The organism is Kitasatospora sp. NPDC001547, assembly GCF_042894165.1.
In the GTDB taxonomy this organism is placed as follows: Bacteria; Actinomycetota; Actinomycetes; order Streptomycetales; family Streptomycetaceae; genus Kitasatospora.
On record NZ_JBIAVL010000010.1, the window covers coordinates 75,744 to 130,015 of the forward strand.

64 protein-coding genes are annotated in these 54,272 nt (G+C 70.1%); 58 read left to right on the forward strand and 6 right to left on the reverse strand.

The window, feature by feature from the left end; genetic code table 11:
• Positions 1-195 precede the first annotated feature (195 nt).
• Complete coding sequence (locus tag ACFY0X_RS19710) at positions 196-1,017, reverse strand: ABC transporter ATP-binding protein (RefSeq protein ID WP_387756299.1); 822 nt, start codon at positions 1,015-1,017, stop codon at positions 196-198.
• Between the two features lie 273 nt (positions 1,018-1,290).
• Between ACFY0X_RS19710 and ACFY0X_RS19715 the strand changes: the two genes are divergently transcribed.
• From ACFY0X_RS19715 to ACFY0X_RS19755, 9 genes are all read left to right on the forward strand, one after another.
• Positions 1,291-1,842: a DUF1707 domain-containing protein gene (locus tag ACFY0X_RS19715; RefSeq protein ID WP_387756301.1), complete on the forward strand. Its 552-nt coding sequence runs from the start codon at positions 1,291-1,293 to the stop codon at positions 1,840-1,842.
• 267 nt (positions 1,843-2,109) lie between these two features.
• On the forward strand, positions 2,110-3,690 hold the full coding sequence (locus ACFY0X_RS19720) for a hypothetical protein (RefSeq protein ID WP_387756303.1): 1,581 nt from the start codon (positions 2,110-2,112) through the stop codon (positions 3,688-3,690).
• A gap of 47 nt (positions 3,691-3,737) precedes the next feature.
• Positions 3,738-5,339 (forward strand): DUF2142 domain-containing protein, encoded by a 1,602-nt coding sequence (locus ACFY0X_RS19725; RefSeq protein WP_387756305.1) that lies wholly within the window; start codon positions 3,738-3,740, stop codon positions 5,337-5,339.
• A 377-nt stretch (positions 5,340-5,716) separates the two neighbouring features.
• Positions 5,717-6,088, forward strand: coding sequence for a 30S ribosomal protein S12 (gene rpsL / locus ACFY0X_RS19730; RefSeq protein ID WP_014144289.1), 372 nt, complete (start codon positions 5,717-5,719; stop codon positions 6,086-6,088).
• 2 nt (positions 6,089-6,090) lie between these two features.
• Positions 6,091-6,561, forward strand: a complete 471-nt coding sequence (rpsG, locus tag ACFY0X_RS19735; RefSeq protein WP_030055803.1) for a 30S ribosomal protein S7 — start codon at positions 6,091-6,093, stop codon at positions 6,559-6,561.
• A gap of 39 nt (positions 6,562-6,600) precedes the next feature.
• A complete protein-coding gene (gene fusA / locus ACFY0X_RS19740) occupies positions 6,601-8,706 on the forward strand; it encodes an elongation factor G (RefSeq protein ID WP_387756307.1) in 2,106 nt (701 codons plus the stop codon).
• A gap of 199 nt (positions 8,707-8,905) precedes the next feature.
• A complete protein-coding gene (gene tuf, locus ACFY0X_RS19745) occupies positions 8,906-10,099 on the forward strand; it encodes an elongation factor Tu (protein WP_355253441.1) in 1,194 nt (397 codons plus the stop codon).
• A 191-nt stretch (positions 10,100-10,290) separates the two neighbouring features.
• Positions 10,291-11,253 carry a glycosyltransferase family 2 protein gene (locus tag ACFY0X_RS19750; RefSeq protein ID WP_387756310.1) on the forward strand — a complete coding sequence of 321 codons (963 nt, stop codon included), beginning with the start codon at positions 10,291-10,293 and terminating at the stop codon, positions 11,251-11,253.
• Complete coding sequence (locus ACFY0X_RS19755; RefSeq protein ID WP_387756312.1) at positions 11,250-11,717, forward strand: GtrA family protein; 468 nt, start codon at positions 11,250-11,252, stop codon at positions 11,715-11,717. The genes ACFY0X_RS19750 and ACFY0X_RS19755 overlap by 4 nt, the downstream gene beginning before the upstream one ends.
• A gap of 77 nt (positions 11,718-11,794) precedes the next feature.
• On the opposite strand, the gene ACFY0X_RS19760 is transcribed toward ACFY0X_RS19755, so the two are convergent.
• The gene (locus ACFY0X_RS19760) at positions 11,795-12,394 is read right to left on the reverse strand and encodes a dTDP-4-dehydrorhamnose 3,5-epimerase family protein (RefSeq protein WP_387756314.1); all 600 of its coding nucleotides are present in this window, start codon (positions 12,392-12,394) and stop codon (positions 11,795-11,797) included.
• Positions 12,391-13,266 (reverse strand): glucose-1-phosphate thymidylyltransferase RfbA, encoded by an 876-nt coding sequence (rfbA, locus tag ACFY0X_RS19765; protein WP_387756316.1) that lies wholly within the window; start codon positions 13,264-13,266, stop codon positions 12,391-12,393. Before rfbA ends, ACFY0X_RS19760 begins: the two co-directional genes overlap by 4 nt.
• Before the next feature lie 81 nt (positions 13,267-13,347).
• On the opposite strand from rfbA, the gene rfbB reads away from it, so the two are divergent.
• From rfbB to ACFY0X_RS19795, 6 genes are all read left to right on the forward strand, one after another.
• Positions 13,348-14,325, forward strand: a complete 978-nt coding sequence (gene rfbB / locus ACFY0X_RS19770; RefSeq protein ID WP_387756318.1) for a dTDP-glucose 4,6-dehydratase — start codon at positions 13,348-13,350, stop codon at positions 14,323-14,325.
• Positions 14,322-15,257 carry a dTDP-4-dehydrorhamnose reductase gene (gene rfbD, locus ACFY0X_RS19775; RefSeq protein ID WP_387756320.1) on the forward strand — a complete coding sequence of 312 codons (936 nt, stop codon included), beginning with the start codon at positions 14,322-14,324 and terminating at the stop codon, positions 15,255-15,257. Before rfbB ends, rfbD begins: the two co-directional genes overlap by 4 nt.
• Positions 15,258-15,274: 17 nt before the next feature.
• Positions 15,275-16,591 (forward strand): lipopolysaccharide biosynthesis protein, encoded by a 1,317-nt coding sequence (locus tag ACFY0X_RS19780; protein ID WP_387756322.1) that lies wholly within the window; start codon positions 15,275-15,277, stop codon positions 16,589-16,591.
• 68 nt (positions 16,592-16,659) lie between these two features.
• Positions 16,660-17,349, forward strand: a complete 690-nt coding sequence (locus ACFY0X_RS19785) for a glycosyltransferase family 2 protein (protein WP_387756324.1) — start codon at positions 16,660-16,662, stop codon at positions 17,347-17,349.
• Positions 17,346-17,744 carry a DUF2304 domain-containing protein gene (locus tag ACFY0X_RS19790; protein WP_188301641.1) on the forward strand — a complete coding sequence of 133 codons (399 nt, stop codon included), beginning with the start codon at positions 17,346-17,348 and terminating at the stop codon, positions 17,742-17,744. The genes ACFY0X_RS19785 and ACFY0X_RS19790 overlap by 4 nt, the downstream gene beginning before the upstream one ends.
• Before the next feature lie 4 nt (positions 17,745-17,748).
• Positions 17,749-18,654, forward strand: a complete 906-nt coding sequence (locus tag ACFY0X_RS19795; RefSeq protein WP_387756327.1) for a glycosyltransferase family 2 protein — start codon at positions 17,749-17,751, stop codon at positions 18,652-18,654.
• Between the two features lie 89 nt (positions 18,655-18,743).
• On the opposite strand, the gene ACFY0X_RS19800 is transcribed toward ACFY0X_RS19795, so the two are convergent.
• The gene (locus ACFY0X_RS19800) at positions 18,744-20,504 is read right to left on the reverse strand and encodes a hypothetical protein (protein ID WP_387756329.1); all 1,761 of its coding nucleotides are present in this window, start codon (positions 20,502-20,504) and stop codon (positions 18,744-18,746) included.
• Between the two features lie 289 nt (positions 20,505-20,793).
• Between ACFY0X_RS19800 and ACFY0X_RS19805 the strand changes: the two genes are divergently transcribed.
• The 37 genes from ACFY0X_RS19805 (at position 20,794) to glmM (ending at position 45,443) form a co-directional block, all read left to right on the forward strand.
• The gene (locus tag ACFY0X_RS19805) at positions 20,794-22,611 is read left to right on the forward strand and encodes a hypothetical protein (RefSeq protein WP_387756331.1); all 1,818 of its coding nucleotides are present in this window, start codon (positions 20,794-20,796) and stop codon (positions 22,609-22,611) included.
• A 393-nt stretch (positions 22,612-23,004) separates the two neighbouring features.
• Entirely contained in the window at positions 23,005-23,313 is a 309-nt protein-coding gene (gene rpsJ, locus ACFY0X_RS19810) for a 30S ribosomal protein S10 (RefSeq protein WP_012785157.1), read from the forward strand.
• Positions 23,314-23,327: 14 nt separating this feature from the next.
• Positions 23,328-23,975: a 50S ribosomal protein L3 gene (gene rplC / locus ACFY0X_RS19815; RefSeq protein WP_153460994.1), complete on the forward strand. Its 648-nt coding sequence runs from the start codon at positions 23,328-23,330 to the stop codon at positions 23,973-23,975.
• 5 nt (positions 23,976-23,980) lie between these two features.
• On the forward strand, positions 23,981-24,658 hold the full coding sequence (gene rplD / locus ACFY0X_RS19820; RefSeq protein ID WP_097237486.1) for a 50S ribosomal protein L4: 678 nt from the start codon (positions 23,981-23,983) through the stop codon (positions 24,656-24,658).
• A complete protein-coding gene (rplW, locus tag ACFY0X_RS19825) occupies positions 24,658-24,975 on the forward strand; it encodes a 50S ribosomal protein L23 (RefSeq protein WP_030280768.1) in 318 nt (105 codons plus the stop codon). The genes rplD and rplW overlap by 1 nt, the downstream gene beginning before the upstream one ends.
• Before the next feature lie 46 nt (positions 24,976-25,021).
• Entirely contained in the window at positions 25,022-25,858 is an 837-nt protein-coding gene (gene rplB / locus ACFY0X_RS19830; RefSeq protein ID WP_030232466.1) for a 50S ribosomal protein L2, read from the forward strand.
• 11 nt (positions 25,859-25,869) lie between these two features.
• Positions 25,870-26,151 (forward strand): 30S ribosomal protein S19, encoded by a 282-nt coding sequence (rpsS, locus tag ACFY0X_RS19835; protein WP_030280772.1) that lies wholly within the window; start codon positions 25,870-25,872, stop codon positions 26,149-26,151.
• An 82-nt stretch (positions 26,152-26,233) separates the two neighbouring features.
• Complete coding sequence (gene rplV, locus ACFY0X_RS19840) at positions 26,234-26,581, forward strand: 50S ribosomal protein L22 (RefSeq protein ID WP_030280773.1); 348 nt, start codon at positions 26,234-26,236, stop codon at positions 26,579-26,581.
• On the forward strand, positions 26,581-27,405 hold the full coding sequence (gene rpsC, locus ACFY0X_RS19845) for a 30S ribosomal protein S3 (protein ID WP_355253411.1): 825 nt from the start codon (positions 26,581-26,583) through the stop codon (positions 27,403-27,405). Before rplV ends, rpsC begins: the two co-directional genes overlap by 1 nt.
• A gap of 5 nt (positions 27,406-27,410) precedes the next feature.
• Positions 27,411-27,830 (forward strand): 50S ribosomal protein L16, encoded by a 420-nt coding sequence (gene rplP, locus ACFY0X_RS19850; RefSeq protein WP_030232476.1) that lies wholly within the window; start codon positions 27,411-27,413, stop codon positions 27,828-27,830.
• The gene (gene rpmC / locus ACFY0X_RS19855; protein ID WP_030263491.1) at positions 27,830-28,054 is read left to right on the forward strand and encodes a 50S ribosomal protein L29; all 225 of its coding nucleotides are present in this window, start codon (positions 27,830-27,832) and stop codon (positions 28,052-28,054) included. The genes rplP and rpmC overlap by 1 nt, the downstream gene beginning before the upstream one ends.
• Positions 28,054-28,326 (forward strand): 30S ribosomal protein S17, encoded by a 273-nt coding sequence (rpsQ, locus tag ACFY0X_RS19860; RefSeq protein WP_030055826.1) that lies wholly within the window; start codon positions 28,054-28,056, stop codon positions 28,324-28,326. Before rpmC ends, rpsQ begins: the two co-directional genes overlap by 1 nt.
• Before the next feature lie 102 nt (positions 28,327-28,428).
• Positions 28,429-28,800, forward strand: coding sequence for a 50S ribosomal protein L14 (gene rplN / locus ACFY0X_RS19865; RefSeq protein WP_196949334.1), 372 nt, complete (start codon positions 28,429-28,431; stop codon positions 28,798-28,800).
• A gap of 15 nt (positions 28,801-28,815) precedes the next feature.
• The gene (gene rplX, locus ACFY0X_RS19870) at positions 28,816-29,127 is read left to right on the forward strand and encodes a 50S ribosomal protein L24 (RefSeq protein ID WP_030263484.1); all 312 of its coding nucleotides are present in this window, start codon (positions 28,816-28,818) and stop codon (positions 29,125-29,127) included.
• Positions 29,127-29,696, forward strand: a complete 570-nt coding sequence (gene rplE, locus ACFY0X_RS19875) for a 50S ribosomal protein L5 (RefSeq protein ID WP_316523506.1) — start codon at positions 29,127-29,129, stop codon at positions 29,694-29,696. Before rplX ends, rplE begins: the two co-directional genes overlap by 1 nt.
• Before the next feature lie 4 nt (positions 29,697-29,700).
• Complete coding sequence (locus tag ACFY0X_RS19880) at positions 29,701-29,886, forward strand: type Z 30S ribosomal protein S14 (protein WP_030055830.1); 186 nt, start codon at positions 29,701-29,703, stop codon at positions 29,884-29,886.
• Between the two features lie 281 nt (positions 29,887-30,167).
• On the forward strand, positions 30,168-30,575 hold the full coding sequence (rpsH, locus tag ACFY0X_RS19885) for a 30S ribosomal protein S8 (protein WP_238862988.1): 408 nt from the start codon (positions 30,168-30,170) through the stop codon (positions 30,573-30,575).
• A gap of 22 nt (positions 30,576-30,597) precedes the next feature.
• Complete coding sequence (gene rplF / locus ACFY0X_RS19890; RefSeq protein ID WP_387756336.1) at positions 30,598-31,137, forward strand: 50S ribosomal protein L6; 540 nt, start codon at positions 30,598-30,600, stop codon at positions 31,135-31,137.
• A 3-nt stretch (positions 31,138-31,140) separates the two neighbouring features.
• Positions 31,141-31,524 (forward strand): 50S ribosomal protein L18, encoded by a 384-nt coding sequence (rplR, locus tag ACFY0X_RS19895; RefSeq protein ID WP_031063032.1) that lies wholly within the window; start codon positions 31,141-31,143, stop codon positions 31,522-31,524.
• Positions 31,525-31,572: 48 nt separating this feature from the next.
• Complete coding sequence (rpsE, locus tag ACFY0X_RS19900) at positions 31,573-32,193, forward strand: 30S ribosomal protein S5 (protein ID WP_316523510.1); 621 nt, start codon at positions 31,573-31,575, stop codon at positions 32,191-32,193.
• Positions 32,193-32,375 (forward strand): 50S ribosomal protein L30, encoded by a 183-nt coding sequence (gene rpmD, locus ACFY0X_RS19905; protein ID WP_030055835.1) that lies wholly within the window; start codon positions 32,193-32,195, stop codon positions 32,373-32,375. Before rpsE ends, rpmD begins: the two co-directional genes overlap by 1 nt.
• A gap of 2 nt (positions 32,376-32,377) precedes the next feature.
• A complete protein-coding gene (gene rplO, locus ACFY0X_RS19910) occupies positions 32,378-32,830 on the forward strand; it encodes a 50S ribosomal protein L15 (protein WP_030280790.1) in 453 nt (150 codons plus the stop codon).
• A 310-nt stretch (positions 32,831-33,140) separates the two neighbouring features.
• Positions 33,141-34,451: a preprotein translocase subunit SecY gene (gene secY / locus ACFY0X_RS19915; RefSeq protein WP_387756339.1), complete on the forward strand. Its 1,311-nt coding sequence runs from the start codon at positions 33,141-33,143 to the stop codon at positions 34,449-34,451.
• Entirely contained in the window at positions 34,451-35,104 is a 654-nt protein-coding gene (locus ACFY0X_RS19920; RefSeq protein ID WP_387756341.1) for an adenylate kinase, read from the forward strand. Before secY ends, ACFY0X_RS19920 begins: the two co-directional genes overlap by 1 nt.
• A 118-nt stretch (positions 35,105-35,222) precedes the next feature.
• Positions 35,223-36,062, forward strand: coding sequence for a type I methionyl aminopeptidase (map, locus tag ACFY0X_RS19925; protein ID WP_387756343.1), 840 nt, complete (start codon positions 35,223-35,225; stop codon positions 36,060-36,062).
• 141 nt (positions 36,063-36,203) lie between these two features.
• Complete coding sequence (gene mscL, locus ACFY0X_RS19930) at positions 36,204-36,629, forward strand: large conductance mechanosensitive channel protein MscL (protein ID WP_387756345.1); 426 nt, start codon at positions 36,204-36,206, stop codon at positions 36,627-36,629.
• 193 nt (positions 36,630-36,822) lie between these two features.
• Positions 36,823-37,044, forward strand: a complete 222-nt coding sequence (gene infA / locus ACFY0X_RS19935) for a translation initiation factor IF-1 (RefSeq protein ID WP_003956442.1) — start codon at positions 36,823-36,825, stop codon at positions 37,042-37,044.
• Between the two features lie 32 nt (positions 37,045-37,076).
• Positions 37,077-37,190, forward strand: coding sequence for a 50S ribosomal protein L36 (rpmJ, locus tag ACFY0X_RS19940; protein ID WP_003956441.1), 114 nt, complete (start codon positions 37,077-37,079; stop codon positions 37,188-37,190).
• A gap of 176 nt (positions 37,191-37,366) precedes the next feature.
• On the forward strand, positions 37,367-37,747 hold the full coding sequence (gene rpsM / locus ACFY0X_RS19945) for a 30S ribosomal protein S13 (RefSeq protein ID WP_188306769.1): 381 nt from the start codon (positions 37,367-37,369) through the stop codon (positions 37,745-37,747).
• Positions 37,748-37,819: 72 nt separating this feature from the next.
• Entirely contained in the window at positions 37,820-38,227 is a 408-nt protein-coding gene (gene rpsK / locus ACFY0X_RS19950) for a 30S ribosomal protein S11 (RefSeq protein WP_014136257.1), read from the forward strand.
• A gap of 142 nt (positions 38,228-38,369) precedes the next feature.
• Positions 38,370-39,392 (forward strand): DNA-directed RNA polymerase subunit alpha, encoded by a 1,023-nt coding sequence (locus tag ACFY0X_RS19955; RefSeq protein WP_049649049.1) that lies wholly within the window; start codon positions 38,370-38,372, stop codon positions 39,390-39,392.
• A gap of 127 nt (positions 39,393-39,519) precedes the next feature.
• Positions 39,520-39,987: a 50S ribosomal protein L17 gene (gene rplQ, locus ACFY0X_RS19960; RefSeq protein ID WP_387756347.1), complete on the forward strand. Its 468-nt coding sequence runs from the start codon at positions 39,520-39,522 to the stop codon at positions 39,985-39,987.
• An 80-nt stretch (positions 39,988-40,067) separates the two neighbouring features.
• Entirely contained in the window at positions 40,068-40,976 is a 909-nt protein-coding gene (gene truA / locus ACFY0X_RS19965) for a tRNA pseudouridine(38-40) synthase TruA (protein ID WP_387756349.1), read from the forward strand.
• Positions 40,977-41,022: 46 nt separating this feature from the next.
• Entirely contained in the window at positions 41,023-42,681 is a 1,659-nt protein-coding gene (locus ACFY0X_RS19970; RefSeq protein ID WP_387756351.1) for an ABC-F family ATP-binding cassette domain-containing protein, read from the forward strand.
• 233 nt (positions 42,682-42,914) lie between these two features.
• The gene (gene rplM / locus ACFY0X_RS19975; protein ID WP_030055846.1) at positions 42,915-43,358 is read left to right on the forward strand and encodes a 50S ribosomal protein L13; all 444 of its coding nucleotides are present in this window, start codon (positions 42,915-42,917) and stop codon (positions 43,356-43,358) included.
• A 33-nt stretch (positions 43,359-43,391) separates the two neighbouring features.
• Entirely contained in the window at positions 43,392-43,913 is a 522-nt protein-coding gene (rpsI, locus tag ACFY0X_RS19980; RefSeq protein ID WP_387756606.1) for a 30S ribosomal protein S9, read from the forward strand.
• A gap of 165 nt (positions 43,914-44,078) precedes the next feature.
• Positions 44,079-45,443 (forward strand): phosphoglucosamine mutase, encoded by a 1,365-nt coding sequence (gene glmM, locus ACFY0X_RS19985; RefSeq protein ID WP_387756353.1) that lies wholly within the window; start codon positions 44,079-44,081, stop codon positions 45,441-45,443.
• An 84-nt stretch (positions 45,444-45,527) separates the two neighbouring features.
• Here the strand turns inward: glmM and coaA are convergent, their stop codons facing one another.
• The gene (gene coaA / locus ACFY0X_RS19990) at positions 45,528-46,523 is read right to left on the reverse strand and encodes a type I pantothenate kinase (protein WP_387756355.1); all 996 of its coding nucleotides are present in this window, start codon (positions 46,521-46,523) and stop codon (positions 45,528-45,530) included.
• A 99-nt stretch (positions 46,524-46,622) separates the two neighbouring features.
• Here coaA and glmS point away from each other — a divergent pair, with 99 nt between their 5' ends.
• Positions 46,623-48,479 (forward strand): glutamine--fructose-6-phosphate transaminase (isomerizing), encoded by a 1,857-nt coding sequence (gene glmS / locus ACFY0X_RS19995; RefSeq protein ID WP_387756357.1) that lies wholly within the window; start codon positions 46,623-46,625, stop codon positions 48,477-48,479.
• Between the two features lie 39 nt (positions 48,480-48,518).
• Here glmS and ACFY0X_RS20000 read toward each other — a convergent pair whose 3' ends face one another.
• On the reverse strand, positions 48,519-49,076 hold the full coding sequence (locus ACFY0X_RS20000; RefSeq protein ID WP_387756359.1) for a Uma2 family endonuclease: 558 nt from the start codon (positions 49,074-49,076) through the stop codon (positions 48,519-48,521).
• 171 nt (positions 49,077-49,247) lie between these two features.
• Here ACFY0X_RS20000 and ACFY0X_RS20005 point away from each other — a divergent pair, with 171 nt between their 5' ends.
• The 5 genes from ACFY0X_RS20005 (at position 49,248) to ACFY0X_RS20025 (ending at position 54,258) form a co-directional block, all read left to right on the forward strand.
• On the forward strand, positions 49,248-50,759 hold the full coding sequence (locus ACFY0X_RS20005) for an NAD(P)H-hydrate dehydratase (RefSeq protein WP_387756361.1): 1,512 nt from the start codon (positions 49,248-49,250) through the stop codon (positions 50,757-50,759).
• A 103-nt stretch (positions 50,760-50,862) separates the two neighbouring features.
• On the forward strand, positions 50,863-52,062 hold the full coding sequence (alr, locus tag ACFY0X_RS20010) for an alanine racemase (RefSeq protein ID WP_387756363.1): 1,200 nt from the start codon (positions 50,863-50,865) through the stop codon (positions 52,060-52,062).
• Positions 52,059-53,294: an alpha/beta fold hydrolase gene (locus ACFY0X_RS20015; RefSeq protein WP_387756365.1), complete on the forward strand. Its 1,236-nt coding sequence runs from the start codon at positions 52,059-52,061 to the stop codon at positions 53,292-53,294. Before alr ends, ACFY0X_RS20015 begins: the two co-directional genes overlap by 4 nt.
• A 117-nt stretch (positions 53,295-53,411) precedes the next feature.
• Entirely contained in the window at positions 53,412-53,909 is a 498-nt protein-coding gene (gene tsaE, locus ACFY0X_RS20020) for a tRNA (adenosine(37)-N6)-threonylcarbamoyltransferase complex ATPase subunit type 1 TsaE (RefSeq protein WP_387756367.1), read from the forward strand.
• A gap of 112 nt (positions 53,910-54,021) precedes the next feature.
• Positions 54,022-54,258, forward strand: a complete 237-nt coding sequence (locus tag ACFY0X_RS20025; RefSeq protein WP_387756369.1) for a hypothetical protein — start codon at positions 54,022-54,024, stop codon at positions 54,256-54,258.
• Positions 54,259-54,272: the final 14 nt, after the last annotated feature.

The window sequence follows — 54,272 nt, forward strand, 5'->3', positions numbered from 1 at the left end:
GCCCGCCTCGCTGCGCTCGGCAGGGGCATTCGCCCACGCGCACCTCTCGACGGTTCGCTCGCTCCGCTCGCTCATGCGCCCGCCTCGCTGCGCTCGGCAGGGGCATTCGCCCACGCGCACCTCTCGACGGTTCGCTCGCTCCGCTCGCTCATGCGCCCGCCTCGCTGCGCTCGACGGCGACCTCGCTCCGCTCGTTCACCGGTCGCCCCCGGCCGCTCCGCCGCCGAGCCAGCCGAGCGCCTGCCCGTCGTCCTCGCGCACGCCGATCAGCTCCAGGAAGGCCTCGTGCAGGCTGCGCCCGCCGCGGACGGAGTCCAGTGGGCCCTGGGCGATCACCCGGCCGGCGTTGACCACCGCGACCCAGTCGCACAGCTGCTCGACCAGCTCCATCACATGGCTGGAGAAGACCACCGTGGACCCGGCCGCCGCGTACCGCTTGAGCACCCCGCGGATGGTCTGGGCGGACACCGGGTCGACGCCCTCGAAGGGCTCGTCCAGGAAGAGCACGTCCGGGTTGTGCAGCAGCGCGGCGGCCAGGCCGATCTTCTTGCGCATGCCGGTGGAGTAGTCGGCGACCAGCTTGTCGGCGTCCCGGCCGAGGTCCAGGACGGCCAGCAGCTCCTCGGCCCGCTGGTCCACCTCGGCGCCGGGCAGGCCGCGCAGCCGCCCGGTGTACTGGAGCAGCTCGCGCCCGCTGAGCCGCTCGAACATCCGCAGGCCCTCGGGCAGGATCCCGATCCGGGCCTTGACCGTGACCGGGTCGGCCCACACGTCGGTGCCGTGCACCAGAACGGTGCCCTGGTCGGGCCGGAGCAGCCCGGTGACCATCGACAGCGTGGTGGTCTTGCCGGCGCCGTTCGGCCCGACCAGGCCGATGAACGCCCCGGCCGGCAGCTCCAGGCTCAGCCCGGCCACGGCGGCCTGGGTGCCGAAGTGCTTCCAGAGCCCCTGGATGCTGACGGCGGACGGGGTTCCCGGCCCGGGGAGGTCGGAGGACGGCGGCGCTGACGCCTGCATGGCGGCCTTCTCTGCTCGTGGGGTGGAGGTCGTGGCGGTGGGACCGGGTGGCGGAAAGTCCCCCCGGGCTCAGCCTGGCACTGCTCGAACAGGCTGTCGCCCGACTTGAGCATCCCCTGAGAGTGACGGCCGAACGGGTGAGGCACGCCGGTTCGATTTCGGCTTCCCGGCGGCTACCGGGCCGATTCGGCAACTACTCAGTCCGGCCGTTCGTCCTGCACTATGAGTCTGCAGTGACGTGCGCGGGGGTGCCGCGCTACCGGGAGGTGGCGGATGTCCGTACAACCATGGGGCGAGCCTGGTTCCGGCTATCCGCCCGGCAAGCGGCCGGCGGGTGGCTGGCGGCCGGAGCCCGTGCCCGCGGTGTCGTCGCAGGCCGCGATGCGGGCGGGCCACGCGGACCGGGACCGGACGGTCGACGTGCTCAAGGCGGCGTTCGCCGAGGGCCGGCTCTCCGTCCAGGAGTACGAGCAGCGCCACGAGGCCGTGGCCGCGGCGCAGACGTACGGCCAGCTGGCCGCGCTGGTGGCCGACCTGCCCTCCGGGCCGATGACGGCGCCGCAGGCCCTCGCCACGCCCGTTCCGGCCACCTTCATGGCGGTCCCGCCGCCGGCCCCGCCCCGCCAGACCAACGTGCTCGCCGTGGTCTCCCTGGTGGCCGGCCTGGTCGGCCTCTCCGCCCCCGCCGTGATCACCGGCCACATCGCCCGTGCGGAGATCCGCCGCCGCGACATGGACGGCGACTGGGCGGCCGTCCTCGGCCTGGTCGTCGGCTACATGGGCTGTGCGTTCTGGACGCTGCTGATCCTCATCGGCATCGCCTGAGGCCTGCCCGGTTCGGTGGCCTTGCGGTGGTCCGTCCTCCTTCCCGATGGGGTCATCCTCGGGCGGAGGACCTATGATGCCCGGGGCTGCCACCGCGCGCCCGGAAGCAGTACGTTCTCCGCCACCGGCCGACGCCGAAGGGTCGGGCGGGCCGAGTGAGCGACCACGAGCTGAGGACCGTACCAAGTGACAGTCAGTGCCGAAGAGGCCTCCAGGATCCCGCCGATCGGAGGGCGTTCGCTGATCCGGGGATCCGCGGGCCGCTCCGTGGCTCGGCTCCGGACGTCGGCCCCGGCACTGCTCGCGGGCGAGGCCGTGGTCTCCTTCCTGGCCGCCCTGGTGCTCCCCCTGATGGTGCGCGGCTTCCAGATGGACCCGCTGGACCGGATCGCCCAGGTGAGCGGTCTCGCCGCGGTGCAGCTGCGGTTCGCGGTCATCGGCTTCCTCCTGCTCGGCGCGGTCGTGCTCGCGGCGCGCTTCCGTTCGGGCCGTCACTTCAACCTGGTGGCCCGCTTCTCCTCGGCCGGCATCGCCGGTCTCGCCAGCGGCTTCGTGGCGGCCGGCGCGGTCATGGCCCTGCTCGGCACGCCGTGGCCGATGTTCGGCATGAACGGCGACAGCCAGCGCATCGTCGACTGGGCCCACGCCGTGGTGAACGGCCAGCCCTCGGGCTCGGCGGTCTACCCGCCGGCCCCGCTCTACACGCTGGGCTTCTACGCGGAGCTGTTCCGCGGCGGCAACACCGCGTACGCCTTCAAGGACCTCCAGATCCTCGGCGCCGCCGCCTTCGGCCCGCTGGTCTACCTCTCCTGGCGGATGCTGCTCAGCCCGGTCCGCGCCCTCGCGTTCGGCGTGCTGCCGGCCTTCGCGCTGATCGACGCCTACAAGCCGTACAGCCAGACCGTGCTGGTCGTCCTGGTGCCCGTCCTGGTCGCCGTGGTGGTGCACCTGCGCCGGAGCGGGACGGACGGCTGGCGGCTGCTGCTGTCGAAGGCGGTCGGCTTCGGCGCGCTGCTGGGGCTGATGTTCCTCACCTACTCCGGCTGGTTCCTGTGGAGCGCCCTGGGCGTGCTGGTCGCGGCGCTGATGTACTTCCCGTGGCACGGCGACCGGCGCAAGGGCCTGGCCTACCTCGGCACCACCGGCGCCGCCTTCCTGCTGGTCTGCGGCAGCTACCTGGTCACCCTCCTGGCGGAGGGCCAGGACACCAAGGACTCCAACTTCCGCTTCGACAACTTCACCGACCCGGCGTACTTCCTGATGTGGCGCACGGACATGCCGGGCAAGGTGGGGGACTGGCCGGTCCCCGGCGAGTTCGGCGGCATGGACCTGTTCGCGGTGGTGATGTTCGTCGCGCTGGGCGCCGCCCTCTGGCTGGGCATCCGCAAGCCCGTGATCGTCACCATCAGCTGCATGTTCGCGAGCGCCTGGGTGATGCGGATGTTCATCGCCTCGCACATGTACGAGACGCAGACGGTGCAGCTCTACACCCGGACCAACAACCAGCTGCTGTACTGCGGCCTGCTGCTCTGCGCGCTGCTCGCCCACCTGGTGTCGCTGCGGCTGGCCGAGCGCCGCCGGGCCGCGGAGGCCGCGGGAAACACCGGTACGGCCCTGCCCGGTCCCCAGGCGGCCGTGATCGGTACGCTGTTCGCTCTCCTCTTCCTGTTCGGTACGGTCTCGTCGTCGATGTCGGACCGCTACATGCCGGCCAAGGAGGACACCTACCGCATCCTGCCGTGGGTGTCGCACACCATGCAGAACCTCGACGGCACCTGCCCGAAGTTCGCGCCGGGTGGGCACTGCTCCAAAACCGGTGACCAGTCATGGCTCAGCATGATCAAGTAACCAGTTCCCGCCCATGAGCCCGAACTGACTCCGAAGGCCCAATCCTGATGATGATCACCGCCGTCAAGAGCCTCGCCGCCCGGCTCGTCTCCTCGCCGAGGCGTCTGTGGGCCGTGGCTTTCGCGATCCTGTTCGCCCTGAGTGCGTCCTGGTCGATCGCCACCCCGATCGGCGCCTCGCCGGACGAGCACGCCCACCTGATCCGGGCGGCGGCCGTCGCCCGCGGCCAGGTGGAGGGCCGCGAGGTCATGGTCCCGCACCTGGTGGGCGGCATCGAGGGCCAGTTCGCCGAGACCGGGGTCGAGCTCCCGCGGATCTACCAGGACCTCAAAGACGTCAACTCCTGCTACGTCTTCAAGCAGGAGACCCCGGCCTCCTGCGCGCCGCGACTGATCGACCGCCCGGGCGAGACCCTGGTGACCACCGCGGCCGGCCGCTACCACCCGGCGTACTACTTCGCGGTGGGCTGGCCCAGCCTCCTGGTCCCCGGTGCCAAGGGCTTCTACCTGATGCGCCTGATGTCGGCGCTGATCTGCTCCGCCCTGGTGGCGAGCGCGGTGGTCTCGGCGGCGGAGTGGCGGCGACGGTCCTTCACCCTGCTCGGCGTGGTCACCGCGGCCACCCCGATGGCGCTGTTCCTGTTCGGCATGGTCAACCCGAGCGGTCCGGAGATCGCGGCGGGCATCCTGGTCTGGAGCGCCGGGCTGCCGATGCTGATGAGCCCGGACCCGTACCTGCTGAACCGCCGGCTGGCCAGACTGGGCGTCGGCGCGCTGGTGCTGATCAGCATCCGTCCACTGGGCCTGATCTGGTTCGCCGGGGCCCTGTTCTTCGCGCTGCTGCTCAGCCAGCAGGGCGCGGTGCGCGAGGTGCTCCGCCGCAAGGTGACCTGGCTCTGGGGCGCCGCGGGCGCCGCGTCGGGCGTGGTGGCCCTGGTCTGGTCGTCGAGCCACCCGGACAACTCGGTCATCAACACCCCGAGCGACCTCACCCCGCTGGTCGCGGCCCGCAAGACCTTCGACTTCGGCCTGCTGTACATGAAGCAGATGATCGGCTACTTCGGCTGGCTGGACGCCGAGGCGCCGGCCGCGACGCTGCTGGTCTGGTGCGGGGTGGCGCTCGCCCTGGCGATGTTCGCGCTCTGCTACGCCCGGTTCCGGGACGTCCTGGCGATCGTCGGGGTGCTGGTCGGCATCGTGGTGATACCGATAGCGGCGCAGGCCATGCAGGCGACCAAGCTGGGCATGATCTGGCAGGGCCGCTACCTGCTGCCGTTCGCCGTCGGACTGCCGATCCTGTGCGCCGCGATCTGCCACGAGCGGCTGCCCTGGGGCGGCTTCGCCTGGCGCCGGCTGCTGGTGATCTCCGGCTTCTCGCTGTCCCTGGTCAACGCCGCGGCCTTCCTCTGGGCGCTGCGCCGCAACACGGTCGGCAGCACCGGCCCGCTGCTGATCAACCCGGCCCACTGGTCCCCGCCCGGCACCTGGATGATGTGGCTGGCGGTGTACAGCCTGGCCGCGCTCGGACTGGGGCTGTTCACGGCGGTGTCGGACAACCGGGACCGCCCGCTGCCGGAGTCGGCGGGGGCGGCCGGGAACGGCGCCGCGCAGGATCCGCCCCGGCTCGCCGGGGCCCACACGGAGGCGTAGGGTCGCGGTGCGGGGGCTGCCCGGTTGTGGTAGGGAGCCCCGCCCCGGCCCGGTTCCCGGGCCGCTTCCGGCGCAAGCCCCGCGACCTGCGGCGTTGCATTTGTTTTGACCGCGCCCGATGCGCTAGGTACGCTCTGACCTTGTGCCTGGGGTGTCCCCGGGTCCTTGTGCGTGCATGCACACCGGTCGCCGCGCCGAGCCGGAGCGCTTCCCAGCGCGCCGCGCGTAGAGCGCCGTCGCTGTACATCAGCTCATGGGATTCCGTGTCGTAACAAGCCCAACACACCCGACCGCGTGGGTCGACCACGGGGCCGTGTGCGAGGGAGACACCGCAGGTTAGTTCCACCAAGCCTTGGCACACAGAAAACGGAGAAACGGTGCCTACGATCCAGCAGCTGGTCCGAAAGGGCCGGCAGGACAAGGTCGAGAAGAACAAGACTCCCGCGCTGAAGGGTTCCCCGCAGCGCCGTGGGGTCTGCACGCGTGTGTACACGACCACCCCGAAGAAGCCGAACTCGGCTCTCCGCAAGGTCGCCCGTGTGCGCCTCACCAGCGGGATCGAGGTCACCGCTTACATCCCGGGCGAGGGCCACAACCTGCAGGAGCACTCCATCGTGCTGGTGCGCGGTGGTCGTGTGAAGGACCTTCCTGGTGTCCGCTACAAGATCATCCGCGGTTCGCTCGACACCCAGGGTGTCAAGAACCGCAAGCAGGCCCGCAGCCGCTACGGCGCCAAGAAGGAGAAGTAAGAATGCCTCGTAAGGGCCCCGCCCCGAAGCGCCCGGTCATCATCGACCCGGTTTACGGCTCCCCGGTCGTCACCCAGCTGGTCAACAAGATCCTGCTGCACGGCAAGCGCTCCACCGCCGAGCGGATCGTCTACGGCGCCCTCGAGGGCGTCCGTGAGAAGACCGGCTCGGACCCGGTCGTGACGCTGAAGCGCGCGCTGGAGAACGTCAAGCCGGCCCTCGAGGTCAAGTCCCGCCGTGTCGGTGGCGCGACCTACCAGGTTCCGGTCGAGGTCCGTCCGGGCCGCGCCAGCACCCTGGCGCTGCGCTGGATGGTCGGTTACTCCCGCGCCCGTCGCGAGAAGACCATGACCGAGCGCCTGATGAACGAGATCCTCGACGCCAGCAACGGTCTGGGCGCTTCCGTGAAGCGTCGCGAGGACACCCACAAGATGGCCGAGTCCAACAAGGCCTTCGCGCACTACCGCTGGTAGTCCGTACCCCGTCACTAGACAGAGAGAGAACGAGCCACCATGGCTGCAACCTCCCTTGACCTCGCCAGGGTCCGCAACATCGGGATCATGGCGCACATCGACGCGGGCAAGACCACCACCACCGAGCGGATCCTGTTCTACACCGGTGTCTCGTACAAGATCGGTGAGGTCCACGATGGCGCTGCCACCATGGACTGGATGGAGCAGGAGCAGGAGCGCGGCATCACGATCACGTCGGCCGCGACGACCTGTCACTGGACCGTCGACGGCGTCGACAACACCATCAACATCATCGACACCCCGGGTCACGTCGACTTCACCGTCGAGGTGGAGCGTTCGCTGCGCGTCCTCGACGGTGCCGTGACGGTGTTCGACGGTGTCGCCGGTGTCGAGCCCCAGTCCGAGACCGTGTGGCGGCAGGCTGACCGCTACGGCGTCCCGCGCATCTGCTTCATCAACAAGCTGGACCGCACGGGCGCGAACTTCTTCTTCTGCGTCCAGACCATCGTGGACCGCCTCGGCGCCACCCCGCTGGTCATGCAGCTCCCGATCGGTGCCGAGTCGGACTTCCAGGGCGTTGTCGACCTGGTCCGCATGAAGGCTCTGGTCTGGTCCGCCGAGGCCGCCAAGGGCGAGATGTACGACGTCGTCGACATCCCGGCCGACCTGCAGGAGCAGGCCGACGAGTACCGCGAGGCGCTCATCGACACGGTCTCGAACGTCAGCGACGAGATCATGGAGCTCGCCCTCGAGGGCGAGGAGATCCCGGTCGAGCTGCTGCAGGACGCGATCCGCAAGGGCACCCTGAACTCGGACTTCACCCCGATCTTCTGCGGTACCGCCTTCAAGAACAAGGGCGTCCAGCCCCTGCTCGACGCGGTCGTCAAGTACCTGCCGTCCCCGCTGGACATCGAGTCCATCGAGGGCACCAAGCCGGGCGACGACACCGTCAAGATCTCCCGCAAGGCCTCGGACGACGAGCCGCTCGCCGCGCTCGCGTTCAAGATCATGTCGGACCCGCACCTCGGCAAGCTCACCTTCGTCCGGGTCTACTCGGGCCGCCTGGAGTCCGGCACCTCGGTGCTGAACGCCGTGAAGGGCAAGAAGGAGCGCATCGGCAAGATCTACCGCATGCACGCGAACAAGCGTGAGGAGATCGACTCGGTGGGCGCCGGCGACATCATCGCCGTCATGGGCCTGAAGCAGACCACCACCGGTGAGACGCTGTCCGACGAGAAGAACCCGGTCATCCTGGAGTCCATGGACTTCCCGGCCCCGGTCATCCGCGTCGCGATCGAGCCCAAGTCCAAGGGTGACCAGGAGAAGCTGGGTGTCGCCATCCAGCGTCTCGCCGAGGAGGACCCGTCCTTCCAGGTCAACACGGACGAGGAGACCGGCCAGACCATCATCGCGGGTATGGGCGAGCTGCACCTCGAGGTGCTGGTCGACCGTATGCGCCGTGAGTTCAAGGTCGAGGCCAACGTCGGCAAGCCGCAGGTCGCGTACCGCGAGACCATCCGCCAGGCGGTCGAGCGCATCGACTACACCCACAAGAAGCAGACCGGTGGTTCCGGTCAGTTCGCCAAGGTGCAGATCGCGATCGAGCCGCTCGAGCAGGCCGAGGGCTACGAGTTCGTCAACCAGGTCACCGGTGGCCGCGTTCCGCGCGAGTACATCCCGTCGGTCGACGCCGGTTGCCAGGAGGCCATGGAGTTCGGCATCCTCGCCGGCTACCCGCTGCAGGGTGTCCGCGTGAAGCTGCTGGACGGCCAGGCGCACGACGTCGACTCCTCCGAGCTCGCGTTCAAGATCGCCGGTTCGATGGCCTTCAAGGAAGGCGCGAAGAAGGCCAAGCCGGTCCTCCTCGAGCCGATGATGGCCGTCGAGGTCACCACGCCCGAGGACTACATGGGCGACGTGATCGGCGACATCAACTCTCGCCGTGGCCAGATCCGGTCCATGGACGAGCGTCACGGTGCCCGCGTCGTCTCGGCGCTGGTGCCCCTCTCCGAGATGTTCGGCTACGTCGGTGACCTGCGCAGCAAGACCTCTGGTCGCGCGAGCTACTCGATGCAGTTCGACTCGTACGCCGAGGTTCCGAAGAACGTGGCGGACGACATCATCGCCAAGGCCAAGGGCGAGTGACGTCCCGATAATCGGGACGATAACGAAGCCTTAGGCTATTAGGAGGCAACCCGGGAGGATCCGGTCGGATCCTCCCGGGGCCTCCGGCCCCCCCACCAGCGGGACGGCACGGGATGTCCTCCGGACAACCCGCACCAAAACCGATTTCAGACCAACTGACGTCAGCACGGCGTACAGGAACTGTCCTCAGGAGGACTCAGTGGCGAAGGCGAAGTTCGAGCGGACGAAGCCCCACGTCAACATCGGCACCATCGGTCACATCGACCACGGTAAGACCACGCTGACCGCGGCCATCACCAAGGTGCTGCACGACGCGTACCCGGAGATCAACCCCTTCACGCCGTTCGACCAGATCGACAAGGCGCCGGAGGAGCGGCAGCGCGGTATCACCATCTCCATCGCGCACGTCGAGTACCAGACCGAGGCGCGCCACTACGCCCACGTCGACTGCCCGGGTCACGCCGACTACATCAAGAACATGATCACCGGTGCCGCCCAGATGGACGGCGCCATCCTGGTGGTCGCCGCCACCGACGGCCCGATGCCGCAGACCAAGGAGCACGTCCTCCTGGCCCGCCAGGTCGGCGTCCCCTACATCGTCGTCGCCCTGAACAAGGCCGACATGGTGGACGACGAGGAGATCCTGGAGCTCGTCGAGCTCGAGGTCCGCGAGCTGCTCTCCGAGTACGAGTTCCCGGGCGACGACCTGCCGGTCGTCCGCGTCTCCGCGCTGAAGGCGCTGGAGGGCGACAAGGAGTGGGGCGAGAAGCTCCTCGGCCTGATGCACGCCGTCGACGAGGCCATCCCGACCCCGGCCCGCGCCGTCGACCAGCCGTTCCTGATGCCGATCGAGGACGTCTTCACGATCACCGGTCGTGGCACCGTCGTCACCGGTCGTATCGAGCGTGGCATCCTCAAGGTCAACGAGACTGTCGACATCATCGGCATCAAGGAGACCAAGACCACCACCACGGTCACCGGCATCGAGATGTTCCGCAAGCTGCTCGACGAGGGCCAGGCCGGTGAGAACGTCGGTCTGCTGCTCCGCGGCATCAAGCGCGAGGACGTCGAGCGCGGCCAGGTCATCATCAAGCCGGGTTCGGTTACCCCGCACACCGACTTCGAGGCCCAGGCCTACATCCTGTCGAAGGACGAGGGTGGCCGCCACACCCCGTTCTTCAACAACTACCGCCCGCAGTTCTACTTCCGTACCACGGACGTGACCGGCGTCGTGACCCTCCCCGAGGGCACCGAGATGGTCATGCCGGGCGACAACACCGCCATGACCGTCGCGCTGATCCAGCCCGTCGCCATGGAGGAGGGCCTCAAGTTCGCCATCCGTGAGGGTGGCCGCACCGTCGGCGCCGGCCAGGTCACCAAGATCGTCAAGTAATCTGACGTTCTGACCTGCCTGCCTCGTACAGGCTCGGTCCGAAGGGCCCCGCGCACCGCACGGTGCGCGGGGCCCTTCGGCGTCTCATCCGCGGTTCACCGGAGCGCGCATCCTTTCACCGGCCGCTCATCGCAGACTGTTATGGTCGGGCCACCAACCAGCCCCGCCGTCGTGGAAAGTGGGACCAACGCATGTCAACGGCACCGCTGTTGTCGGTCGTGATGCCTGTCTACAACGAGCAGGAGGCACTCCCGCTGACCGTCGAACGGCTGCGGCCGATCCTCGACGGGCTCGGCGTGACCTACGAGGTGGTCGGTGTCGACGACGGCAGCACCGACGTCACCCCGGTGCTGATGCAGAAGATCCGCCAGGACTGGCCGGAGTTCCGCATCGTCCGCTTCGCCCGCAACTCCGGGCACCAGGCCGCCCTCACCGCCGGCATCCACCGGGCCCACGGCGACTACGTGGTCTCCATCGATGCCGACCTCCAGGACCCGCCGGAGAAGATCCCCGAGATGCTGGCGCTCGCCCGCGAGCAGAGCCTGGACATCGTCTACGGGGTGCGCGGCGACCGGGGCACCGACACCTTCTTCAAGCGGCACTCCGCCGGCGGGTACTACTGGCTGATGCGCCGGCTGGTCGGCAAGCGGATGCCCAACCAGGCCGGCGACTACCGGCTGCTCAGCCGGGCGGCGGTGGACGCGCTCAAGGCGATGCCCGAGCACCAGCCGGTCTACCGGCTGCTGGTGCCCTGGCTGGGCTTCCCCAGCGGCGAGGTGGTCTACGTGCGCGAGGAGCGGGTCGCGGGCAGCAGCCACTACCCGCTGTCCAAGATGGTCCGGCTGGCGTTCGACAGCGTCACCAACTTCTCCGCCGCCCCGCTGCGGCTGGCCACCTGGCTCGGGCTGTTCAGCTTCCTGGTCTGCATCCTGCTGGCGCTCTACACCACGATCGCGTACGCCGTCGGCTCCACCGTGCCGGGCTGGTCGTCGCTGTTCATAGGGATGCTCTTCATCGGCGCCGTTCAGCTGGTCTGCGTCGGGCTGCTCGGGGAGTACGTCGGCCGGATCTACTCGGCGGTCCAGGCGCGGCCCGCGTACTTCGTCGGCTACGACTCGGCCGAGGAACCGGACCGGTTCGGCGCGGGCTCGTGAACGAGATCCTCTCCACGGGCCGGGGCGAGCCCACCGAGCCCACCCCGCCGGCAGCGCCCGCCGGGGCGGCCCCGCCGGTCCGGCGGCAGCTGCCGTCCTTCCTGGTCATCGGGGTGCTGAGCACCGTCTTCTGCCTGGCGCTGTTCGTGCTCCTGCGGCTGGTCGCCTCGCCGCAGGTGGCCAACCTGACCGCTCTGGCCGTCAGCGCGGTGGCCAACACCGCGGCCAACCGCCGCTTCACCTTCGGCATCACCGGCTCGGAGGGCGCGGTGCGCCACCAGCTGCAGGGCGCGGTCGCGTTCCTGATCGGGCTGGGGCTGTCCAGCGGCGCCCTGGCGCTGCTGGACGTGGCGGTGCCGCACGCCTCCCGGACGGTCGAGGTGACCGGGCTGGTGGTGGCCAACGGCCTCGCCACGGTGGTCCGGTTCGTGCTGGCCAAGCTGTGGGTCTTCCGGACGCGCTGAGCGGCCGGCGGGGACGGCGGGGACGACGAAGGGGGCGCGTGCCGTGGCACGCGCCCCCTCCTGTCGGTCGGGCCGGATTACCGCTGCCTCAGCGACTCCGTGTAGTCCTTGCAGGCCTGGTAGTCCGGCAGCAGGCCGGCGGCGAGCGCCTCCGCGAGGGAGGGCGCGACCGCGTCGCGGGCCGACAGCTGCGGGGCGTCGGTCGGCCACTCGATGCCGAGCTCCGGGTCCAGCGGGTGCACGCCGTGCTCGCCGGTCGGGTTGTACGTCGCCGAGCAGAGGTAGGTCAGCGTGGCGTCGTCGGTCAGGGCGCAGAAGCCGTGGCCGAGGCCCTCGGGGATGTAGACGGCCTTGCGCTCGGTGTCGTCCAGCCGGACGAACTCCCACGTGCCGAAGTTCGGCGAGCCGACCCGCAGGTCGACGATGACGTCCAGCACCGCGCCGCGGGTGCAGGCCACGTACTTGGCCTGGCCGGGCGGGACGTCGGCGAAGTGGATGCCGCGGACGACGTCCTTGGCGGAGAGCGACAGGTTCGCCTGGGCCAGGTTCAGCGGGTGGCCGACGACCTCGGCGAGGCGGTCGAAGCGGTACCACTCGGTGAAGTGGCCACGGGCGTCGCCGTGCACCTGCGGGGTGATCTCGAAGGCGCCCTCGATGGAGAGCTCGCGGAACTTCACCGGGCGGCCTCCTCTTCGAGCAGGCCCAGCAGGTACTGGCCGTAGCCGCTCTTCAGCAGCGGCTCGGCGAGCTCGCGCAGCTGGACGTCGTCGATCAGCCCGGCCCGCCAGACGGCCTCCTCGATGCAGCCGATCTTGAAGCCCTGGCGCTCCTCGATGACCCGGACGAACTCCGAGGCCTGGACCATCGACACGAACGTGCCGGTGTCCAGCCAGGCGGTGCCGCGGTCGAGGATCGTCACGTGCAGGTCGCCGGTCTGCAGGTAGGCGTCGTTGACGGCGGTGATCTCCAGCTCGCCGCGGGCGCTCGGCTGCAGGTTGCGGGCGATCTCGACGACCCGGTTGTCGTAGAAGTACAGGCCGGGGACGGCGTAACGGGACTTGGGCTCGGCCGGCTTCTCCTCGATGGAGAGGACCTGGCCGTTCCCGTCGAACTCGACCACGCCGTACGCGGTCGGGTCGGCCACCGGGTACGCGAAGACCCGGCCGCCCTTGATGTCGGAGTGCTCGGTGAGCGCGGTGCCCAGGCCGGTGCCGTGGAAGATGTTGTCGCCGAGGATCAGGGCCACCGGCTCGTCGCCGATGAAGTCCGCGCCGAGCACGAAGGCCTGGGCGATGCCCTCGGGCTTCTCCTGGACGGCGTACTGGAGCTTCAGGCCGAACTGGGAACCGTCGCCCAGCAGCCGTTCGAACTGGTCCCGGTCGTTCGGGGTGGTGATGATCAGGATTTCGCTTATCCCGGCCATCACCAGGGTCGAGAGGGGGTAGTAGATCATCGGCTTGTCGAAGACCGGGAGGAGCTGCTTCGACACCGCACGGGTCAGGGGCCACAGCCGCGAGCCGGTGCCGCCGGCCAGGAGGATTCCACGCATGGGTGCACCCTATTCGAGAACCGTGAACGCGGGAGGGGCCGGGTCGGGAGGGCGTTCGGGCGGCGGTAGACTACGCGCATTATGCGCATCCTCGTGACCGGCGGCGCCGGATTCATCGGTTCGGAGTTCGTCCGTCAGCTCCTGGGAGCTGACGAGAACGCCCGGATCACGGTCTTTGACAAGCTCACCTACTCGGGTGTCCTGGAGAACCTGGCCCCGGTGGCAGACCACAAGGGCTACGCCTTCGTCCAGGGCGACATCTGCGACGCGGACGCCGTCGACCAGGTCATGCCTGGCCACGACGTGGTGGTGCACTTCGCCGCCGAGTCCCACGTGGACCGGTCGATCGCCGGTGCGGGCCCGTTCGTGCTGACCAACGTCGTGGGCACCCAGGTGCTGCTCGACGCGGCCCGCAAGCACGGCGTCGGCCGCTTCGTGCACATCTCCACCGACGAGGTGTACGGCTCGATCAACGAGGGCTCCTGGACCGAGACCTGGCCGCTGGAGCCGAACTCCCCGTACTCGGCCTCCAAGGCCTCCTCCGACCTGCTGGCGCTGGCCTACCACCGCACCCACGGCATGGACGTCGTGGTGACCCGCTGCTCCAACAACTACGGGCACTACCAGTTCCCGGAGAAGGTCATCCCGCTGTTCACCACCAACCTGATCGACGGCAAGAAGGTGCCGCTGTACGGCGACGGTGGCAACATCCGCGACTGGCTGCACGTCTCGGACCACTGCCGGGGCATCGAGCTGGTCATGCGCGGCGGCCGGGCCGGCGAGGTCTACAACATCGGCGGCGGCACCGAGGCCACCAACAAGGAGCTGACCGGCCTGCTGCTCGAGGCCGCCGGCGCCGGCTGGGACATGGTCGAGCACGTCGAGGACCGCAAGGGCCACGACCTCCGCTACTCGATCGACATCAGCAAGATCCGTGAGGAGCTCGGCTACGAGCCGCAGGTCCGCTTCGAGGACGGCCTCGCCGCGACCATCGCGTGGTACCGCGAGAACCGCGCCTGGTGGGAGCCGCTGAAGCAGAAGGCGGCCCTGGCCAAGTGACCGCGAACGCCGCCGCGCCCGTGCGCTGGCTGGTCACCGGCGCGGCCGGGATGCTCGGTCGGGACGTGCTGTCGGTGCTGGGCGCCGACGCGACCGCCGAGGTCACCGCGCTGCGCCGGGCGGACCTCGACATCACCGACGCGGCGGCCGTCCAGGCCGCCGTCGAGGGCCACGACATCGTGGTCAACTGCGCCGCGTGGACGAACGTCGACGCGGCGGAGACCGAGGAGGACGCCGCCACCGCCGTCAACGGCACCGGTGTGCGCCACCTGGCCGCGGCCTGCGCCAAGAGCGGCGCGCGGCTGCTGCACGTCTCCACCGACTACGTCCTGCCGGGCGACGCCACCGAGCCCTGCCCGGAGGACGCCCCGACCGCGCCGGTGAACGCGTACGGCCGCGGCAAGCTGGTGGGGGAGCGGGCGGTCGCCGAACTGCTCCCCGAGCACGGCTACGTCGTGCGCACCGCCTGGCTGTACGGCGAGCACGGCCCGAACTTCGTGGCCACCATGCTCAAGCTCGCCGCCCAGCGGGACACCCTGGACGTGGTGGACGACCAGCACGGCCAGCCGACCTGGTCGTACGCGCTGGCCGGCCGCCTGGTCGAGCTCGGCCGGGCCGCGCTCGCCGGGCGGGCCCCGGCCGGGGTCTACCACGGCACCGCGAGCGGCCGCACCACCTGGTGCGGACTGGCCCGCGAGAGCTACGCGCTGAGCGGGCTGGACCCGGAGCGGATCCGCCCGACCACGTCGGAGGCCTTCGTCCGCCCGGCCGCCCGTCCGGCCTACAGCGTGCTGGCCCACGACCGCTGGGCCGCCGCCGGACTGGCGCCGCTGCCCGAGTGGCGGGCCATGCTGGCCGAGGCCCTCGCCCGGCCCGTCTTCGCCGAACTGGCCGCCACGGCCCGGAGCACCGAGAGCGACAGACCTCAGTGAAGAAAGCACTGACGAAGGTGGCTGCCGCGCTACCGCCGGGAACCCTGGCGGTGGCCGGCGGCACCGTCGTCCTGGGCGCCGCCTCCTACATCCACCTCGGGGTGGCGGGCCACAGCCTGTCCGTCGACGACATGGCGAACGTCTCCCTGCTGTGGACGATCGTGATGTCCGTCGGCATCGGCGTCTTCTTCCCGATCGAGCAGGAGCTCACCCGGATCGTCGCCGCCCGCGCCGCGCTCGGCCACGGCGCCGCGCCGGTGCTGCGCCGGGCGACCCTGCTCACCGGCGGGATCCTCGCGGCGACCCTGGCCGTCCTCGGCGCCGCCTCCGGCCCGATCGCCCGGTCGATGTTCCACGGCGACCGCTCGCTGGTGCTGGCGCTCGGCGGGGCCTTCACCGGCATGGCCGTCTGCTACCTCACCCGCGGCGTGCTGGCCGGCCTCGGCCGCTTCGGCGCGTACGGCACCCAGCTCGGCCTGGACGGCGGCCTGCGGATCGGCCTGGCCTTCGCCTTCGGCGTGGCCGGGGTGCACTCGGCGCTCGCGTTCAGCCTGATCCTGGCCGTCTCGCCGATCCTCGCCACGATCGTCACCCTGCCGCCGCTGCTGCGCGCGGTGAAGCCCGGCGAGCAGGTCGGCTGGTCCGAACTCTGCTCCGGGCTGGGCCTGTTGATCTGCTCGACGCTGCTCTCGCAGGTCGTGGTGAACGCGGCCGTGGTGAGCACCAAGCTGCTCGCGCCCTCCGACTCCGCGCTGATCGCCGCGCTGCTCAACGCGCTGGTGCTGGCCCGGGTGCCGCTGTTCGTCTTCGGTTCGCTCCAGGCCTCGCTGCTCAACGGCCTCTCCGCCGCGATCGCGGTCGGGGACCGGGCCGCCTTCACCGGGATGCTCAAGAAGATCGGCGCCGTGGTGGGCGCGCTGGGCCTGCTCGGCGGGATCCCGGCGGTCGCCCTCGGCCCGTGGCTGATCCAGGTACTGTTCGGCGCCAAGCCGGTGCTCGGCTGCCTCGACTTCTTCTGGTTGTCCGCCGGAACCGTGGCGTACATGTTCGCGATGGTGCTCGGCCAGGCGCTGATGGTATTCAAGCGGCACAACCTGCAGCTGCTCTGCTGGGCGGTCGGCACCGCGGTCCTCGCCGGGGTGACCTTCCTGCCTGGTGAGGTGTCCACCCGCGTGATCCTTGCGTACACGGCGGGTTCCGTGGCCACCGTCCTCGGTATGCTGGCGGTCCTGAGGCAGAGTTTCGCCCGTTCGGCGACGATTTCCGCGGGCCCCCTCCAGCAGTCGGGGGACCCGGACGCCGCGGTGTTGAGCAGCCGGACGGCCGGTGACTGACCGTGTCCGCCCCTCATCTTCAGATCGCCGCGCAGCAGCGCGGGCCAGACCCCATTCATGGAGCCTCCGTGTCCCAGTACGACGATGTTTGGCTGGTGATCCCGGCCTACAACGAGGGCCAGGTGATCGCCGACGTTGTGGAGGGGGCGCGAAAGACGTTCCCGAACATCGTGGTGGTCGATGACGGCAGCGGCGACGACTCGGCCAAGCACATCATGGAGACGGGCGCGCACCTGGTGCGCCACCCGGTCAACCTCGGCCAGGGTGCCGCCCTCCAGACCGGCCTCGCCTACGCCCTGGCCCAGCCGGGCGCCAAGTACTTCGCCACCTTCGACGCGGACGGTCAGCACCAGACCGCCGACGTCGAGAAGATGGTCGCCCTGCTGCGGGAGGGCGACGTGGACGTGGTCCTCGGCTCGCGCTTCATCGAGCAGAACGGGCAGGTGCCGTGGATCAAGCGGGTCGTCCTGCGCACCGCGGCGACCGTCAGCCCGACCGCTCGCAAGCTCAAGCTGACCGACGCCCACAACGGCCTGCGGGTGCTGAACCGCGAGGCCGCGGCCCGGCTGCGGATCACCATGAACGGCATGGCGCACGCGTCGGAGATCGTCAGCTACCTCGCCGGCTCGGACCTCCGGGTCGCCGAACTCCCGGTGGACATCCTGTACACCGACTACTCACGCGCCAAGGGTCAGTCCCTGATCAACGGCGTCAACATCATCTTCGACATCTCGCTGCGGGAGCGTAGCCGCCGATGAAATTCTTCTGGATCCAGCTGGTTCTCATTCTCGGCTCGGTCACTCTCGCCTTCATGTTCATCCGGCGTTGGGACCGTGCCAACACCCGCGCCTGGAAGCGCATCGCGTTCTCGGTCTTCGTGCTCGTGAACATCTACGCGGTGCTGCGTCCCACCGACGTGACCTGGCTGGCCCACCAGCTCGGCGTCGGCCGCGGCACCGACCTGGTGCTGTACGTGATGGTGCTGGCGATGGGCTTCCTGACCCTGAACACCTTCCTGCGCTTCCGCTCGCTGGAGAAGAAGCTCACCGACCTGGCGCGCACCGTGGCGATCAACGAGGGCGCCCGCCTGAACGAGGAGCGCTTCGACCTGGACCTGCCGGTCTCGGCGCCGGTCGACCGCAGCAAGGCCTGATCCCGTGGCGACCTTCGAGTTCATGCTGCCGTACTACGGCGACGTGGCACTGATGCAGGCCGCGGTGCGGAGCATCCTCGCGCAGACCGACCGGGACTTCCGGCTGACCGTCATCGACGACGGCAAGGAGCCGGACGTCCCGGGCTGGTTCGCCGAGCTCGGCGACGACCGGGTGAGCTACCTGCGCAACGAGCGGAACCTCGGCATCACCAAGAACTTCCAGAAGTGCGTGGAGCTGTCGACGGCCGACCACGTGGTCATCATGGGCTGCGACGACCTGCTGCACCCGCACTACCTGGAGACCGTCCGGGCGATCGTCAAGGACAACCCGGACCTGGGCATGGTGCAGCCGGGCGTCGAGGTCATCGACGGCAACGGCGAGGTCAGCCGGTCCGGCCTGGCGGACAACGTCAAGGAGAAGATCTACGCGCCGACCGTCAAGGGCCGGCGGCTGATGGGCGGCGAGGAGCTGGCCGCGAGCGTGCTGCGCGGCAACTGGCTCTACTTCCCGTCGATCTGCTGGCGGGGCGAGGCGCTGCGCGCGGTCAACTTCCGCGACGAGTACTCGGTGATCCAGGACCTGGCCCTGGTGGTCGACCTGCTGGAGCGCGGCGAGCAGATGATGGTGGACAACACCACCGTCGTCTTCCAGTACCGCCGGCACGCCGTCAGCGAGTCCTCGGTGCAGGCCTTCTCCGGTACCCGGTTCACCGAGGCGGAGCGGTACTTCAACGCGGTGGCCGAGCGGATGGACGCCCGCGGCTGGCCGAAGGCCGCCCGTGCGGCCCGGTTCCGCAGCGCCTCCCGCCTGCACGCGCTGACCATGCTGCCGGGCGCGCTGAAGCGCGGCCAGCGGGCCGGCGCCAAGGTCCTGGTCCGCCACGCGCTGACCGGGGGAGAGCGGCACTGACCGCTCGGAAGTCCTGATACGGCACTGGGCCGGTAGTCCGAACTCGGACCACCGGCCCAGTGCCGTTCGCGGGCGGCCCCGCGGCCGGGTTACCCGAACTCGCCGAGGGGGCCGAGCGGGTCGGGCTGCCGTGGCGGGTACGGGTTGACCTTCGGGCACATCATCTTCCCGGTGTCGGGCACCGGGACGAGGAGGTCGCTGATGTCCCGCGGCTGCTTGCACTCGCCGTTGGGCGCGTAGCGCGAGCAGTGCCCCTTGGTGTCGGCGGTGGTCTGCGCGATCCAGGCCAGCGCGCCGGGGCCCCAGTGCGGGTCGGGCATGTACTTGCTGGCGGTGGCGGAACCGGCCATGCCGAAGAGCAGGCCCAGCGCGCAGACGGCGCCGACGGCCACACCGCGCGGGTTGAGGCGCAGCGGGAGCCGGCGGCCGGCCGGCTCGGCCGACTCGGTCTCGGGGGCCGCGGCGGCGCTCCGCCGGCGGCGGACGACCAGGTAACAGGCCAGGCCGACGAGGACCAGCAGGCAGTAGAGCAGCTGCGCGCTGGTGCGCGGGTAGAGCATGACGGCCTGGTCGCGCTCCATGTGGGAGGCGTACCAGTAGCGCATCAGCAGGGCGCTCGCGGTGCAGGCGGCGGCGGTCAGCACGGTGGCGCGGCCGATCCCGAGGGCCAGCGCCACGCCCAGGCCGACCAGCAGCAGGACCGTGAAGAGGCCGACCCCGCCGAGCTCGCCGGGGACCGGCCAGGTGCTCTGGCCGTCGGTGCCGGGGAGGTCGTCGCGCCACATCGCGAAGTAGGTCGGCTCGGTGTAGGTGTCGAAGTAGCAGTAGCGGTCGACCGTGCTGCCGGCGGACCCGAGCAGCCGGACCAGGTAGACGCCGGAGACGACCAGGAAGACCCCGCCGGCGGCACCGATCGCGCACAGGGCGTTGAGCAGGCCGCGGGTCCCGCCGGTGCGGCGGGCGCGCAGCAGCAGCACCAGGGTGAGCACCACCACGCCGGCCGCGGACCACACGAACCAGCCGGAGTAGAGGAGGAACAGCAGTCCGATCCCGAGGCCGAGCACGGCCCCGCGGACGGCGGCGGTGCGGCGTGGGAGCTCCGGGGCGCGCTGGAGGAGCTGCATCAGCTTCGCCAGCACGGGCAGGAAGGCGACGAGCACGAAGGTGGTGTACGGCTTGTACGGCTGCGCCATCGGCAGCGCGGCGGTGACGCCGATCCCGAGCGCCCAGAGCGGCGGCAGCAGCAGGCGCCAGGACAGGTAGGCGAGCGGGCCCATCAGGGCGACGAACGCCAGGTCGGCGAGCTTGAGCGCGTAGCCGACCTGTCCGTGGGTGACGTGCTCGGCGATGAAGGCGACGATGTGCGGGAACATCGGCGGGTAGGCGCCGTCGAGGGACTTGCCGTCCATCAGGGCGCCGACCCAGGCCTGGAGGCTCCCGGAGTCGCCGTGCTGGGCGTACAGCGGCCAGTTGGTGTCGCGCAGCGCGAGCGAGACGCCGGCCGCCAGGACACCGGAGGACAGGCCGGCGACCGCGGCGGCGGCGAACCGCACCGGGAGGTCGGCCCAGCGGCGCATCGCCGGCACCAGGATCAGGACGACGACGCCGAGCAGCAGCAGGAGCCGGAGCTGGAGCGCGGCGAGGCCGCTGACCTGGCCGATCCTCGACATGGGGTTCAGCCGGACGGACCATGCCAGCCCGGTCATGAACAGCGCCGCCGTGATCGCGGTCAGGATCTCCGCGGCCCAGAGGACGGCGGGGAGGCGAAGAGCGGCTGCCCGTCTCCTCTGGCTGGGCGGTATGCCCTGATGCCTGCCCGAGGCGGGGGCGGGCTGCACGCTCGTCGTCACTGTTCGGTCCTTCTGCTTTCCCGCAGCGATTCGGTGCGGAGGCGGTGTGTGGTTTCGGTGGCCGGACACCGCGATTCTGCCAGCACCCCGGCGGGCGGAGCCGCAGGGGCTGAACCACCGTTCCCGAGCGGGGCGTTGTCGTCCACGGGGGAGGAGCGCGTTGGCTCCGGCCGATCACCGCGTGGCACACTGCCGATGCGCTTCGACGAGCGGTGGACAGGAACCGTGGCGCGCCCGTCCGGAGCCCCATGGCGGGATCGTCCACTCACACAAGTAGGGAAGTGTCTCGGTGCAGCCGCTGATCGACTCTGCCCACACGTCCGACGGGCCGGGCCGGGGTGAGGACGGCGGCAGGAGCGCGCCGGACACCTGGGCCCCGGCCCTGCCGCCCCGGCTGCGGGCGCTGGCCGCCCACCGCTGGTTCTGGCCGGTGGCGCTGCTGCTCGGGTACGGGGCGCAGGTGGCGTTCCGCCTGCTGCTGTCCGTCCACAACTACTTCCCGTCGGTGCACGCCGACGAGGACTCCTACCTGGTGATCGCCCGGGTGCTGGCCGGCCGGCCGCCCACCGAGATGCCGGTCGGCGTGGTGATCCCCGGCGGGTACCCGCTGCTGATCGCGCCGGCGCTGCGGATCGCCGACAACCCGGCCACCGCGTACCACCTGGTGATGGGCATCAACGCGCTGCTCAACGCGCTGGTGTTCCCGCTCGCCGTGGCGGCGGCGCGCCGGGTGGGCCTGTCCCGGCCGCAGGCGTACCTGGCGGGCACCGCCGTGGCGCTGGTGCCGCCGGTGGTCTTCTACTCCCAGTTCGTCATGTCCGACACCGTGCTGCCGGTGCTGCTGCTGGCCTGGCTGCTCGCGATGCATGGCTGGCTGTCGCCCGGGCCGGCGCGCCGCCGGGCGCTGTACGCGGCGGGGATGGGCCTGGCGGCCGGCTACACGATGGCCACCCACGACCGCGGCGGCGTGGTCGTGGCGCTGACCGCGCTGGTCCTGGTGGTGGCGCTGGCCGTCGGCTGGGCGCCGCGGCTCGCCTCGCTGGCCGGCGTCGGCACGCTCGGGGTGTCGTACCTGGGCGCCAAGCTGCTGGCGGGATTCGTCGAGAGCCGGTTCAAGGACGTGCCGCCGAGCACCGTCGGCAACAAGGTCTTCGAGAACCTCGAGAACAGCGACTACCTCGGCACGATCGTCGCCCGCACCTTCGGGCAGCTGTGGTACTTCATGGTCTCCACGTACGGCTTCGGGGCGGTCGCCTTCGTGCTGTGCGTGGTGGTGGTGTTCCGCCGCCGGTACTCGGTGCCCGAGCGGGTGGTGGCCTTCACCATGGTGGCCATGCTGTTCGGCACCGCGCTGGCCTCCGCGGCCGGGCTGGCGGACAACGACCGGACCGACAACTGGGTGTACGCCCGGTACTGCGCGGTGCTGGTGCCGATGTTCCTGGTGGTCGGCCTGGCCGTGCTGTGGCGGGCCGGGGTGCGCGCGCTGCTGTGGCTGGCGCTGGCCGGCACGGTGGTGATCGGGGTCATCCAGCTGTCCGTCGGCGCGTACGCGGGCGCCGTGCTCAAGCTCTGGGTCAGCCCGTGGACCGTGCCGGACGCGATGTTCCTGGCCTCGACCTGGGACGGCCTGCACATGGTCCGGACGAGCTTCGGCGCGCTGGCGGTGCTGGGCGCGTGCCTGCTGCTGCGGGTGGCCGGCGGGCGCCGGGTGGTCGCCGCGGTGGTGGCCTGCGTGACGCTGTTCGCCGCCTACGCGACCATCGCCGTCACCGACAACGTCTCCGAGCCGCACGCCAAGGAGCGCAAGTACCAGGCGGTCGGCGTGGCCAAGGAGGCCGGGCTGCGCAAGGGCGACAACGTCGTCCTGGACCTGGACCTCGACTGGGACACCCGGATGGCGATGGCCTACGAGGTCTACTGGGGCCGGGTCTGGTCGGACGACCTGAAGGACGGCTCCGCCCCGCCGGAGAAGGCCACCGCGTACCTGGCGGCGACGTCCTCCCGCAAGGACGCCCCGCCGGAGGCCAGCTGGCCGGAGCCGAAGCCGGGCTGGCACATCGCGAAGCACAACAAGGAGCGCGGCTGGGTGCTCTGGCGCAAGGGCTGACCAGGGGCTTCACCCGATCGGGGCCGGTGGGGAACACCTCACCGGCCCCGATTGGCATCCTGGCTGCTCCATGTGGCAGTATGTCCAAGTTGCTCGGTTGAGTGCCGATGCTGCGCGCCTCCCGCCGGGAGGACCGGAAGCGAGTCCCATGTACTCGTCGTTCCCGTGATGGCCGTCAAGCGTGAGTTCTACGCCACGGCAGCTGCGGGGCGAAAGTACGGGAATCTTCCGGGAAGCGTGTGCGGGGTCTCGACCCGGCACCCCCCACCCCGAAAGTTTGAAACCGACGAAGTACTTCGCCGGTTTTTTGCAAGCGCGAGTGCGACACGCCCGAGCGCGGGGGTCGGAGGGGCAGTCGTGAAGTAACTAAGGACAAAGGACTACTGAGTAGCCATGGCGGGACAGAAGATCCGCATCCGGCTCAAGGCCTACGACCACGAGGTCATCGACTCCTCGGCGAAGAAGATCGTCGAGACGGTGATCCGTACTGGTGCGCAGGTCGCAGGCCCGGTGCCGCTGCCCACTGAGAAGAACGTGTACTGCGTCATCCGCTCGCCGCACAAGTACAAGGACTCGCGCGAGCACTTCGAGATGCGTACTCACAAGCGTCTGATCGACATCCTCGACCCCACGCCGAAGACGGTTGACTCGCTGATGCGTCTCGACCTGCCGGCGGGCGTCGACATCGAGATCAAGCTCTGAGAGGCGCACCGAAGATGGCTAAGCAGATTAAGGGCATCCTGGGCGAGAAGCTCGGCATGACCCAGGTCTGGGACGAGAACAACCGGGTCGTTCCGGTGACCGTCGTCAAGGCTGGGCCGAATGTCGTGACCCAGGTCCACACCGCCGACAGCCCGGCCGGCTACGACGCCGTCCAGATCGGCTTCGGCGAGATCGACCCCCGCAAGGTGAACAAGCCCCTCGCGGGCCACTTCGCCAAGGCCGGTGTCACCCCGCGCCGTCACCTGGTCGAGCTCCGTACCTCGGACGCGTCCGAGTACACCCTGGGCCAGGAGATCACCGCCGAGCTGTTCGAGGCGGGTGTCAAGGTCGACGTGACCGGCACCTCCAAGGGCAAGGGCTTCGCCGGTGTCATGAAGCGCCACAACTTCCGTGGTCTCGGCGCCGGTCACGGCACCCAGCGCAAGCACCGCTCGCCCGGTTCCATCGGTGGCTGCGCCACCCCGGGCCGTGTGTTCAAGGGCCTGCGCATGGCTGGTCGGATGGGCCACGAGCGTGTGACCACCCAGAACCTGACCGTGCACGCGGTCGACGCGGAGAAGGGTCTGCTGCTCATCAAGGGCGCCGTCCCGGGCCCGAACGGCGGCCTCGTCCTCGTCCGCACCGCGGCGAAGGGGCTGTGAAGGATATGAGCACCATTGACATCCTGTCGCCGGCTGGCGACAAGACCGGCAGCATCGAGCTGCCGGCCGAGATCTTCGACGCGAAGGTCAGCGTTCCGCTGATGCACCAGGTCGTCGTGGCGCAGCTCGCTGCGGCCCGTCAGGGCACCCACAAGACCAAGACTCGTGGCGAGGTCCGCGGCGGCGGCAAGAAGCCGTACCGCCAGAAGGGCACCGGCCGCGCCCGTCAGGGCTCGACCCGTGCGCCGCAGTTCGCCGGCGGTGGCGTCGTGCACGGTCCCGTGCCGCGCGACTACTCGCAGCGGACCCCGAAGAAGATGATCGCCGCCGCCCTGCGCGGTGCGCTCACCGACCGGGCCCGCCACAACCGCATTCACGTCGTCACCGGCGTGACCGCGACCGAGGCGCCGTCGACCAAGGCCGCCAAGAGCCTGTTCGGCAAGATCACCGAGCGCAAGAACGTCCTCCTGGTCGTCGAGCGCGAGGACGAGCTGGGCCTGAAGTCCGCTCGCAACCTGCCGCACGTGCACATCCTGGACGCCGGTCAGCTGAACACCTACGACGTGCTCGTCTCCGACGATGTGGTCTTCACCCAGGCCGCCTTCGAGCGTTTCGTGGCCGGTCCGGCCGCGTCCGCCAAGGCCGTTGCCGCTGAGGGCGAGCTCGAAGGGAGCGCCGCCTGATGAGCGACGTTACGAGCAAGACGTTCACGGACCCCCGTGACGTCCTGGTGAAGCCGGTCATCTCCGAGAAGAGCTACAGCCTTCTCGACGAGAACAAGTACACGTTCATCGTGTCGCCGGGCGCCAACAAGACCCAGATCAAGCAGGCCGTCGAGGCGGTCTTCTCGGTCAAGGTCGAGGCTGTCAACACGATCAACCGTCAGGGCAAGCGCAAGCGCTCCAAGACGGGCTTTGGCAAGCGCAAGGACACCAAGCGCGCCATCGTGACGCTGGCCGAGGGCAACCGCATCGACATCTTCGGTGGTCCGGTCTCCTGAATAGGGAGATCGTGATCGTCGATTAGGACGAGGACGAGAGAGCCAAATGGGCATCCGCAAGTACAAGCCGACTACGCCGGGCCGTCGTGGCTCCAGCGTGGCCGACTTCGTAGAAATCACGCGGTCCACTCCGGAGAAGTCGCTGGTTCGCCCGCTGCACAGCAAGGGCGGCCGTAACAACGCCGGTCGTGTCACCGCTCGCCACCAGGGTGGCGGTCACAAGCGCGCCTACCGCGTGATCGACTTCCGTCGTCACGACAAGGACGGCGTGCCGGCCAAGGTCGCGCACATCGAGTACGACCCGAACCGCACCGCGCGCATCGCGCTCCTGCACTACGCGGACGGCGAGAAGCGCTACATCATCGCGCCGCGCGGCATCGCGCAGGGTGACCGGATCGAGAACGGCGCTGGCGCCGACATCAAGCCGGGCAACAACCTGCCGCTGCGCAACATCCCGGTCGGTACCACCATCCACGCGGTGGAGCTGCGTCCCGGTGGCGGTGCCAAGCTGGCCCGCTCGGCCGGTTCCGGCATCCAGCTGCTGGCGCGTGAGGGCAAGATGGCGCACCTGCGCATGCCCTCCGGTGAGATCCGCCTGGTCGACGCGCGCTGCCGCGCCACCGTCGGCGAGGTCGGCAACGCCGAGCAGTCGAACATCAACTGGGGCAAGGCCGGCCGCATGCGCTGGAAGGGCGTCCGCCCGACCGTGCGTGGTGTCGCCATGAACCCGATCGACCACCCGCACGGTGGTGGTGAGGGTAAGACCTCCGGTGGTCGCCACCCGGTCTCGCCGTGGGGTAAGCCCGAGGGCCGTACCCGTCGCCCGAACAAGGCGTCGGACAAGCTCATCGTGCGCCGCCGCAAGACCAACAAGAAGCGCTAGGAGCAGGTCAGATGCCGCGCAGTCTTAAGAAGGGCCCCTTCATCGACGGCCACCTCATCAAGAAGGTGGACGCTCAGAACGAGGCGGGTACCCAGAACGTCATCAAGACCTGGTCCCGTCGTTCCGTGATCTCCCCGAGCATGCTCGGCCACACGATCGCGGTTCACGATGGCCGTAAGCACGTCCCGGTGTTCGTCACCGAGTCGATGGTCGGCCACAAGCTCGGCGAGTTCGCTCCGACCCGCACCTTCCGTGGCCACGTGAAGGAAGACCGGAAGTCGAAGCGTCGCTAGAAGGCCCATCTGTGGCCACTGGCCACGGGCTGAGCTTGCGCGCCAAAAAGACTCAATGACTTACTCCATTAAGGGGACAACCATGGAAGCCAGGGCACAGGCGCGGTACATCCGCGTGACGCCCATGAAGGCCCGCCGCGTGGTGGACCTCATCCGTGGCATGAATGCCACGGAGGCCCAGGCCGTCCTGCGTTTCGCTCCGCAGGCCGCCACCGTGCCGGTTGGCAAGGTGCTCGACAGCGCCATCGCCAACGCCGCGCACAACTACAACCACTCCAACGTGGACGACCTCTACATCTCCGAGGCGTACGTTGACGAGGGCCCGACCCTGAAGCGGTTCCGTCCGCGTGCCCAGGGCCGCGCCTACCGGATCCGCAAGCGGACCAGCCACATCACCGTGGTCGTCAGCAGCAAGGAAGGGACCCGGTAATGGGCCAGAAGGTTAACCCGCACGGGTTCCGCCTCGGCATCAGCACGGACTTCAAGTCCCGCTGGTACGCCGACAAGCTGTACAAGGACTACGTCAAGGAAGACGTCGCCATTCGTCGCATGATGACGAAGGGCATGGAGCGCGCCGGCATCTCCAAGGTCGAGATCGAGCGCACCCGCGACCGCGTCCGCGTCGACATCCACACCGCCCGCCCCGGCATCGTCATCGGTCGCCGTGGCACCGAGGCCGACCGCATCCGCGGCGACCTCGAGAAGCTGACCGGCAAGCAGGTCCAGCTGAACATCCTCGAGGTCAAGAACCCCGAGCTGGACGCCCAGCTCGTGGCTCAGGGCGTCGCGGAGCAGCTGTCCTCCCGCGTCTCCTTCCGCCGTGCCATGCGCAAGTCGATGCAGGGCACCATGAAGTCCGGCGCCAAGGGCATCAAGGTCCAGTGCTCCGGTCGTCTCGGCGGCGCCGAGATGAGCCGTTCGGAGTTCTACCGCGAGGGTCGCGTGCCGCTGCACACCCTGCGTGCGAACGTCGACTACGGCTTCTTCGAGGCCAAGACCACCTTCGGCCGCATCGGCGTGAAGGTCTGGATCTACAAGGGCGACGTCAAGAACATCGCCGAGGTCCGCGCTGAGAACGCCGCTGCCCGCTCCGGCAACCGCCCGGCCCGTCCCGAGGGTGGTCGTCCCGCCCGCGGTGGCGACCGTCGCGGTGGCGAGCGCGGTGGCCGTGGCCGTCGTCCCGCCGCTGCCGAGGCCCCCGCGGCCCCGGCCGTCGAGGCTCCGGCTGCCGAGAACACCGGAACGGAGGCCTGACCCAAATGCTGATCCCCCGTCGGGTCAAGCACCGCAAGCAGCACCACCCGAAGCGCCGTGGCGCTGCCAAGGGTGGCACCGAGCTGGCGTTCGGCCAGTTCGGCATCCAGGCCGTCACCCCGGCCTACGTGACGAACCGTCAGATCGAGTCCGCTCGTATCGCGATCACCCGTCACATCCGCCGTGGCGGCAAGGTCTGGATCAACATCTACCCGGACCGTCCGCTCACCAAGAAGCCGGCCGAGACCCGCATGGGTTCCGGTAAGGGTTCGCCGGAGTGGTGGATCGCGAACGTGCACCCGGGTCGGGTCATGTTCGAGCTGTCGTACCCGAACGAGAAGGTTGCTCGCGAGGCGCTCACCCGCGCCGCGCACAAGCTGCCGATGAAGTGCCGGATCGTCCGGCGCGAGGACGGTGAGAGCTGATGTCGGCCGCTACCAAGGCTGCTGAGCTTCGTCAGCTGGACAACGAGGGTCTCGTTGCCAAGCTCCGCGAGGCCAAGGAGGAGCTGTTCAACCTCCGCTTCCAGGCGGCGACCGGGCAGCTCGACAACCACGGCCGGCTCAAGCTGGTCCGTAAGGACATCGCGCGGATCTACACCCTGATGCGCGAGCGCGAGCTGGGCATCGAGACGGTGGAGAACGCCTGATGACTGAGAACACCAACGAGACGCGCGGTTTCCGCAAGACCCGTGAGGGTCTCGTCGTCAGCGACAAGATGGACAAGACCGTCGTCGTCGCCGTCGAGGACCGCGTCAAGCACGCTCTGTACGGCAAGGTCATCCGCCGTACGAACAAGCTGAAGGCGCACGACGAGGCGAACGCCTGCGGCATCGGCGACCGGGTCCTCCTCGCGGAGACCCGCCCGCTGTCCGCGACGAAGCGCTGGCGCGTCGTCGAGATCCTCGAGAAGGCCAAGTAACGAAGCCGATGTGGTACGGCCGTATGTGCAGCGGGTCCCTCCGGGGCGCCGATGTGAGCAGCGGCCGGCCCGTCGACTCTCGTTGACGATCAGGAGAAAGCTGTGATCCAGCAGGAGTCGCGACTGCGTGTTGCCGACAACACTGGTGCCAAGGAGATCCTTTGCATCCGTGTTCTCGGTGGCTCCGGTCGCCGCTACGCCGGAATCGGGGACGTCATCGTCGCGACCGTCAAGGACGCGATCCCCGGTGGCTCGGTGAAGAAGGGTGACGTGGTCAAGGCCGTCGTCGTCCGTACCGTGAAGGAGCGCCGTCGTCCGGACGGTTCCTACATCCGGTTCGACGAGAACGCCGCCGTCGTCCTCAAGAACACCGAGGGTGACCCCCGCGGTACCCGCATCTTCGGCCCGGTGGGCCGCGAGCTGCGCGACAAGAAGTTCATGAAGATCATCTCGCTGGCGCCGGAGGTGCTCTGACCCATGGCGAACAGCATGAAGATCAAGAAGGGTGACCTGGTTCAGGTCATCACCGGCAAGGACAAGGGCAAGCAGGGCAAGGTCATCCAGGCCATGCCGGCTGAGAACAAGGTCCTCGTCGAGGGTGTCAACCGGGTCAAGAAGCACACCAAGCCGGGTCCGGGTACCCAGGGTGGCATCGTGACCGTCGAGGCCCCGGTGCACGTCTCCAACGTCCAGCTGGTCGTGGAGAAGGACGGCAAGAAGGTCGTCACCCGCGTCGGCTACCGCTTCGACGACCAGGGCAACAAGATCCGCGTTGCCAAGCGAACCGGTGAGGACATCTGATGTCTGAGACGTCTGTTGAGAAGGTGGCCCCCCGCCTCAAGGAGCGTTACAACTCCGAGATCAAGGGCCAGCTGCACGAGCAGTTCAAGTACGAGAACGTCATGCTGATCCCCGGCCTGGTCAAGGTCGTGGTCAACATGGGTGTCGGCGAGGCCGCCCGTGACAGCAAGCTGATCGAGGGCGCGATCCGCGACCTGACCGCCATCACCGGTCAGAAGCCGGCCGTGACCAAGGCTCGCAAGTCCATCGCGCAGTTCAAGCTGCGCGAGGGCCAGCCGATCGGCACCCACGTCACCCTCCGCGGTGACCGCATGTGGGAGTTCCTGGACCGTCTGGTTTCGCTGGCCCTGCCGCGTATCCGTGACTTCCGTGGTCTCTCCCCGAAGCAGTTCGACGGCCGTGGCAACTACACCTTCGGTCTGACCGAGCAGGTTATGTTCCACGAGATCGACCAGGACAAGGTCGACCGTCAGCGCGGTATGGACATCACCGTCGTGACCACCGCTCAGACCGACGACGAGGGCCGGGCGCTCCTGCGCGCTCTGGGCTTCCCGTTCAAGGAGGCGTGAGCCAATGGCGAAGAAGTCCCTCATCGCGAAGTCCGAGCGCAAGCCGAAGTTCGGCGTCCGGGCCTACACCCGGTGCCAGCGCTGCGGCCGTCCGCACTCGGTGTACCGCAAGTTCGGCCTGTGCCGTGTCTGCCTCCGTGAGATGGCGCACCGCGGCGAGCTGCCGGGCGTGACCAAGAGCTCCTGGTAATCCAGGCGCTTTAGGCACACAGCGACGCAGAGGTGCCCGACCCCACCTGGCCCGCCGATCTCACAGTGCTGAGGTTTGGGCTGCCGTACGGATTCCCGTAAGGTAGTGGGGTCGGGCCCCCTGCCACGGCTTCCCCATGGACGACCGTGGCCCTTTCAAGGGCTCGCACCCAGTCTTACTACGTCGTAGGTCCCCTGCGCTTGTGCCCCTGACGAACTCGGAAGAGTGCGGAAGGGGGACCTGGTGCGGAGAAACCACGGCGAGAGAGGCCTGAGGCCATCATGACCATGACCGACCCCATCGCAGACATGCTCACGCGTCTGCGTAACGCGAACTCGGCGTACCACGACTCCGTGGCGATGCCGGCCAGCAAGATCAAGGCGCACGTCGCCGAGATCCTGCAGCAGGAGGGGTACATCTCCTCCTACAAGGTTGAGGAGCCGGCTGAGGGCGAGGTCGGCAAGAAGCTGACCATCGAGCTCAAGTTCGGCCCCAACCGTGAGCGCTCCATCGCCGGCATCAAGCGCATCAGCAAGCCGGGTCTGCGCGTTTACGCAAAGTCCACCAACCTGCCGAAGGTTCTCGGCGGCCTGGGCGTGGCGATCATCTCCACGTCGTCCGGCCTCCTGACCGACAAGCAGGCCGCCAAGAAGGGCGTAGGCGGAGAAGTTCTCGCCTACGTCTGGTAATTCGGGAAACGGAGGTACAGCAATGTCGCGCATTGGACGGCTGCCCATCCAGGTCCCCGCTGGCGTGGACGTCACCATCGATGGCCAGGCGGTCTCGGTGAAGGGCCCGAAGGGCTCGCTCACCCACGTCGTCGCCGAGCCGATCGAGATCGGCAAGGGCGAGGACGGCACCGTGCTCGTCACCCGCCCCAACGACGAGCGTCGCTCGAAGGCCCTGCACGGCCTGACCCGCACGCTGGTGGCGAACATGATCACCGGTGTGACCCAGGGCTACCGCAAGTCGCTGGAGATCAGCGGTGTTGGTTACCGTGTGACCGCGAAGGGCTCCGACATGGAGTTCGCGCTCGGTTACAGCCACCCGATCCTGATCGCCGCGCCGGAGGGCATCTCCTTCGTCGTCGAGTCGCCCACCAAGTTCCACGTGGACGGCATCGACAAGCAGAAGGTCGGCGAGGTCGCCGCGAACATCCGCAAGCTGCGCAAGCCCGACCCGTACAAGGCCAAGGGCGTCAAGTACGCGGGCGAGGTCATCCGCCGCAAGGTCGGAAAGAGTGGTAAGTAAGCGATGAGTGTCTCTGTCAAGATCGGCAAGGGCAACGCCTACAAGAGCGCCGCTCGCAAGCGCCGCGCGATCCGCGTTCGCAAGCGCGTCGTCGGCACCGAGGTGCGTCCGCGCCTCGTCGTGACGCGCTCGAACCGCCACATGGTCGCCCAGGTCATCGATGACGCCAAGGGTCACACCCTGGCGTCGGCGTCCACCCTCGACGTGTCCATCAAGGGCACCGAGGGCGACAAGACCGAGCTGGCCAAGAAGGTCGGGAGCCTGGTCGCCGAGCGCGCCAAGGCCGCCGGCATCGAGTCGGTCGTCTTCGACCGCGCGGGCAACCGGTACGCCGGCCGCATCGCCGCCCTGGCGGACGCGGCCCGCGAGGCCGGGCTCGACTTCTAAGCCGCTCGTCGACTCTGTCGACGGACGTAAACGAGAGAGGTAATTCCAATGGCTGGACCCCAGCGCCGCGAAGGCGGCGCCGGTCGCGGCACGGGTGGCGAGCGGCGCGACCGTAAGCGTGACGGTCAGGGCAACGCCCCGGCTGTCGAGAAGACCGCTTACGTCGAGCGCGTCGTCGCGATCAACCGTGTCGCCAAGGTTGTCAAGGGTGGCCGTCGCTTCAGCTTCACCGCGCTCGTCGTGGTGGGCGATGGCGAGGGCACCGTGGGTGTCGGTTACGGCAAGGCGAAGGAGGTTCCGGCCGCCATCGCCAAGGGTGTTGAGGAGGCCAAGAAGAACTTCTTCAAGGTCCCCCGTATCCAGGGCACCATCCCCCACCCCATCCAGGGTGAGAAGGCCGCCGGCGTCGTGCTGCTGAAGCCCGCCGCCCCCGGTACCGGTGTTATCGCCGGTGGTCCGGTGCGCGCCGTCCTGGAGTGCGCCGGCATCCACGACATCCTGTCGAAGTCGCTCGGCTCGGACAACGCGATCAACATCGTGCACGCCACCGTGGTGGCTCTGAAGGGCCTCGTCCGCCCCGAGGAGATCGCCGCCCGTCGTGGCCTGCCGCTGGAGGACGTGGCCCCCGCCGCTCTGCTGCGGGCGCGTGCTGCTGGGGTGAGCGCCTGATGGCTCGCCTGAAGATCACGCAGACCAAGTCGTACATCGGCAGCAAGCAGAACCACCGTGACACCCTGCGTTCGCTTGGTCTCAAGCGCATGCACGACGTCGTGGTGAAGGAGGACCGTCCCGAGATCCGCGGGATGGCCCACACGGTCCGTCACCTGGTGACGGTTGAGGAGGTGGACTGATCATGGGCGACAACCCGATCAAGATCCACAACCTGCGTCCCGCCCCGGGTGCCAAGACCGACAAGATCCGCGTGGGTCGTGGTGAGGGCTCCAAGGGTAAGACCGCTGGTCGTGGTACCAAGGGCACCAAGGCCCGCTACCAGGTTCCGCAGCGCTTCGAGGGTGGCCAGATGCCGCTCCACATGCGCCTGCCGAAGCTGAAGGGCTTCAAGAACCCGTTCAAGATCACCTTCCAGGTGGTGAACCTGGACAAGCTGGCCGAGCTCTACCCGCAGGGTGGCGAGGTCACGGTCGAGGACCTGGTCGCCAAGGGCGCGGTTCGCAAGAACTCGCTCGTCAAGGTGCTCGGCACCGGCGAGGTCTCGGTCGCCCTCCAGGTGACGGTCGACGCCGTCTCCGGTTCGGCCGCCGAGAAGATCAAGGCCGCGGGCGGCACGGTCACCGAGCTCGTCTGAGTTCGCTGACCCGGCCCCACGAGCCCCGCACCTCCTTCGGGAGGTGCGGGGCTCGTGCCGTTTCCCGGTGACATCGCGCCGGACGGTGCTCGTTCTTTTGTGTGGCAAACCCGGGCATCCCGTACCCCGTGAGTGGGGGAGCGGGCGTACGCGCTTCTTCGGAATGGCCGCGCACTGTTAGAGTCCGTGGAGTTCCCTTGTAGGCTGCGCGTAGGCTCGCCTGTGCCGTCTGTACGGGGGCCCGTACCGCAAACTCCCCATTCAGGACCGACCCTCCCGCCGACGACGCGCGGGAGGCGCAGGAGGCACCGTGCTCAGTGCGTTCGCGCGGGCGTTCCAGACGCCCGACCTGCGCAAGAAGCTGCTGTTCACGCTGGGCATCATGGTGCTGTTCCGGCTGGGCTCGCACATCCCGATTCCGGGCGTGAGTTTCACGGCCGTGAACGAGTGCGTGAAGGAGACCAAGAACAGTGGCCTCTTCGGACTCGTCAACCTGTTCAGCGGTGGCGCGCTCCTCCAGCTGACGATCTTCGCCCTCGGCATCATGCCGTACATCACGGCGAGCATCATCCTCCAGCTCCTCACCGTCGTGATCCCGCGACTGGAGATGCTGAAGAAGGAGGGACAGGCCGGCCAGGCGAAGATCACCCAGTACACCCGTTACCTGACCATCGCGCTCGCGGTGCTCCAGGGCACCGGCATCGTGGCGACGGCCTCCAGCGGCGCGCTGTTCTCCGGCTGCGTCTACGCGAACCAGATCGTCCCGGACACCAGCGTGTTCCGGATCACCGTCATGGTGCTCACCATGACCGCCGGCACCACGGTCATCATGTGGCTCGGCGAGCTGATCACGGACCGCGGCATCGGCAACGGCATGTCGCTGCTGATCTTCACCTCGATCGCGGCCCAGTTCCCGTCCTCGATGTGGGCGATCAAGCAGTCCGGCACCATCGGCGGCGGCTGGGTCGAGTTCCTCTCCGTGGTCGCGGTCGGCGTCATCGTCGTGATGCTGGTCATCTTCGTCGAGCAGGCCCAGCGCCGGATCCCGGTCCAGTACGCGAAGCGGATGATCGGCCGCCGGGCGTTCGGCGGCACCTCGACCTACATCCCGCTCAAGGTGAACCAGGCCGGTGTCATCCCGGTCATCTTCGCCTCGTCGCTGCTGTACATCCCCGCGCTGGTGGTCCAGCTGACCAACAGCCAGGCCGGCTGGGCCACGTGGATCCGGACGAACTTCGTCAAGGGTGACCACCCGATCTACATGGCCACCTACTTCCTGCTGATCGTCTTCTTCGCGTTCTTCTACGTCGCCATCTCCTTCAACCCCGAAGAAGTTGCCGACAACATGAAGAAGTATGGTGGGTTCATCCCGGGCATCCGGGCCGGCCGCCCGACGGCCGAGTACCTGAACTACGTGCTGACCCGAATCACGTGGCCGGGTTCGCTCTACCTGGGCCTGATCGCGTTGATCCCGATGATCGCCCTGGTCGCCTTCGGACAGCAGACCAACTTCCCGTTCGGCGGCACCAGCGTGCTCATCGTCGTCGGCGTCGGACTCGAAACTGTGAAGCAGATCGAGAGCCAGCTCCAGCAGCGCAATTACGAAGGGTTCCTCCGCTGATGCGTATCGTCCTCGTTGGTCCTCCCGGGGCCGGGAAGGGTACTCAGGCGCACCTGCTCGCCAAGACCCTGTCCATCCCCCACATCTCCACCGGCGACCTGTTCCGCGCGAACATCAGCCAGGGCACCCCCTTGGGGCTCGAGGCCAAGAGCTACATGGACGCGGGACACCTGGTGCCGGACGAGGTCACCATCGGGATGGCCAAGGACCGGATGCTCCAGCCGGACGCCGCCAAGGGCTTCCTGCTCGACGGCTTCCCGCGCAACCTGGGCCAGGCGAAGGCGCTCGACGAGTTCCTCGCCGAGCAGGGCATCAAGCTGGACGGCGTGCTGGACCTGGAGGTCCCCGAGGACGAGGTCGTCCGCCGGATCGCCGGCCGGCGCCTGTGCCGCAACGACGGCGGCCACGTCTTCCACGTGGACTACAACCCGCCGAAGACCGAGGGCGTCTGCGACGAGTGCGGCGGCGAGCTGTACCAGCGCTCGGACGACACCGAGGAGAAGGTGCGCACGCGCCTGGAGGTCTACCACACCGAGACCGAGCCGATCATCGACTACTACGTCCAGCAGGGCCTGGTGGCGACCATCTCGGCCCTCGGCAAGGTGGACGAGGTCACCGCCCGCTCGATCGAGGCGCTGAAGCAGGACAGCTGAGTCTCTCGGCGAACGTACGACGGTACGGCCGGGTCGCCCGCCCCAGCGCGGGTGGCCCGGCCGTTTCGGCGTCGTACGGTGGTAGCAGTGGTAATCCGGACTTGGAAGGCGTGACCAGATGGTGGAGATCAAGACCCCCGAGCAGATCGCGAAGATGCGAGCGGCCGGGCTGGTCGTCGCCGAGGCCCTGAAGGCCTGCCGCGAGGCGGTCGTCCCGGGGGTGACCACCCAGGAGCTCAACGACATCGCGGACAAGGTCATCACCGACCACGGTGCCACCTCGAACTTCCGCGCCCACCACGGCGGGCTCTGGTTCCCGGGCGTGATCTGCGCCTCGGTGAACAACGAGGTCGTGCACGGCATCCCCGGCGACCGGGTGCTCCAGGAGGGCGACGTCATCTCGATCGACTGCGGCGCCATCCTGGACGGCTGGCACGGCGACTCGGCCATCACCGTGGCGGTCGGCGAGGTCCGCCCGGAGGTCGAGATGCTGAGCCGGGTCACCGAGGGCTCGATGTGGGCCGGCATCGCCCAGATGAAGAAGAACAACCGCCTGGTGGACGTCTCCAAGGCGATCGAGGGCTACATCCGCCGCCAGCCGCTGCCGCCGAAGGGCAAGTGGGGCATCACCGAGGGGTACGGCGGCCACGGCATCGGCACCGCGATGCACATGGAGCCGCACGTGCTGAACTACGTCGAGCGCGGCCGCGGCAAGGGCCCGAAGCTGGTCCCCGGCACCGTGCTGGCGATCGAGCCGATGGTCTCGCTCGGCACCCCGCACACCACCGTGCTGGAGGACGACTGGACGGTCGTCACCAACGACGGCACCTGGGCCTCGCACTGGGAGCATTCGGTGGCCGTCACCGAGCAGGGCCCGCTGGTGCTGACCGCCTTCGACGGCGGCAAGGCGGAGCTGGCCAAGCTGGGCGTCACCGCGGCTCCGGACCCGCTCGCGTAGTCGGGGCGGCGCCGGCTGCCGCCGCTGACGGGGGACCAGGGCCCTGGAGGTTTGGACCTCCAGGGCTTTTGTCCTATTTTTATCGGCTGGTAGTGGTCCGCTGCCGCCTGACTGGTTTACGAGCGATGCAGGAGACAGCACGTGCTCAAGGGATTCCGCGACTTCATGATGCGCGGCAACGTCGTCGACATGGCCGTCGGTGTGGTCATCGGCGCCGCGTTCACCGCGGTGGTGACCGGCTTCGTGTCGGCGTTCCTCACCCCGCTGGTGGGTGTGGTGGTCGGCGCGGCCGGCGACTTCAGCTCGTACAAGGCGCACGTCGCCGGGGTGACCTTCCCGTACGGGCAGTTCCTCAACGTGCTGATCGCGTTCTTCATGACCGCCGCGGTGCTGTACTTCTGCGTGGTGCTGCCGATCACCAAGGCGACCGCGCGCTACATGCCGAAGAAGCCGAAGACCCCGAAGCGCCCCTGCCCGGAGTGCCTGACCGAGATCCCCGAGGCCGCCCGCCGCTGCTCGGCCTGCACCGCGCACGTCGAGCCGCTGACCGTCACCGCCCGGATCTGACCCGGTGGTGTGACGGCGACCGCTTTCCGGGGCCCCGGTTTTGGTCCCCCGGACGCGCTGGCGTAGGATGGACCGTCGGCTCACTCGTAGCGTGCTTCAGCACGCCCTCTTCCCCTCGGGGACGGGGTGAACCCAGGTTCGCACGAGCGTTCCGCATACGGTAGCCGGTCCCGGAAGGTGGATCTCGCAGTTCATGGCTAAGAAGCAAGGCGCCATTGAGATCGAGGGCACCGTGATCGAGTCTCTTCCGAACGCGATGTTCAAGGTCGAGCTGCAGAACGGTCACAAGGTCCTCGCGCACATCAGTGGCAAGATGCGCATGCACTACATCCGCATCCTGCCGGACGACCGGGTCGTGGTGGAGCTCAGCCCCTACGACCTCACGCGCGGGCGGATCGTCTACCGCTACAAGTAAGAACGTCAGATCTAGACCCGGAGAACCTGAACATGAAGGTCAAGCCGAGCGTCAAGAAGATCTGCGACAAGTGCAAGGTGATCCGCCGTCACGGCCGGGTCATGGTGATCTGCGACAACCTGCGCCACAAGCAGCGCCAGGGCTGATCGCTCTCCAGCATTTCTCGTAGTACTTCGCGCGACGCGAAAACGTCATAAGCGGGCTACCCGATCCGTCCGTTCGCGGTCGGACTGCCGCCCCCGGTCAGAGGCCGGGGCTCCATCGTCGAGAGGCGAAGGAGTAGGTAGCACGCAAGACCTCTGAAGAACCACAGGAGCCTTGAATGGCACGCCTCGCCGGCGTTGATCTCCCCCGTGAGAAGCGGATCGAGATCGCCCTCACCTACGTGTACGGCATCGGCCGTACCCGCGCCCAGCAGACCCTGGCCGAGACCGGTGTCAACCCGGATGTCCGCGTTCGCGACATCTCCGAGGACGACCTCGTCAAGCTGAGCCAGTACATCGACGCCAACTACACGGTCGAGGGTGACCTCCGCCGTGAGGTGGCCGCCGACATCCGCCGCAAGGTCGAGATCGGCTGCTACGAGGGTCTGCGTCACCGCCGCGGCCTGCCGGTCCGCGGCCAGCGCACCCACACCAACGCGCGTACCCGCAAGGGCCCGCGTCGCGCGATCGCCGGTAAGAAGAAGCCGGGCAAGAAGTAGTCCGTCCCGTCACCGGACATCCCTCCGGCCCGCGGGTCAGCGGACCGACCACCTCAGTAGGAGAACAGACTTATGCCCCCCAAGGGTCGTCAGGCTGCCGGCGCGAAGAAGATCCGCCGCAAGGAAAAGAAGAACGTCGCTCACGGCCACGCGCACATCAAGAGCACGTTCAACAACACCATCGTTTCGATCACCGACCCCTCGGGCAACGTGATCTCCTGGGCCTCCGCCGGCCACGTCGGCTTCAAGGGCTCGCGCAAGTCCACCCCGTTCGCCGCGCAGATGGCCGCTGAGGCCGCTGCCCGTCGCGCGCAGGAGCACGGCATGCGCAAGGTCGACGTCTTCGTGAAGGGTCCGGGCTCCGGCCGCGAGACCGCGATCCGTTCGCTCCAGGCCACCGGCCTGGAGGTCGGCTCGATCCAGGACGTCACCCCCACCCCGCACAACGGCTGCCGTCCGCCGAAGCGCCGCCGCGTCTGACGCAGCGCCTTCGGGCACGCGGTCCTGCTCCAAACCTCGTACGGGCTCCCACGCGGTGAGTGTCACTGCTCACGGGAGCCCGTACGCTTGGTCCTGTCGGCATCAAATAGTGGGTGCCGAAGACAACCGGAGGATTTCCCCCATGCTTATCGCTCAGCGTCCCTCGCTGACCGAAGAGGTCGTCGACGAGTTCCGCTCGCGGTTCGTGATCGAGCCGCTGGAGCCGGGCTTCGGCTACACCCTCGGCAACTCCCTGCGCCGCACGCTCCTGTCGTCGATCCCGGGTGCCGCTGTCACCAGCATCCGCATCGACGGCGTCCTGCACGAGTTCACCACCGTGCCGGGCGTCAAGGAGGACGTGACCGACCTCATCCTCAACATCAAGCAGCTGGTCGTCTCCTCGGAGCACGACGAGCCGGTCGTGATGTACCTGCGCAAGCAGGGCCCGGGTGTCGTCACCGCCGCCGACATCGCCCCGCCGGCGGGTGTCGAGGTGCACAACCCGGAGCTGGTCCTCGCCACCCTGAACGGCAAGGGCAAGCTGGAGATGGAGCTGACCGTCGAGCGCGGTCGCGGCTACGTCTCCGCCGTCCAGAACAAGGCCTCCGGCCAGGAGATCGGCCGCATCCCGGTCGACTCGATCTACAGCCCCGTGCTGAAGGTCACCTACAAGGTCGAGGCCACCCGTGTCGAGCAGCGGACCGACTTCGACAAGCTGATCGTCGACGTCGAGACCAAGCCCGCCATGCGTCCGCGCGACGCCATGGCCTCGGCCGGCAAGACCCTGGTGGAGCTGTTCGGCCTCGCCCGCGAGCTGAACATCGACGCCGAGGGCATCGACATGGGCCCGTCCCCGACGGACGCCGCCCTGGCCGCCGACCTGGCGCTGCCGATCGAGGAGCTGGAGCTCACCGTCCGCTCCTACAACTGCCTCAAGCGCGAGGGCATCCACACCGTGGGTGAGCTCGTCGCCCGCTCCGAGGCGGACCTGCTCGACATCCGCAACTTCGGCGCCAAGTCGATCGACGAGGTCAAGGCGAAGCTGGCCGGCATGGGCCTGGCCCTCAAGGACAGCCCGCCCGGGTTCGACCCGACCGCCGCCGCCGACGCCTTCGGCGCCGACGACCTCGACGACTCGCACTTCGCCGAGACCGAGCAGTACTAAGAGACCTGGCCGCGGGGGCGGTTCCACGGAGCCGCCCCCGTCGTCGTGAAAGTCGTACGGGCACCGTGCCCGTACGCCCGCTGCGGTACCTGGTACGGCCGTAGTCGGAGATTCAAGGAGTAATTCCATGCCGCGTCCCACCAAGGGTGCCCGCCTCGGCGGTGGCCCCCACCACGAGCCGCTGCTGCTCGCCGGTCTGGCCCGTGAGCTGTTCCAGTACGGCCGCATCACCACCACCGAGGCCAAGGCCCGCCGCCTGCGCCCGCTGGCGGAGAAGCTGATCACCAAGGCGAAGAAGGGCGACATCCACAACCGTCGCCTGGTGCGCAAGACCATCACCGACGTCTCGGTGCTGCACACCCTCTTCACCGAGATCGCGCCGCGCTACGAGAACCGCCCGGGTGGCTACACCCGCATCACCAAGGTCGGTCCCCGTCGTGGCGACAACGCCCCGATGGCCGTGATCGAGCTGGTCGAGGCGCTGACCGTCGCGCAGACCGCCGTCGGTGAGGCCGAGGCCGCCACCAAGCGTGCCGTCAAGGAGGCCGACGCCAAGGTCGAGGCCACCGAGACCGAGGCCGCCGAGCAGGCCTGACACCGCCAGGTGTGTTGCGGGCCCGCCCTCCCATCCGTGGGGGAGCGGGCCCGTTCCTCATGTCCAGGGAGTGGAGAGCAGTGGTCAACGATTGCGCCGAGCGGCCGCCGGTGAAGGACGGCCCGGCGGAGGGGTACGTCCGGGTCCGGCTCGACCTCGCCTACCAGGGCGCCGAGTTCTCCGGCTGGGCCCGCCAGAAGGGCGGCCGCCGGACGGTCCAGGAGGAGATCGAGACCGCGCTCCAGGTCGTCACCCGCAGCTCCGAACCGTTCCCGCTGACCGTGGCCGGCCGCACCGACGCCGGGGTGCACGCCCGCGGCCAGGTCGCCCACGTCGACCTGCCCGTCGAGCTGTGGGCGGATCACCGGGAGAAGCTGCTGCGCCGGCTGGCCGGCCGGCTCCCCGGGGACGTCCGGATCTACCGGGTCGGCGAGGCGCCGGCCGGGTTCGACGCCCGCTTCTCGGCGATCTGGCGCCGGTACGCGTACCGGGTCGCCGACCACCCCGGCGGGGTGGACCCGCTGCTGCGCGGCCACGTGCTCTGGCACGACCGCCCGCTGGACGTCGACCGGATGAACGCGGCCGCCGAGCTGCTGCTCGGCGAGCACGACTTCGCCGCGTACTGCAAGAAGCGCGAGGGCGCCACGACCATCCGCACCCTGCTGGAGCTGCGCTGGAACCGCGTCCCGGTGGACTCCTACGCCGCCCAGGAGGGCTCGCTGGCGGTCGCCACCGTCCGGGCGGACGCCTTCTGCCACAACATGGTCCGGGCGCTGGTCGGCGCGATGCTGCTGGTCGGCGACGGACACCGGCCGGTGGAGTTCCCCGGCGAGGTGCTGGCCGGCGGGGTGCGCAACTCGGCCGTCAACGTGATCCGGCCGTACGGGCTCACGCTGGAGGAGGTCGGCTACCCGCCGGACGACCAGCTGGCCGAGCGCAACCGGGCGGCCCGGCGGATGCGCACCCTGCCCGGGCAGAGCGCGCTGTGAGGTAATCCGTTTTGGCCCGGCGCGTCCGCTTGGGAGAATCGCTCCCATGGGACACGTCGAGATTTCGCACCTGGAGTACTACCTGCCGGACGGGCGCGTCTTGTTCGACGACGCGTCCTTCCGGGTCGGCGAGGGCGCCGCGGTCGCCCTGGTCGGCGCCAACGGGGCCGGCAAGACCACGCTGCTGAGGATGATCGCGGGGGACCTCCAGCCGCACGGCGGCTCGGTGACGATCAGCGGCGGGCTCGGCGTGATGCGCCAGTTCGTCGGCACCACCGGCCGCGAGGACCAGCAGGCCACCCCCGGCGGGCTGCCCGCCGACGCCTCGGTGCGGGACCTGCTGGTGTCGGTCGCCCCGGAGCGGATCGCCAGGGCGGCCCGCGCGGTGGACGCCGCCGAGCTGGCGATGATCGCCCAGGACGACGAGAAGACGCAGATGGCCTACGCCCAGTCGCTCTCCGACTGGGCCGACGTCGGCGGCTACGACTACGAGACCGACTGGGACGTCTGCACCATGGCGGCCCTCGGGATGCCCTTCGACAAGGCCCAGTGGCGCGGCCTGAACACCCTCTCCGGCGGCGAGCAGAAGCGGCTGGTGCTGGAGGCGCTGCTGCGCGGCCCGGAGGAGGTGCTCCTGCTCGACGAGCCCGACAACTACCTGGACGTCCCGGCCAAGCGCTGGCTGGAGGAGGCCATCAAGGCCACCCCGAAGACCGTCCTGTTCATCTCGCACGACCGCGAGCTGCTCTCGAAGACCGCCGACAAGATCATCAGCGTCGAGTCCGGCGCGGCCGGCAGCAGCGTCTGGGTGCACGGCGGCGGCTTCGACACCTTCCACGAGGCCCGCAAGGCCCGCTTCGAGCGCTTCGAGGAGCTGCGCCGCCGCTGGGACGAGGAGCACGCCAAGCTCAAGAAGCTGGTCGTCACCCTGCGCCAGGCCGCCTCCGTCAGCCACGACATGGCCTCCCGCTACTCCGCCGCCCAGACCCGGCTCAAGAAGTTCGAGGAGGTCGGCCCGCCGGAGGCGCCGCCGCGCGAGCAGAGCATCAGCATGCGGCTCAAGGGCGGGCGCACCGGCGTGCGCGCCTTCACCATGGAGCGGCTGGAGCTCACCGGCCTGATGCAGCCCTTCGACCTGGAGGTCTTCTACGGCGAGCGGGTCGGCGTGCTGGGCGCCAACGGCGCCGGCAAGTCGCACCTGCTGCGGCTGCTCGCGGGGGACGAAACCGTCGCGCACACCGGTGACTGGAAGCTCGGCGCCCGGGTCGTCCCCGGCCACTTCCGGCAGACCCACGCCCACCCGGAGCTGTTCGGCCGCACCGTGCGGTCGATCGTCGAGGAGGAGCACGCGCTCAGCCGCGGCGCCGCGATGGGCGCGCTGCGCCGGTACGAGCTGGACCGCCAGGAGGAGCAGAAGTTCGAGTCGCTGTCCGGTGGGCAGCAGGCCCGGCTGATGATCCTCAAGCTCGAACTCTCGGGCGTCACGGCCCTGTTGCTCGACGAGCCGACCGACAACCTGGACCTGGAGAGCGCCGAGGCGCTGCAGGCCGGCCTGGAGGCGTTCGACGGCACGGTGCTGTGCGTGACCCACGACCGCTGGTTCGCCAAGACCTTCGACCGGTTCCTGGTGTTCGGGGCGGACGGCCGGGTGTTCGAGTCGTCCGAGCCGGTCTGGGACGTGACCCGGGTGGAGCGCGAACGCTGAGTGACGGCGGGGGCCGGTCCCGGGCATTTTTGACCGGGTCCGGCCCTGCCGGTAACCTGGACGCTTGATGTGCGTATTGGCTCGCTCTATCTCACGTGAGAGGTCGGTACGCCGGAGACATCAGGTCGTCGACCAGCGGTCCCCCCTTGAATTGCGTCCAAGGGTGGCCAGGCTGCTCTTCCGTCCGGGTGCTCCTGTCAGGACTCACTCACTGAAAAGCGAAGGCTACGACCGTGCGTACGTACAGCCCCAAGCCCGGCGACGTCCAGCGTCAGTGGCACGTCATCGACGCGACCGACGTCGTGCTCGGCCGCCTGGCCTCCCAGGCCGCCAACCTCCTCCGGGGCAAGCACAAGGCGATCTACGCGCCGCACGTTGACACTGGTGACTTCGTCATCATCATCAACGCCGACAAGGTGCACCTGTCCGGTAACAAGAAGACCCAGAAGCTGGCCTACCGCCACTCGGGCTTCCCGGGCGGTCTGCGCTCGGTGCGCTACGACGACCTGCTGGCGAACAACCCGGAGAAGGCCGTCGAGAAGGCCATCAAGGGCATGATCCCCAAGAACAGCCTGGGCCGTCAGATGCTCTCGAAGCTCAAGGTCTACTCGGGCGACCAGCACCCCCACGCTGCCCAGCAGCCGGTGCCGTTCGAGATCACCCAGGTCGCGCAGTAATTCGGCCACCAAGCCCCCCAACACTGAAAAGAGCTGAGGAACACCGTGGCCGAGACCACTGAAACCCTTGAGGTCGACTTCGACGAGGCCGCCGAGGCCGTCGAGGGCGAGTACACCTCCGAGGAGAGCTACACCTCCGAGTCCCTGGCCGGCCGCTTCGGCGAGGCCGTTCCGGGTGCCGGCCTGGGCCGTCGCAAGGAGGCGATCGCCCGCGTGCGCATCGTCCCCGGCACGGGCCAGTGGAAGATCAACGGTCGCACCCTCGAGGACTACTTCCCGAACAAGGTGCACCAGCAGACCGTGAACGAGCCCTTCAAGCTCCTGGAGCTGGACGGCCGTTACGACGTCGTCGCCCGCATCAGCGGTGGCGGCGTCTCCGGCCAGGCCTACGCGCTGCGCCTCGGCGTCGCCCGTGCCCTGAACGAGGCCGACGTGGACAACAACCGCGGCGCCCTCAAGAAGGCCGGCTTCCTGACCCGTGACGCCCGCGCCGTCGAGCGCAAGAAGGCCGGTCTGAAGAAGGCCCGCAAGGCGCCGCAGTACAGCAAGCGCTAATCGCCTCCCCGGGGGTGCGGTCCGCCCTGGCGGCGCACCCCCTGGTTGCGCGAAACCGTCGCCCCGGAGTACCCCGTGTACTCCGGGGCGACGTGTTCCCCGGCTACTGTGCGGCGGCCGGGATCATCGGTTGGGTTCCGAGCAGTGGTGATGGAGGACGGGACAGTGGGACGACTCTTCGGTACGGACGGCGTGCGCGGGGTGGCCAACGAGGGCCTGACGGCGGAGCTGGCGCTCGGTCTGTCGGTCGCGGCGGCCCATGTGCTCGGCGAGGCCGGCGCCTTCGACGGCCACCGGCCGGTCGCGGTGGTCGGCCGTGACCCGCGCGCCTCGGGCGAGTTCCTGGAGGCCGCCGTCATCGCCGGTCTGGCGAGTGCCGGAGTCGACGTCCTGCGGGTCGGTGTGCTGCCCACCCCGGCCGTGGCGTACCTCACCGGCGCGCTCGGCGCCGACTTCGGCGTGATGCTGTCCGCCAGCCACAACGCCATGCCGGACAACGGCATCAAGTTCCTCGCCCGCGGCGGCCACAAGCTGGACGACCGGATCGAGGACGCGATCGAGTCCCACTACCGCAGGCACACGCTCGGCGACGAGGACTGGAACCGTCCGACCGGCGCGGCCGTCGGCCGGGTGCGCGAGTACACCGAGGGCTTCGACAAGTACGTCGCCCACCTGATCGGCGTGCTGCCCAACCGCCTGGACGGCATCAAGGTCGTCATCGACGGCGCCCACGGCGCGGCCGCCTACGTCGCCCCCGAGGCCTTCGCCCGGGCCGGCGCCGAGGTGGTCCACACCCTGGGGGCCGAGCCCACCGGCCTGAACATCAACGACGGCGTCGGCTCCACCCACCTGGACCGGCTGCGGGTCGCGATGAAGGAGCACCAGGCCGACCTGGGCATCGCCCTGGACGGCGACGCCGACCGCTGCCTCGCCGCCGACGCCGAGGGCAACGAGGTGGACGGCGACCAGATCATCGCCATCCTCGCGGTCGCCATGAAGGAGGCCGGCACCCTGCGCGGCAACACCGCGGTGGCCACCGTGATGTCCAACCTCGGCTTCAAGCTGGCGATGGAGCGCGAGGGCATCGAGCTGGTGGAGACCGCCGTCGGCGACCGCTACGTGCTGGAGGCGATGAAGGAGCACGGCTTCGCGCTGGGCGGCGAGCAGTCCGGCCACGTGATCCTGCTGGACCACGCCACCACCGGTGACGGCACCCTGACCGGTCTGATGCTGGGCGCCCGACTGGCCGCCACCAAGCAGCCGCTGGCCGACCTGGCCGCCGTGATGACCCGGCTGCCGCAGGTGCTGATCAACGTCAAGGGCGTCGACAAGAGCCGGGTGCGGACCAGCACCGAGCTGGCCGCGGCGGTCGCCGGGGCCGAGGCCGAACTGGGCTCCACCGGCCGGGTGCTGCTGCGCCCGTCGGGCACCGAGCCGCTGGTCCGGGTGATGGTCGAGGCCGCCGACCCGGCGCAGGCCGAGACGGTCGCGCAGCGGCTCGCCGAGGCGGTGCGCGCCCACCTGGGCTGAGCCCGCGGCCGCCGGGCCGGGGCCGGAGACGACGAAGGGCCCCCGCGCGCCGCGGGGGCCCTTCCCGTCGTGCCCGACGGGCGGTCAGAGCTTGCGCAGCAGCGCCCGGCGGACCTTGTGGTCGGCGCCCTTCTGGAGGATCAGGGTGGCCCGGCCGCGGGTCGGCAGCACGTTCTCCAGCAGGTTGGGCTTGTTGATGGTGCGCCAGACCTGTCGGCCGTACTCCATCGCCTCCTCCTCCGGCACCTCGGTGAAGCGGCGGAAGTAGGAGTTCGGGTCCTGGAAGGCGGTCTGCCGCAGCTTGCGGAAGCGGTCCAGGTACCAGTGCTCGATGTCGTCGGTCCGGGCGTCGACGTAGATCGAGAAGTCGAAGTAGTCGGCCACCGCGAGCCGGGTGCGGCCGTCGGAGCCGGGCAGGGCCGGCTGGAGCACGTTCAGGCCCTCGACGATCAGGATGTCCGGGCGCTCCACGGTGAGCCGCTCGCCCTGCACGATGTCGTACACCAGGTGCGAGTAGACCGGCGCGCTGACCCGCTCCTTGCCCGCCTTCACGTCCGCGACGAAGCGCATCAGCGCCCGGCGGTCGTAGGACTCCGGGAAGCCCTTGCGGGCCATCAGGCCGCGGCGGCGCAGCTCGGCGTTGGGGAGCAGGAAGCCGTCGGTGGTGACCAGTTCGACCCGGGGGTGCTCGGGCCAGCGGGCGAGCAGCGCCTGGAGCAGGCGGGCCGTGGTGGACTTGCCGACCGCGACGGAGCCGGCCACGCCGATGATGAACGGGGTGCGGGTGCGCTCGGTGTCCGGGGTGTCCAGGAACGTGCCCAGCGTGCCCCGCAGTTCGTGCGTGGCGTGGATGTACAGGTTCAGCAGGCGCGACAGCGGCAGGTAGACGTCGCGGACCTCGTCCAGGTCGAGCGCGGTACCGAGGCCGCGGAGCCGCTCCACCTCCTCGGCGGTCAGCGGCAGCGGCGTACGCTCGCGCAGCGCGCTCCACTCGGCCCGGCTGAGGTCCACGTAGGGGGACGGCGACGGGCCGGGCGTGGCGGCGCCCCGCGTACAGAGTTCGGTCAGCACATGCTCCATTGTGAGCCGTAGCGACGTTCGCGGTGGCTGTGGTGTCGGTCACGCAGCGTTCGCGCGCGGCGGGAAAATGGCCGCAGAACCGCCCTTATGCTGGCACGCATGTGCGGAATTGTTGGATACGTGGGCGCTCAGGCCGCCCTCGACGTAGTAATCGCAGGCCTGCAGCGCCTGGAGTACCGGGGTTACGACTCGGCCGGTGTCGCGGTGCAGGTCCAGGACTCCGAGGGCCGGTGGAGCCTGGCCACGGACAAGCGGGCGGGCAAGCTCGCCAACCTCCAGAAGTCGCTCGCCGAGACCCCCCTGCCCGGCGGCACCACCGGCATCGGCCACACCCGCTGGGCCACCCACGGCGGCCCGACGGACGCCAACGCCCACCCCCACCTGGACGACCACCAGCGGGTGGCCGTGGTGCACAACGGCATCATCGAGAACTTCGCCCAGCTGCGCGCCGACATCGCCGGGCGCGGCCACACCCTCCGGTCCGAGACCGACACCGAGGTCGTCGCCCACCTGCTGGGCGAGGCCTACGCGGGCGACCTCGCCGAGGCCATGCGGGTGGTCTGCCGTCAGCTGGAGGGCGCCTTCACCCTGGTCGCCGTGCACGCGGACGCGCCGGACGTCGTCGTCGGCGCCCGCCGCAACTCGCCGCTGGTGGTCGGGCGCGGCGAGGGCGAGAACTTCCTCGCCTCGGACGTCGCCGCCTTCATCGCCCACACCCGTGAGGCGATCGAGCTGGGCCAGGACCAGGTGGTCGAGCTGCGCCGGGAGGGCGTGACCGTCACCAACTTCGACGGCACCCCCGCCGACGTGCGCGAGTACCACGTCGACTGGGACGCCTCCGCCGCCGAGAAGGGCGGCTACGACTACTTCATGCTCAAGGAGATCGCCGAGCAGCCGAAGGCGGTCGCCGACACCCTGCTCGGCCGGATCGGCACCGACGGCCGGCTGACCCTGGACGAGCTGCGGATCTCCGACGCCGACCTGCGCTCGGTCGACAAGGTCGTCATCGTGGCCTGCGGCACGGCCTTCCACGCCGGCATGATCGCCAAGTACGCGATCGAGCACTGGACCCGCATCCCCTGCGAGGTCGAGGTCGCCTCCGAGTTCCGCTACCGCGACCCGATCATGGGCCCGGGCACGCTGGTCATCGCCATCTCGCAGTCCGGCGAGACCATGGACACCCTGATGGCGCTGCGGCACGCCCGCGAGCAGGGCGCCAAGGTGCTGGCGATCTGCAACACCAACGGCTCCACCATCCCGCGCGAGTCGGACGCGGTGCTGTACACCCACGCCGGCCCGGAGGTCGCGGTCGCCTCGACCAAGGCGTTCCTGACCCAGCTCGTCGCCTGCTACCTGGTCGCCCTGTACCTGGGCCAGGTGCGCGGCACCAAGTGGGGCGACGAGATCTTCGCCGTCATCAAGGAGCTCGGCGACGCGCCGAAGCAGGTCGAGCAGGTCCTGGAGACCATGGAGCCGGTGCGCGAGCTGGCCCGCTCGCTGGCCGACGCCCGCTCGGTGCTGTTCCTCGGCCGCCACGTCGGCTTCCCGGTGGCCCTGGAGGGCGCGCTCAAGCTCAAGGAGCTGGCGTACATGCACGCCGAGGGCTTCGCGGCGGGCGAGCTCAAGCACGGCCCGATCGCGCTGATCGAGGAGGGGCTGCCGGTCGTGGTGGTCGTTCCGTCGCCGCGCGGCCGGTCGATCCTGCACGACAAGATCGTCTCCAACATCCAGGAGATCCGGGCCCGCGGCGCCCGCACGATCGTGATCGCCGAGGAGGGCGACGAGGCCGTCGTCCCGTACGCGGACCACCTGATCCGCATCCCGGTCACCCCGACCCTGCTCCAGCCGCTGGTCTCCACCGTCCCGCTGCAGGTCTTCGCCTGCGAGCTGGCCACGGCCAAGGGCCACGAGGTCGACCAGCCGCGCAACCTGGCGAAGTCGGTCACCGTCGAGTAGTCGCTCGGCCTTCCACGGCGCCCCTGCGGTGGCTGCGTCCTACCGCAGGGGCGCCGTGTCGAGCGTGAAGGAGAACGGGGCGGGGAGCTTGATGCGCCTGCCGAACTCGGTTTCGTGAAGGGTGCCGTAATCACCGTTCTTCGGGTCGGTGAACAGCGTCACCGTTCCTTCGCTGCGGTCGATGAGCAGGTAGCAGGGAACGCCGGCGGCGGCGTAGCCGAGGCGCTTGGACTCGCGGTCCTTGACCGGGTTGGTCGACGTGACTTCGAGGACCAGCTCGACTCCCACAGCGGACGACCACGAGTCCTGGGCGCGGAAGTGGCCGACGGGAGCAACGGTGGCGTCCGGGATGAACCGGCCCTTGGGGGTGATCAGCCCTTTCCCGCCGCTGACGTACAGCTCCTCGGCGGCCTCGCGCGCAACGGCCCGGGCGAACCGGGCGATGGCGTCCTCGTGATCACCGTCCGGTGGTGGCGTCACAACGATCTCCCCTTCGATGAGCTCGGCCTTGAAACCGGGAGGCGTGTCCAGCTCCAGGAACGCCTGGAGGACGTCGTCCTGGCCCAGCGGGTGCTCGACTGCCGGCATGGCGACCATGGCCCTTCTCCCTCCTGTGGGTCCGTGTCGAGCCACAAGGTAGGCGTACGGACCGACACCGGTGGGGGGTCGAAGTGGGGTGTCACTCGAAAGTGTGCCGCAGGGGCGGCTCCCGCGGGGCGGGGACGCGGGCTAGCGTCGGCGGTAGCCGACCGCTGAAGGAGTTCCCGCATGCGTCATGCACACCCTGTGGAAACCGTCCGGGCCGCCGAGGCCGCGCTGATGGCGCGGCTGCCGGAGGGCACCCTGATGCAGCGGGCGGCCGTCGGGCTCGCCGCGACCTGTGCGCGGCTGCTGACCCGGCGTCGGGGGCGGGTGTACGGCAGCCGGGTGGCGGTGCTCGCGGGCAGCGGGGACAACGGGGGTGACGCCCTGTACGCCGGGGCCGCGCTGGCCCGGCGCGGGGCGCGGGTGACGGCGGTGCTGCTGGCGCCGGAGAAGGCGCACCCGGGCGGGCTGGCCGCGCTGCGGGCCGCCGGCGGGCGGGTGACGGTGGAGCGGGAAGCCGGCCTGGCCGACTTCTCGCGCGCGGACCTGGTGCTGGACGGCGTCGTCGGCATCGGCGGCCGGGGCGGGCTGCGCCCGGAGGCCCGGCCGTACGCGCGGGCGGCGCGGACCGGGATCGTGGTGGCGGTGGACCTGCCCAGCGGGGTGGACGCCGACACCGGCGAGGTGCCCGGCGAGGCGCTGCGCGCGGACGTCACGGTCTGCTTCGGCACGTACAAGCCCGGCCTGCTGGTCGACCCGGGGGCCGAGTACGCGGGCGTGGTGCAGCTGGTCGGCATCGGGCTGGAGCTGCCGGCGGCGGACGTGACGGCCCTGCAGCACGCGGACGTGGCGGCGCTGCTGCCGGTGCCGGGCGCGGAGAGCGACAAGTACCGGCGCGGCGTCGTCGGGGTGGCGGCCGGCTCGGCGACCTACCCGGGCGCGGCGCTGCTGGCGGTGGCCGGGGCGCTGCACGGCGGCGCGGGCGCCGTCCGCTACGTGGGCGCCGCCGCCGAGGAGGTGGTGCGGCGCTTCCCGGAGACGCTGGTCACCGAGGGCGGTCCGGCCGGGGCCGGGCGGGTGCAGGCCTGGGTGGTCGGCCCGGGCGGCGGCGAGGGGGCGCGGCAGGCGCTGACCGAGGCGCTGGCGAGCGACGTCCCGGTGCTGGTGGACGCGGACGGGCTGACCGAGCTGGGCCGGCTCGGCCCGGACGCGCTGGCCGGCCGCACCGCCCCCACCCTGCTCACCCCGCACACCGGCGAGGCCGCCCGGCTGCTCGCGGGCGCCGGGGGCGGCACACCGCCGGCCGCCAGCGACCTGGCCGCGACCCGGCTGGCCACTGCCCGCCGACTGGCGGCGGCCTACCGCGCGACGGTGCTGCTGAAGGGCTCCACCACGGTGGTCGCCGACCCGGGCGGGGCCGTGCGGGTGAACCCGACCGGCACCTCCTGGCTGGCCACCGCCGGCAGCGGCGACGTGCTGTCCGGGCTGGCCGGCTCCCTGCTGGCGGCCGGCCTCGCGCCGTTGGACGCCGGGTCGGTGGCCGCCTACCTGCACGGCCTGGCCGGCCGCGAGGCGGCGGGCCGGCCGGGCGCCCCGACGACGGCGCTCGCCGTGGCGGGGGCGCTGCCGGCGGTGTGGCGGGCGGTCCGCGAGGGGGCGCCGACGGAACCGGGGCATCCGGTCACGGCGTCCTGAGCGGGGGAACGGGCGGTCCGCGGCAGGTCGGCGGGCCGTGGGGGGCCGCCGCGCCGACGGGCCGTTCGGCGAGGACTCCGGGACGTCTGGGAGACTGACCCTGATGACAACTGCGAACACGACCGGCACAGCCACCCTCACCGACGGCGTACGGGCCGAGGCGACCATCGATCTCGCCGCCCTGCGCGGCAACCTCGCGGCGCTGCGCGAGCGCGTCGGCGGCCCGGCGGTGATGCTCGCGGTCAAGGCGGACGCCTACGGCCACGGGGCGGTCGAGTGTGCCCGGGAAGCGGTCGCGAACGGGGTCGGCTGGCTCGGCTGCGCGACGCCGGACGAGGCGCTGGCGCTGCGGGCCGCGGGCATCCGCCCCGAGCTGGCCCGCATCCTGTGCTGGCTGTGGACGCCGGGCGGCCCCTGGCGCGAGGCGCTGCGCGCGGACCTGGACATCTCGGTCAGCGGCCAGTGGGCGCTCGACGAGCTGCTGCCCGCCGTGCGCGAGACCGGCATCCCGGCCCGGGTGCACCTGAAGGCCGACACCGGCCTCGGCCGCAACGGCTGCCAGCCGCGCGACTGGCCGCGGCTGGTGGCCGCCGCCCGCGAGGCCGAGGCCGAGGGCCTGCTGACGGTCGTCGGCGTCTGGTCGCACTTCGCCGCCGCGGACGAGCCCGGCCACCCCTCGATCCAGGCCCAGCTGGACTCCTACCGGGCCGCGCTGGCCACGGCCGGGGCCGCCGGGCTGCGCCCCGAGGTCCGGCACCTGGCGAACTCCCCGGCCACCTTGCTGCTGCCCGAGTCGCACTTCGACCTGGTCCGCACCGGCCTGGCCGCGTACGGGCTGTCGCCGGTGCCCGAGGTGGGCTCGCCGGCCGACTTCGGGCTGCGCCCGGTGATGGCGCTGACCGCACGGCTGGCGCTGGTCAAGCAGGTCCCCGGCGGGCACGGGGTCAGCTACGGCCACCACTACACGACGCCGGGCGAGACCACCCTGGGCCTGGTCCCGGTCGGCTACGGCGACGGCGTCCCCCGGCACGCCAGCGGCACCGGCCCGGTGCTGATCGACGGCAAGTGGCGCACGGTGGCCGGCCGGGTCGCGATGGACCAGTTCGTGGTGGACCTCGGCGGCGACACCCCGGCGGTCGGCGACGAGGTGCTGCTGTTCGGCAACGGCGAGCGCGGCGAGCCCACCGCGGAGGACTGGGCCCGCGCCTGCGGCACCATCTCGTACGAGATCATCACCCGGATCGGCGCCCGGGTGCCCCGCCGCTACCTGGGCGGCAGCCACGCCGAGGGCCCGTCGGCATGACCGACGCGCCGGCCGAGGCCACTCCGGTCGCGGTGGTCGCCAAGGCGGCCGGCGCCGCCTCCGGGGTGAGCCGGGCGGGTGTGATCGGGATCTCGGTCGGCGTGCTGGCGGCCGGGGCGGCCGCGGGCGTCGCGCTGGAGCGGCTGACCGTCGGCCGGGCGATGCGCCGCCGGGCCCGGGCCGAGCTCGACGCGAACGCCCCGTACGGCTCGCTGCGCGGCCGCCCGCGGACGGTGGCCGCGCCGGACGGCACCGAGCTGTACGTCGAGCTGGACGGCACCGGCTGGAGCGGGCCGGACGGCGACGGCTCCGACGGCGAGCCGCTGACCGTGGTGTTCTGCCACGGGTACTGCCTCAACCAGGACAGCTGGCACTTCCAGCGGGCCGCGCTGCGCGAGGGCATGCGGCTGGTCTTCTGGGACCAGCGCAGCCACGGCCGCTCCGAGCGCTCCCGCTCGTACCTGGCGGGCGAGCCGGCCGGCATCGACCAGCTGGGCGGCGACCTCAAGGCGGTGATCGACGCCGTCGCCCCGACCGGGCCGCTGGTGCTGGTGGGCCACTCGATGGGCGGCATGACGGTGATGGCGCTGGCCGACCAGCACCCGGAGCTGTTCCGCGAACGGGTGGCCGGGGTGGCGCTGGTCGGCACCCTCGCCGGGGACTGGAACGACGTCAGCCTCGGTCTGCCGAAGGCCGGCGCCAAGCTGTTCCGGAAGGTCGCGCCCGGGATGGTGAGGCTGCTGGGCCGGCAGGTCGACCTGGTCGAGGCGACCAGGCGGCTGGGCTCGGACGTGTCCGCCGTGTTCTACCGGCGGTTCTCCTTCGGCGGCCGGGACGTCGAGCCCGGGGTGGTGCGCTTCGCCGAGCAGCTGCTGGACGCCACCCCGATCGACGTGGTGGCCGAGTTCTACCCGGTGTTCGGCGTGCACGAGAAGTACGAGGCGCTGGCCGCCCTGCGCGGTCTGCCCGCGCTGGTGCTGGCCGGGACGAAGGACCTGCTGACGCCCTCGACGCACAGCGAGGCGATCGCCGAGCGGCTGCCGGGTGCCGAGCTGGTCCTGGCCGAGGGCGCCGGGCACCTGGTGATGCTGGAGCGCCCGGGGCCGGTCGGCCGCGAGCTGGCCCGGCTGCTGCGCCGGGCCGCCGACTTCGCCGGGGCCGCGCCGCTGCCCGCGGCCGTCCTCGACCTGGCCCGGGAGCGGGCCGCGGAGGCCGTCGCCGACCCCACGTGAGGACGGGGGCCGGTCCTCGGGCCCCCGCCGGCCGCACCGGGGCCCGCCGATGTGGGACGGTAGCGGTGGCGGCCGGTGGTCGGTGCGCCGGTACGGATCGAAGGGCAAGACACGCGCATGGGCTCGCACGCCACTCTCACCGTCCCCACCCCGGAGCGGATGGGCCGGCTCGGCCGGGAGCTGGCCGCGCTGCTGCGGCCGGGTGACCTGGTGCTGCTCTCCGGCGAGCTGGGGGCGGGGAAGACCACGCTGACCCGGGGGCTGGGGGAGGGGCTGCGGGTCCGCGGGGCGGTGACCTCGCCGACCTTCGTGATCGCCCGGGTGCACCCCTCGCTGGTCGGCGGCCCGGCGCTGGTGCACGTGGACGCGTACCGGCTGGGCGGGGACCTGGACGAGATGGAGGACCTCGACCTGGACGTCTCGCTGCCCGAGTCGGTGGTCGTGGTCGAGTGGGGCGAGGGCAAGGTCGAGCGGCTGTCCGAGGACCGGCTGGAGGTCCGGATCGAACGCGCCATCGGCGACACCCCGGACGGCGACGACCAGGACCCGCGCCGGGTGGTGCTGACCGGCATCGGCCCGCGCTGGGCGGACGTGGCGCTGGCGGAGCTCGGATAGCCGACCGGCCGCCGACACCTTGCCGACAGGCTGTCGGCAAGGTGTTGCGGGCGGGGCGCCGGGCGTGGTGGGATGGGTGCTGCGGTTAGGTCTGCCTAACTAGGGAGGCGCCATGTCGAGCACCACCCCCGCCCCGCAGCGCGCGGTCCCCGCCGCCGGGGTCGGAGACTCCGCCCGCCGGGCTCCGGGAGAGCCGATGCGGGCGCTGCTGGCCGCCTGCGCGGCCGCCGAGGCGGTGTCCACGCCGCCCGAACCGGGGGCGGTACCGGACGAACCGCGGTCCGTACCGGACGGAGGACCGTCCGGGCACGGCGAACGGCCCGAGGCGCGGACGCCCCGGGCCGCGTGAGTCCGGTCCTCCCG

Coding starts and splice junctions, on each gene's coding strand:
- ACFY0X_RS19710 (WP_387756299.1), bottom strand. CDS start 1,017: ATGCAGGCGTCAGCGCCGCCGTCCTCCGACCTCCCCGGGCCGGGAACC.
- ACFY0X_RS19715 (WP_387756301.1), top strand. CDS start 1,291: ATGTCCGTACAACCATGGGGCGAGCCTGGTTCCGGCTATCCGCCCGGC.
- ACFY0X_RS19725 (WP_387756305.1), top strand. CDS start 3,738: ATGATGATCACCGCCGTCAAGAGCCTCGCCGCCCGGCTCGTCTCCTCG.
- rpsG (WP_030055803.1), top strand. CDS start 6,091: ATGCCTCGTAAGGGCCCCGCCCCGAAGCGCCCGGTCATCATCGACCCG.
- fusA (WP_387756307.1), top strand. CDS start 6,601: ATGGCTGCAACCTCCCTTGACCTCGCCAGGGTCCGCAACATCGGGATC.
- ACFY0X_RS19750 (WP_387756310.1), top strand. CDS start 10,291: ATGTCAACGGCACCGCTGTTGTCGGTCGTGATGCCTGTCTACAACGAG.
- rfbA (WP_387756316.1), bottom strand. CDS start 13,266: ATGCGTGGAATCCTCCTGGCCGGCGGCACCGGCTCGCGGCTGTGGCCC.
- rfbB (WP_387756318.1), top strand. CDS start 13,348: ATGCGCATCCTCGTGACCGGCGGCGCCGGATTCATCGGTTCGGAGTTC.
- ACFY0X_RS19790 (WP_188301641.1), top strand. CDS start 17,346: ATGAAATTCTTCTGGATCCAGCTGGTTCTCATTCTCGGCTCGGTCACT.
- rpsJ (WP_012785157.1), top strand. CDS start 23,005: ATGGCGGGACAGAAGATCCGCATCCGGCTCAAGGCCTACGACCACGAG.
- rplC (WP_153460994.1), top strand. CDS start 23,328: ATGGCTAAGCAGATTAAGGGCATCCTGGGCGAGAAGCTCGGCATGACC.
- rplD (WP_097237486.1), top strand. CDS start 23,981: ATGAGCACCATTGACATCCTGTCGCCGGCTGGCGACAAGACCGGCAGC.
- rplW (WP_030280768.1), top strand. CDS start 24,658: ATGAGCGACGTTACGAGCAAGACGTTCACGGACCCCCGTGACGTCCTG.
- rplB (WP_030232466.1), top strand. CDS start 25,022: ATGGGCATCCGCAAGTACAAGCCGACTACGCCGGGCCGTCGTGGCTCC.
- rpsS (WP_030280772.1), top strand. CDS start 25,870: ATGCCGCGCAGTCTTAAGAAGGGCCCCTTCATCGACGGCCACCTCATC.
- rplV (WP_030280773.1), top strand. CDS start 26,234: ATGGAAGCCAGGGCACAGGCGCGGTACATCCGCGTGACGCCCATGAAG.
- rpsC (WP_355253411.1), top strand. CDS start 26,581: ATGGGCCAGAAGGTTAACCCGCACGGGTTCCGCCTCGGCATCAGCACG.
- rplP (WP_030232476.1), top strand. CDS start 27,411: ATGCTGATCCCCCGTCGGGTCAAGCACCGCAAGCAGCACCACCCGAAG.
- rpmC (WP_030263491.1), top strand. CDS start 27,830: ATGTCGGCCGCTACCAAGGCTGCTGAGCTTCGTCAGCTGGACAACGAG.
- rpsQ (WP_030055826.1), top strand. CDS start 28,054: ATGACTGAGAACACCAACGAGACGCGCGGTTTCCGCAAGACCCGTGAG.
- rplX (WP_030263484.1), top strand. CDS start 28,816: ATGAAGATCAAGAAGGGTGACCTGGTTCAGGTCATCACCGGCAAGGAC.
- rplE (WP_316523506.1), top strand. CDS start 29,127: ATGTCTGAGACGTCTGTTGAGAAGGTGGCCCCCCGCCTCAAGGAGCGT.
- ACFY0X_RS19880 (WP_030055830.1), top strand. CDS start 29,701: ATGGCGAAGAAGTCCCTCATCGCGAAGTCCGAGCGCAAGCCGAAGTTC.
- rpsH (WP_238862988.1), top strand. CDS start 30,168: ATGACCATGACCGACCCCATCGCAGACATGCTCACGCGTCTGCGTAAC.
- rplF (WP_387756336.1), top strand. CDS start 30,598: ATGTCGCGCATTGGACGGCTGCCCATCCAGGTCCCCGCTGGCGTGGAC.
- rplR (WP_031063032.1), top strand. CDS start 31,141: ATGAGTGTCTCTGTCAAGATCGGCAAGGGCAACGCCTACAAGAGCGCC.
- rpsE (WP_316523510.1), top strand. CDS start 31,573: ATGGCTGGACCCCAGCGCCGCGAAGGCGGCGCCGGTCGCGGCACGGGT.
- rpmD (WP_030055835.1), top strand. CDS start 32,193: ATGGCTCGCCTGAAGATCACGCAGACCAAGTCGTACATCGGCAGCAAG.
- rplO (WP_030280790.1), top strand. CDS start 32,378: ATGGGCGACAACCCGATCAAGATCCACAACCTGCGTCCCGCCCCGGGT.
- ACFY0X_RS19920 (WP_387756341.1), top strand. CDS start 34,451: ATGCGTATCGTCCTCGTTGGTCCTCCCGGGGCCGGGAAGGGTACTCAG.
- map (WP_387756343.1), top strand. CDS start 35,223: ATGGTGGAGATCAAGACCCCCGAGCAGATCGCGAAGATGCGAGCGGCC.
- infA (WP_003956442.1), top strand. CDS start 36,823: ATGGCTAAGAAGCAAGGCGCCATTGAGATCGAGGGCACCGTGATCGAG.
- rpmJ (WP_003956441.1), top strand. CDS start 37,077: ATGAAGGTCAAGCCGAGCGTCAAGAAGATCTGCGACAAGTGCAAGGTG.
- rpsM (WP_188306769.1), top strand. CDS start 37,367: ATGGCACGCCTCGCCGGCGTTGATCTCCCCCGTGAGAAGCGGATCGAG.
- rpsK (WP_014136257.1), top strand. CDS start 37,820: ATGCCCCCCAAGGGTCGTCAGGCTGCCGGCGCGAAGAAGATCCGCCGC.
- ACFY0X_RS19955 (WP_049649049.1), top strand. CDS start 38,370: ATGCTTATCGCTCAGCGTCCCTCGCTGACCGAAGAGGTCGTCGACGAG.
- rplQ (WP_387756347.1), top strand. CDS start 39,520: ATGCCGCGTCCCACCAAGGGTGCCCGCCTCGGCGGTGGCCCCCACCAC.
- ACFY0X_RS19970 (WP_387756351.1), top strand. CDS start 41,023: ATGGGACACGTCGAGATTTCGCACCTGGAGTACTACCTGCCGGACGGG.
- coaA (WP_387756355.1), bottom strand. CDS start 46,523: ATGGAGCATGTGCTGACCGAACTCTGTACGCGGGGCGCCGCCACGCCC.
- glmS (WP_387756357.1), top strand. CDS start 46,623: ATGTGCGGAATTGTTGGATACGTGGGCGCTCAGGCCGCCCTCGACGTA.
- ACFY0X_RS20000 (WP_387756359.1), bottom strand. CDS start 49,076: ATGGTCGCCATGCCGGCAGTCGAGCACCCGCTGGGCCAGGACGACGTC.
- ACFY0X_RS20005 (WP_387756361.1), top strand. CDS start 49,248: ATGCGTCATGCACACCCTGTGGAAACCGTCCGGGCCGCCGAGGCCGCG.
- alr (WP_387756363.1), top strand. CDS start 50,863: ATGACAACTGCGAACACGACCGGCACAGCCACCCTCACCGACGGCGTA.
- ACFY0X_RS20015 (WP_387756365.1), top strand. CDS start 52,059: ATGACCGACGCGCCGGCCGAGGCCACTCCGGTCGCGGTGGTCGCCAAG.
- tsaE (WP_387756367.1), top strand. CDS start 53,412: ATGGGCTCGCACGCCACTCTCACCGTCCCCACCCCGGAGCGGATGGGC.
- ACFY0X_RS20025 (WP_387756369.1), top strand. CDS start 54,022: ATGTCGAGCACCACCCCCGCCCCGCAGCGCGCGGTCCCCGCCGCCGGG.